At 73.7% G+C, this 42,502-nt stretch carries 36 protein-coding genes and 1 pseudogene; 19 read left to right on the forward strand and 18 right to left on the reverse strand.

What is annotated here, in order from left to right; translation table 11 throughout:
* Positions 1–32 precede the first annotated feature (32 nt).
* Both ACFWWQ_RS09335 and ACFWWQ_RS09340 read right to left on the reverse strand, forming a co-directional pair.
* A complete protein-coding gene (locus ACFWWQ_RS09335) occupies positions 33–1,460 on the reverse strand; it encodes an MATE family efflux transporter (RefSeq protein ID WP_384592644.1) in 1,428 nt (475 codons plus the stop codon).
* A 17-nt stretch (positions 1,461–1,477) separates the two neighbouring features.
* Positions 1,478–2,098, reverse strand: a complete 621-nt coding sequence (locus ACFWWQ_RS09340; RefSeq protein WP_384592647.1) for an L-threonylcarbamoyladenylate synthase — start codon at positions 2,096–2,098, stop codon at positions 1,478–1,480.
* 143 nt (positions 2,099–2,241) lie between these two features.
* Here ACFWWQ_RS09340 and ACFWWQ_RS09345 point away from each other — a divergent pair, with 143 nt between their 5' ends.
* The 6 genes from ACFWWQ_RS09345 (at position 2,242) to ACFWWQ_RS09370 (ending at position 9,643) form a co-directional block, all read left to right on the forward strand.
* Positions 2,242–3,000, forward strand: a complete 759-nt coding sequence (locus ACFWWQ_RS09345; protein ID WP_384592650.1) for a uracil-DNA glycosylase — start codon at positions 2,242–2,244, stop codon at positions 2,998–3,000.
* 273 nt (positions 3,001–3,273) lie between these two features.
* On the forward strand, positions 3,274–5,874 hold the full coding sequence (locus tag ACFWWQ_RS09350; RefSeq protein WP_384592653.1) for an ATP-dependent Clp protease ATP-binding subunit: 2,601 nt from the start codon (positions 3,274–3,276) through the stop codon (positions 5,872–5,874).
* Between the two features lie 135 nt (positions 5,875–6,009).
* Positions 6,010–6,165, forward strand: a complete 156-nt coding sequence (locus ACFWWQ_RS09355) for a hypothetical protein (RefSeq protein ID WP_384592656.1) — start codon at positions 6,010–6,012, stop codon at positions 6,163–6,165.
* A 57-nt stretch (positions 6,166–6,222) separates the two neighbouring features.
* Complete coding sequence (locus ACFWWQ_RS09360) at positions 6,223–6,543, forward strand: hypothetical protein (RefSeq protein WP_384592659.1); 321 nt, start codon at positions 6,223–6,225, stop codon at positions 6,541–6,543.
* A gap of 450 nt (positions 6,544–6,993) precedes the next feature.
* Positions 6,994–8,454, forward strand: coding sequence for a prealbumin-like fold domain-containing protein (locus tag ACFWWQ_RS09365; protein WP_384592662.1), 1,461 nt, complete (start codon positions 6,994–6,996; stop codon positions 8,452–8,454).
* A gap of 334 nt (positions 8,455–8,788) precedes the next feature.
* A complete protein-coding gene (locus ACFWWQ_RS09370) occupies positions 8,789–9,643 on the forward strand; it encodes an MIP/aquaporin family protein (RefSeq protein ID WP_384592665.1) in 855 nt (284 codons plus the stop codon).
* Positions 9,644–9,676: 33 nt separating this feature from the next.
* Here ACFWWQ_RS09370 and ACFWWQ_RS09375 read toward each other — a convergent pair whose 3' ends face one another.
* Positions 9,677–10,351, reverse strand: coding sequence for a GntR family transcriptional regulator (locus ACFWWQ_RS09375; RefSeq protein WP_384592668.1), 675 nt, complete (start codon positions 10,349–10,351; stop codon positions 9,677–9,679).
* 194 nt (positions 10,352–10,545) lie between these two features.
* On the opposite strand from ACFWWQ_RS09375, the gene ACFWWQ_RS09380 reads away from it, so the two are divergent.
* From ACFWWQ_RS09380 to ACFWWQ_RS09395, 4 genes are read left to right on the forward strand one after another with little or no spacing between them, the layout of a single operon-like run.
* On the forward strand, positions 10,546–11,763 hold the full coding sequence (locus ACFWWQ_RS09380) for a sarcosine oxidase subunit beta family protein (protein ID WP_384592671.1): 1,218 nt from the start codon (positions 10,546–10,548) through the stop codon (positions 11,761–11,763).
* 11 nt (positions 11,764–11,774) lie between these two features.
* A complete protein-coding gene (locus ACFWWQ_RS09385) occupies positions 11,775–12,083 on the forward strand; it encodes a sarcosine oxidase subunit delta (RefSeq protein ID WP_384592674.1) in 309 nt (102 codons plus the stop codon).
* Positions 12,080–14,968: a 2Fe-2S iron-sulfur cluster-binding protein gene (locus tag ACFWWQ_RS09390; protein WP_384592677.1), complete on the forward strand. Its 2,889-nt coding sequence runs from the start codon at positions 12,080–12,082 to the stop codon at positions 14,966–14,968. The genes ACFWWQ_RS09385 and ACFWWQ_RS09390 overlap by 4 nt, the downstream gene beginning before the upstream one ends.
* Positions 14,961–15,578, forward strand: coding sequence for a sarcosine oxidase subunit gamma (locus tag ACFWWQ_RS09395; protein WP_384592680.1), 618 nt, complete (start codon positions 14,961–14,963; stop codon positions 15,576–15,578). Before ACFWWQ_RS09390 ends, ACFWWQ_RS09395 begins: the two co-directional genes overlap by 8 nt.
* A 65-nt stretch (positions 15,579–15,643) precedes the next feature.
* Here the strand turns inward: ACFWWQ_RS09395 and ACFWWQ_RS09400 are convergent, their stop codons facing one another.
* Genes ACFWWQ_RS09400 through ACFWWQ_RS09425 form a run of 6 tightly spaced genes read right to left on the reverse strand, consistent with a single transcriptional unit; the run spans position 15,644 to position 21,504 of the window.
* Complete coding sequence (locus ACFWWQ_RS09400) at positions 15,644–16,045, reverse strand: DUF6917 domain-containing protein (RefSeq protein WP_384592684.1); 402 nt, start codon at positions 16,043–16,045, stop codon at positions 15,644–15,646.
* Positions 16,042–16,974: a Gfo/Idh/MocA family protein gene (locus ACFWWQ_RS09405; protein WP_384592687.1), complete on the reverse strand. Its 933-nt coding sequence runs from the start codon at positions 16,972–16,974 to the stop codon at positions 16,042–16,044. Before ACFWWQ_RS09405 ends, ACFWWQ_RS09400 begins: the two co-directional genes overlap by 4 nt.
* Positions 16,971–18,149 carry an Ldh family oxidoreductase gene (locus ACFWWQ_RS09410; protein ID WP_384592690.1) on the reverse strand — a complete coding sequence of 393 codons (1,179 nt, stop codon included), beginning with the start codon at positions 18,147–18,149 and terminating at the stop codon, positions 16,971–16,973. The genes ACFWWQ_RS09405 and ACFWWQ_RS09410 overlap by 4 nt, the downstream gene beginning before the upstream one ends.
* A gap of 34 nt (positions 18,150–18,183) precedes the next feature.
* Positions 18,184–19,500, reverse strand: a complete 1,317-nt coding sequence (locus ACFWWQ_RS09415; protein WP_384592693.1) for a M20/M25/M40 family metallo-hydrolase — start codon at positions 19,498–19,500, stop codon at positions 18,184–18,186.
* Positions 19,497–20,441: a sugar phosphate isomerase/epimerase family protein gene (locus ACFWWQ_RS09420; protein ID WP_384592696.1), complete on the reverse strand. Its 945-nt coding sequence runs from the start codon at positions 20,439–20,441 to the stop codon at positions 19,497–19,499. The genes ACFWWQ_RS09415 and ACFWWQ_RS09420 overlap by 4 nt, the downstream gene beginning before the upstream one ends.
* Positions 20,431–21,504 carry a hypothetical protein gene (locus ACFWWQ_RS09425; RefSeq protein WP_384592699.1) on the reverse strand — a complete coding sequence of 358 codons (1,074 nt, stop codon included), beginning with the start codon at positions 21,502–21,504 and terminating at the stop codon, positions 20,431–20,433. Before ACFWWQ_RS09425 ends, ACFWWQ_RS09420 begins: the two co-directional genes overlap by 11 nt.
* A 494-nt stretch (positions 21,505–21,998) precedes the next feature.
* Between ACFWWQ_RS09425 and ACFWWQ_RS09430 the strand changes: the two genes are divergently transcribed.
* Entirely contained in the window at positions 21,999–23,258 is a 1,260-nt protein-coding gene (locus ACFWWQ_RS09430) for a nucleotide sugar dehydrogenase (RefSeq protein ID WP_384592702.1), read from the forward strand.
* A 413-nt stretch (positions 23,259–23,671) separates the two neighbouring features.
* Here the strand turns inward: ACFWWQ_RS09430 and ACFWWQ_RS09435 are convergent.
* The 7 genes and pseudogenes from ACFWWQ_RS09435 to ACFWWQ_RS09465 all read right to left on the reverse strand — a co-directional run.
* A pseudogene (locus ACFWWQ_RS09435) lies at positions 23,672–24,859 on the reverse strand (AMP-binding protein); the annotation flags it as partial.
* Positions 24,844–25,668, reverse strand: coding sequence for a class I SAM-dependent methyltransferase (locus ACFWWQ_RS09440; protein ID WP_384592705.1), 825 nt, complete (start codon positions 25,666–25,668; stop codon positions 24,844–24,846). The pseudogene ACFWWQ_RS09435 and the gene ACFWWQ_RS09440, both read right to left, overlap by 16 nt.
* On the reverse strand, positions 25,665–26,789 hold the full coding sequence (locus ACFWWQ_RS09445; protein ID WP_384592708.1) for a DegT/DnrJ/EryC1/StrS family aminotransferase: 1,125 nt from the start codon (positions 26,787–26,789) through the stop codon (positions 25,665–25,667). The genes ACFWWQ_RS09440 and ACFWWQ_RS09445 overlap by 4 nt, the downstream gene beginning before the upstream one ends.
* Positions 26,786–27,994: a DegT/DnrJ/EryC1/StrS family aminotransferase gene (locus tag ACFWWQ_RS09450; protein ID WP_384592711.1), complete on the reverse strand. Its 1,209-nt coding sequence runs from the start codon at positions 27,992–27,994 to the stop codon at positions 26,786–26,788. Before ACFWWQ_RS09450 ends, ACFWWQ_RS09445 begins: the two co-directional genes overlap by 4 nt.
* Positions 27,995–28,086: 92 nt before the next feature.
* Positions 28,087–28,617, reverse strand: coding sequence for an EF-hand domain-containing protein (locus ACFWWQ_RS09455; RefSeq protein WP_384592714.1), 531 nt, complete (start codon positions 28,615–28,617; stop codon positions 28,087–28,089).
* Between the two features lie 25 nt (positions 28,618–28,642).
* Entirely contained in the window at positions 28,643–29,092 is a 450-nt protein-coding gene (locus ACFWWQ_RS09460; protein ID WP_384592717.1) for a hypothetical protein, read from the reverse strand.
* 86 nt (positions 29,093–29,178) lie between these two features.
* On the reverse strand, positions 29,179–29,709 hold the full coding sequence (locus ACFWWQ_RS09465) for an EF-hand domain-containing protein (protein ID WP_384592720.1): 531 nt from the start codon (positions 29,707–29,709) through the stop codon (positions 29,179–29,181).
* A gap of 505 nt (positions 29,710–30,214) precedes the next feature.
* Between ACFWWQ_RS09465 and ACFWWQ_RS09470 the strand changes: the two genes are divergently transcribed.
* From ACFWWQ_RS09470 to ACFWWQ_RS09485, 4 genes are all read left to right on the forward strand, one after another.
* Entirely contained in the window at positions 30,215–31,192 is a 978-nt protein-coding gene (locus ACFWWQ_RS09470; protein ID WP_384592723.1) for a UbiA family prenyltransferase, read from the forward strand.
* Entirely contained in the window at positions 31,189–32,541 is a 1,353-nt protein-coding gene (locus ACFWWQ_RS09475; protein ID WP_384592726.1) for a protoporphyrinogen/coproporphyrinogen oxidase, read from the forward strand. Before ACFWWQ_RS09470 ends, ACFWWQ_RS09475 begins: the two co-directional genes overlap by 4 nt.
* Before the next feature lie 125 nt (positions 32,542–32,666).
* The gene (locus ACFWWQ_RS09480) at positions 32,667–33,545 is read left to right on the forward strand and encodes an SAM-dependent methyltransferase (RefSeq protein WP_384592728.1); all 879 of its coding nucleotides are present in this window, start codon (positions 32,667–32,669) and stop codon (positions 33,543–33,545) included.
* 208 nt (positions 33,546–33,753) lie between these two features.
* Entirely contained in the window at positions 33,754–33,972 is a 219-nt protein-coding gene (locus ACFWWQ_RS09485; protein WP_384592732.1) for a hypothetical protein, read from the forward strand.
* Here the strand turns inward: ACFWWQ_RS09485 and ACFWWQ_RS09490 are convergent.
* Together ACFWWQ_RS09490 and ACFWWQ_RS09495 are read right to left on the reverse strand one after the other, a co-directional pair.
* Positions 33,962–36,217 carry a family 2 encapsulin nanocompartment cargo protein terpene cyclase gene (locus tag ACFWWQ_RS09490; RefSeq protein ID WP_384592735.1) on the reverse strand — a complete coding sequence of 752 codons (2,256 nt, stop codon included), beginning with the start codon at positions 36,215–36,217 and terminating at the stop codon, positions 33,962–33,964. The genes ACFWWQ_RS09485 and ACFWWQ_RS09490 overlap by 11 nt on opposite strands.
* A 39-nt stretch (positions 36,218–36,256) precedes the next feature.
* Positions 36,257–37,663, reverse strand: coding sequence for a family 2B encapsulin nanocompartment shell protein (locus ACFWWQ_RS09495; RefSeq protein WP_384592738.1), 1,407 nt, complete (start codon positions 37,661–37,663; stop codon positions 36,257–36,259).
* 894 nt (positions 37,664–38,557) lie between these two features.
* On the opposite strand from ACFWWQ_RS09495, the gene ACFWWQ_RS09500 reads away from it, so the two are divergent.
* The 4 genes from ACFWWQ_RS09500 (at position 38,558) to ACFWWQ_RS09515 (ending at position 42,342) form a co-directional block, all read left to right on the forward strand.
* The gene (locus tag ACFWWQ_RS09500) at positions 38,558–39,670 is read left to right on the forward strand and encodes an LCP family protein (protein ID WP_384592741.1); all 1,113 of its coding nucleotides are present in this window, start codon (positions 38,558–38,560) and stop codon (positions 39,668–39,670) included.
* Between the two features lie 216 nt (positions 39,671–39,886).
* Positions 39,887–40,390, forward strand: coding sequence for a hypothetical protein (locus tag ACFWWQ_RS09505; protein WP_384592744.1), 504 nt, complete (start codon positions 39,887–39,889; stop codon positions 40,388–40,390).
* Between the two features lie 60 nt (positions 40,391–40,450).
* Positions 40,451–41,644 (forward strand): MFS transporter, encoded by a 1,194-nt coding sequence (locus ACFWWQ_RS09510; RefSeq protein ID WP_384592747.1) that lies wholly within the window; start codon positions 40,451–40,453, stop codon positions 41,642–41,644.
* A gap of 239 nt (positions 41,645–41,883) precedes the next feature.
* Positions 41,884–42,342 (forward strand): cyclic nucleotide-binding domain-containing protein, encoded by a 459-nt coding sequence (locus ACFWWQ_RS09515; RefSeq protein ID WP_384592750.1) that lies wholly within the window; start codon positions 41,884–41,886, stop codon positions 42,340–42,342.
* Positions 42,343–42,502: the final 160 nt, after the last annotated feature.

A 42,502-nucleotide genomic window follows, 5' to 3' on the forward strand; every position in this document is an offset into this window, starting at 1 on the left:
CCCGGCCTGCACGTCGATGCCGGCCGGCAGCATCAGACGTGCTCGACATCGCCCTCGCCGTTCCGCTCCGGTGCGGGCTCCGCGTCGGCGAGGTGGTTCTCGCCGGTGGCCGCGGCGCGCCGGATGCGGCGGAAGTAGACGCAGCCCATCGCCCCCTCGTACAGCGCGTAGACGGCCCAGATGAACGTCAGGACGCCGGAGTTGCCGCGGTGGGTCAGGGCGAGGGCGAGGAGGGTGGGGACGCTCAGTCCCCAGACGACGCCGATCCGGGTGAGCAGGACGAAGCGGGTCAGGCCGAAGCTCTCCAGGACGGCGCCGCCCACCATCGAGAACAGGAACGCCACCGCGTACATCCACAGCACCCGCGACGCCCCGATCGCGGCGTCCGTCGTCGCCGCGTCGGCGCCGTCGAGGCCGAACGGGGAGAGCAGCAGCGTCGGCAGGAAGACCTGGAAGAAGGCGATGACCAGGACGTACGCGGAGCCGACAGCGAGGGTTGCACGGAGGACGGACGGGACACGGGCGTGCTGGTTCCCGCCGACGGCGTTGCCGGTCAGGACGGAGCAGCCGACGCCCAGGCCGATCAGCGGGATGATCGCCACGTAGTTGAGGGACAGGGCGACGTTGTTGGCGGCGAGCGCGACGGGCCCGAGGAGGCCGGTGATCCAGACGACGGAGGTGTGACCCAGCTCCTCCAGTCCGCTGGAGCCACCGGCCGGGGCGCCCTTGCGCAGCCGCCGTCCGAGCAGCACGGGCAGCTCCCGGGTGCCGCCCGCCACCAGCCGGGCGAAGCCCGCGTGGAAGGAGCGGGGCAGGCACACCAGGTAGCCCGCGAGCATCACGGAGACGGCGAGGAAGGTGGCGATGCCCGAGCCGCGCATGCCGAGTTCGGGCAGTCCGAAGGTGCCGAAGACCAGGCCGATGTCCATGATCACGCCGACCCCCTGTCCGATGAGGCCGACGACCATCGGGATGCGGGTGCGGCGGGTGCCGTTGAAGTACGACGCGAGCGCCATGTTGACGGTCATCACCGCGCCGAACCGCACCGACCAGGCCAGGAACACCGATTCCAGCGCGGTGCTCGCGGCCGGGCGGTTGCTCAGCTCCGGGATGCGGACGACCAGCGGGGTGGCGAGCAGCAGCGCCGCGGCCAGCCCGAGGGCGAGGAGGACGCCGGCGGCGCCCTCCTCGGCGGTCCCGTCGCGGTCACCGCGGCCGTGGGCCTGGGCGACGTACGAGCGGGTGATACCGGCGATCCCGGTGGCGAACATGATGAGCGTCATACCGGTGAAGACGGCGGGACCCGAGGCCATGAGGGTGGCGTCCGAGTAGCGGGCCAGCGCGATGCGGTCGACCAGCATCATCACCAGGTTGCCTGCCATGCCGAACATCAACGGCAGCGACACCCGGACCACTTCGCGGGCGAGGGACAGATCGGCCCGGGTCCACACCGCCCTCACGCCGTCGCTCCCCGCCTCTACTCGAAGCGCCCCGGGTCCCCCGCGCCGTGGCGGACGACCTCCGGGGCGCCGCCGGAGAAGTCGATGACGGTGGTGGGTTCGGTGCCGCAGTCACCGGAGTCGACGACCGCGTCGAGGACGTGGTCGAGGCGTTCCTTGATCTCCCAGCCCTGGGTCAGCGGCTCGTCCTCGTCGGGCAGCAGCAGGGTGCTGGAGAGGATCGGCTCGCCCAACTCGTCGAGGAGCGCCTGGGCGACGGTGTGGTCGGGGATGCGGACGCCGACCGTCTTCTTCTTCGGGTGCTGGAGCTGGCGCGGCACCTCGCGGGTCGCCGGGAGGATGAAGGTGTAGCTGCCGGGCGTGGCCGCCTTGAGCGTGCGGAACACGTCGTTGTCGATCTGTACGAGCTGGCCCAGCTGCGCGAAGTCGCGGCAGACGAGGGTGAAGTGGTGCCGGTCGTCGAGCTGTCGGATCGACCGGATCCTGGCGACACCGTCCCGGCTCCCGATCCGGCACCCCAGCGCGAAGCAGGAGTCCGTCGGGTACGCGATGAGCCCGTCGGAACGGATCAGCTCGGCGACGCTGCCGAGGGTGCGGCGCTGGGGGTTGTCGGGATGCACATCGAAATACTTCGCCATTCGGCGAGTGTAGGGGGTGGGGCGGGATGGGCAGAGCCGCGGCGCAGGGGCCGGTTCGCGTGTGGTCAGGAGGGTGCCGCGATCCAGCGGGCCATGGCGGCGTGGCGCGGGGCGGGCGCGGGCGGCGGCCCTACGGTGTGGGGATGGACGAGGCCGAGGAGGACGCGGGGTTCCCGGCGTACCGGGCGGCGCGCTGTACGCGCGTGGCGGAGCTGGACGCGGCGGTGACCGGGTGCCGGGCCTGCCCGCGGCTGGTGGCGTGGCGGGAGGAGGTCGCGGTGGTGCGGCGGGCGGCGTTCCGGGACGAGGAGTACTGGGCGCGGCCGGTGCCGGGGTTCGGTCCGGCGGACGCGTCGTTGGCGGTGGTGGGGCTGGCACCGGCGGCGCACGGCGGGAACCGTACAGGGCGGATGTTCACCGGGGACGACGCCGGGGACTTCCTGTTCGCCGCGTTGCACGCCGCGGGACTCGCGTCGCAGCCGACGGCGACGCACCGCGGCGACGGGCTGGAGCTGTACGGCGTACGGATCACCGCGCCGGTGCACTGCGCGCCGCCGGGGAACCGGCCGACCCCGGCCGAGCGCGACACCTGCCGTCCGTGGCTGGCGGCGGAGCTGGCGCTGCTGACGCCGGGGCTGCGGGCGGTGGTGGCGTTGGGGGCGTTCGGCTGGCAGGCGCTGCTGCCGGTGCTGGCGGCGGCGGGGTGGCTGCTGCCGCGGCCGCGTCCGGCGTTCCGGCACGGCGGGCTGGTGACGCTGCCCGGCGGGGAGGACCGGGGCCCGCTGCACGTCCTGGGGTGCTACCACCCGAGCCGCCGCAACACCTTCACCGGGCGGCTGACCGCGCCGATGCTCACGGAGGTGCTGGCGCGGGGCGCCCGGCTGGCCGGGGGCGCGGGGTGAGCGGCCGGGCGGGGGCGGGCTCACGGCGGCCGGTTCCCGGGTGCGGCCGGCGGCCGGTGACGCGGCGGCCGGTTTGCGGGAGTCGCCGACGGCCGGTGGCCGCGGGTCGCGCGGTCCCGGTGCCGCGGCCCACGGCACCGTCCACATGCGGACCGCCTCGGTGACCCTGATCCTGAAGCAGGGGCCGCCGTCCGGCGTGTGCGCGCCCGCGGTGGCCGGTATCGGATCCGACAGGCAGCATGTCGCGGCACCGTGACAGCGGAACGGACACTGATGAGCGACGGATTCATGGGCCCGGAGGGCTTCGAACCGGACCCGTTCGGCGACTTCCTGGGGCGCGTCTTCGGCCGTCCGGGCGGCTCCAGCCGGGCGCCGATGCAGGCGGACATCGCCCGGCTGATGAGCGCCGGGGCCCGCGATCTGGTGACCTCCGCGGCGACGTACGCCGCCGATCACGGCAGTACGGAGCTGAGCACCGAGCATCTGCTGCGGGCCGCGCTGACCACGGAGCCCACCCGCAGCCTCGTACGGCAGTCCGGCGCGGACCCCGACGCGCTCGCCGCCGACATCGACCGCAGCGCGGGGACGGGGCCGCAGCAGCCCCGGGTGGCGGTGACCCCGGCGGTCAAGCGGGCGCTGCTGGGCGCGCACGACATGGCGCTGGGCAGCGGCGCGTCGTACATCGGGCCGGAGCACGTGCTGGAGGCGCTGGCGGCCAATCCGGACTCGGCCGCCGGGCGGATCCTGAACGTCTTCCGCATCGACGCCCAGCACGCCGAGCGGAACGCGGCCCCGGGCCATCCGCCGGTCCCGCCGGAACCGGGTGCGCCGCCGCGGCACGAGACGCCGACGCTGGACAAGTACAGCCGCGATCTGACGGAGGTGGCGCGAGCCGGGCGGATCGACCCGGTGATCGGGCGCGAGGCGGAGATCGAGCAGACCATCGAGGTGCTCTCGCGGCGCGGCAAGAACAATCCGGTGCTGGTCGGCGACGCGGGCGTGGGCAAGACCGCGATCGTGGAGGGGCTGGCGCAGCGGGTGGCCGACGGCGAGGTGCCGGAGACGCTGGCGGGGCGGCGGGTGGTGTCGCTCGACATGACGGGCGTGGTCGCCGGGACGCGCTACCGCGGCGATTTCGAGGAGCGGCTGAACGCCATCATCGAGGAGGTGCGGGCGCACTCCGGCTCGTTGATCGTCTTCATCGATGAGCTGCACACCGTGGTGGGCGCGGGCGGCAGTGGTTCGGAGGGCGGCAGCCTGGAGGCGAGCAACATGCTCAAACCGGCGCTGGCCCGCGGTGAGCTGCACGTCATCGGCGCCACCACGCTGGAGGAGTACCGGCGGTACATCGAGAAGGACGCCGCGCTGGCCCGCCGCTTCCAGCCGCTGCTGGTGCCGGAGCCGGACGTGGCGGACGCGGTGGAGATCCTGCGGGGGCTCCAGGACCGTTACGAGGCGCATCACCAGGTGCGGTACACCGATGAGGCGCTGCGGGCGGCGGTGGAGCTGTCCGACCGGTATCTCACCGACCGGTTCCTGCCGGACAAGGCGATCGATCTGATCGACCAGGCGGGCGCCCGGGTCCGGCTGCGTTCGGGGACGAAGGCGGCGGGTGTGCGGGGGCTGGAGCGGGAGGCCGAGCAGCTGACGCGGGACAAGGACCAGGCGGTGGCGGCCGAGCAGTACGAGCGCGCCACCGAGCTGCGGGACCGGCTCGTCGAGCTCACCGAGCGGATCGGGGCGGGCACCGGGGAGGTGCCGGGCGACGGCCGGATCGTGGAGGTCACCGCGGCGGACATCGCGGAGATCATCTCGCGGCAGACGGGCATCCCGGTCAGCAATCTCACCGAGGAGGAGCGCGAGCGGCTGCTGGGTCTTGAGGAGCGGCTGCACGCGCGGGTGATCGGGCAGGACGACGCGGTGTCCGCGGTGGCGGAGGCGGTGCTGCGCTCGCGGGCGGGGCTGGCCGATCCGCAGCGGCCGATCGGCAGTTTCCTGTTCCTTGGGCCGACGGGCGTGGGCAAGACGGAGCTGGCGCGGGCGCTCGCGGCGGCGCTGTTCGGCAGCGAGGACCGGATGGTGCGGCTCGACATGAGCGAGTACCAGGAGCGGCACACGGTGAGCCGGCTGGTCGGGGCGCCGCCCGGGTACGTCGGCCACGAGGACGCGGGGCAGCTGACGGAGGCGGTGCGCCGCCATCCGTACGCGCTGGTGCTGCTGGACGAGGTGGAGAAGGCGCACCCCGATGTGTTCAACATGCTGTTGCAGGTGCTGGACGACGGGCATCTGACCGATGCGCAGGGCCGGACCGTCGACTTCAAGAACACGGTCATCGTGATGACCAGCAATCTGGGGTCGGAGGCGCTCAGCGGCGGCCGGGGCGCACTCGGGTTCGGGCCGTCGGGCGGGGGCGGCGACGACGGGGCGCGGGAGCGGGCGATGGCCGCGCTGCGGACGCACTTCCGGCCGGAGTTCCTGAACCGGCTCGACGAGATCATCGTGTTCCGGCAGCTCTCCGACGCGCAGCTGCGGGAGATCACCGCGCTGCTGCTGGGCGCGACGAGCCGCCGGATGCGGGCGCAGGACATGACCATCGAGTTCTCTCCGGAGGCGGTCGACTGGCTGACCCGGCGCGGTCACCGCCCGGAGTACGGTGCGCGGCCGCTGCGGCGGACCATCCAGCGGGAGATCGACAACGCGCTGTCGCGGCTGGTGCTCGACGGGGCGCTCTCCCCCGGTGACCGGATCCGGGTGGAGATCGAGGACGACCGTCCGGCGTTCCGGACCACGCCCGGCGGGGAGCCCGCGCCGGGCGCGGAGCCGCCGGGCGGCGCCACGGCGGACAGGAGCCCCGAGCGGCCGTCGGCCGGGTGAGGGACCGGCGGCCGGGCGACGCTTGAGGTCCGGATTCCTTGTGGATTTCTCCCACTTCACCACCGTTTGTCGACATTGCGGCCGGGTACCACAGAGGCACGGGGCACGACCCGGTACGAGCGCCGGGAGGCTGTCGTGATCGTTCTCGGTCTGATCCTTCTGGCGATCGGCCTGGTGACGGGTGTCGCGGCGCTGTGGGCCGTCGGCGCCGCCCTGGCCGCCGTAGGGGCCGCGCTCCATGCATCGGAAATCCGGCGACGGGCCGTCGGCAGGCGGCGCCACTACTGGTAGGCGGCGGGCCGGACGCCCGGCCCGCGCGGTACGCGGAACGCAGCTTCGGAGCACCTCATGTTCGTCATTCTCGGACTCGTCCTTCTGACCGCCGCGGTCGTCGTCGGCGTCGCCGCGGTGGTCGGCAACGTCGGCGGTGGACACGAACTCCTCATGGCGTTCAAGGTGTTCGGCTACCACCTGACGGGCTCCGCGGGTGCGCTGTTCCTGTTCGGGGTGATCGTCGGCGGGGTGGCCGTGCTGGGGCTCGGGCTGCTGGTGGCCGGGGCGGGCCGCTCCTCGCGGCGGGCCCGGTCCGAGCACCACGACCGTCCGGCGGCCCCCGGTGAGCACCGCCATCGCCGGCATCCGTTCGGTCACCGCACCGCGCCCCACTGACCCGCCCGGGGCGCCGGGACCGGGACAGGATGCGGGCCCCGGGCGCCCGCCCGCGGAGTGGCCCGCCGCGCCACACGTCCCGTGCCGTGGGCGGGATTTGGCCATCGATCGCGGAACGCACCGCGGCCCGCGGGTCGCCGCGGCGGCGAGCGGGACGGGTCCGGGGCGGCGCGTGGGTGAAGGTCCGCAGCTCGGCGGGGTGCGCCGGGCGGGCGGTGGTGGCCTGCGGCATTGTGCCCGCCATGGCCGGGATGCGCTTGATTGTGCCATGTTCCTTTGACATGACCGCGATGGCGGTACTTTTCTGTGGCAGTCCGCGCCGCAGCCGGGCGGAGCCGGGCCCGTCGGCCTCCGCCCGTTCGTGCTGCGGCCGCGCGGGCGGGAAGGGCCGCGCCGCCCGGCGGGCGGCCCGATTTTCGAGGGGGCTCGACTTTCATGCATACAGCTCGGATGAAGAGACTTTCGGCCATGGGCGCGGTGTCCGTGGTGGTGGGGGTGGTGGGCGCCGCGCTCCCGGCATCCGCGGCGTCGGCCGCCGACCGGGAGGGACACGAGGGCCGGGCGGTCGGCTGGCATCTGCGGACCGGCAAGCACACCGCGATGTGGACCGGCACCCACGTCCTGGACGACGGCAGCCACGCGCTCTGCCTGGACCTGGCGCTGTACGGCCCGGACGGCAAGGACAACGGGTACACCCGCACCGGCGCGCCCAAGCAGCTGTCCGAGGACACCAGGGCGCGGCTGGCGGAGCTGGCGTCGCGGTACGGCAAGCTGCCGGACACCGTCGAAGGCCGCAACACCTCGGCGGCCGCCGCGCTGGTGACCTGGGCGCTCGCCGCCCACGACGGGATCGACGAAAGCGGCTACAACGGCGAGAAGATCCCCTGGCAGCAGTGGCTGGACAAGGGCATGCCGAAGGGCGCGGTGGCGGGCTACGGCGGCGACGCGTCGGTGGACACGGCGCCCGTCGTCGAGGGGTTCAACCGGTTGCGCAAGGAGATCCTGACGGTCGACGCGGCGCCGTACACGCTGAGCGTCGAGGGCTCCGGCACGACCTTCCCGTACGAGCGGACGCCCCAGGAGAAGGAGCTGACCGTCAAGGTCGCCCAGGGGAAGAAGCCCGCCGAGGGCGTCGCGGTGAACACCACGGAGCTGACCAACGTCGCGCGTCCGGCGAAGCCCGGCGCGGTGGGCACCACCGACGCGCAGGGCCGGACGGTCTTCCGCTTCACGCCGGACAAGCCGGGTGAGAGCGCGGGCGCGGCGTTCGGCGCGGAGGTGTCGGTGAACTCGCCGACGTTCTGGCACACCGACCGCACCGTGCACGGCAAGCCGATGCAGCGGCTGGTGTACTTCGTGGCCGAACGCAAGCCGCTCAAGGCGTCCGGCGAGATCCGCTTCCAGCCCGCCGCGGTGGTGATCGCGGTGAAGAAGGACCGCGCCACGGGCGAGGCGGTCACCTCCCCGGCGACGTACGAGATCCGGGCGGACGACAAGGGCGCGCCGGGTGCGGTGGTCACCACCGTCACCACCGGGAAGGACGGCCGGTCCGCGGCGGTCGATCTGCCCGCCGGGACGTACTGGATCGTCGAGACGAAGGCGCCCGAGGGCTATCAGCTCGACAAGGAGCCGCGGAAGATCGTGGCGGTGGCCGGGGAGCGGCAGACCGTGACGGTGTGGGACAACGCGGTGCCCAGCCCGTCGCCGTCCCCGTCGGTGCCCACCACCCCGGCCACACCGCAGCAGCCGGTCCCCAACCATCCGGCGCCCGCGGGCGTCACCGGTGGGTCGTTGGCGCACACCGGCTCCGACGGCACGCCGTATCTCGCGGCGGGCGCGGCGGCGCTGGTCGTGGCGGGCGGCGGTGCGGTGGCGTACGCGCGGCGCCGCCGGTCGGCGGAGGGTCGCTGACCTGCGGGAACGGGTGACGCGGGGGCGTGGGCGGTGGGGCGTGGTCCAGGGGGCCGCGCCCCACCGTCGTCCCCGGGGGCGGCCTGTCGTCGCGCCCGGGGTGGCGGCCCCCGGAGCGGCGCGCGGGTCCGGTGACGGCCCGCCCCCGGAAGCGGCCCCGTCGCTCCGCAAGCCGCCGTCCCCGTACGGAGCAGCCGGTCACCCGTCCGGGCCCTCATCCGGACGGTGGGCGGCGGGCCGGGTGGCGCGGGGGGCCGGAGGCTGATGACGATCGTGCGACGTCCCGTTTCCACTCCGGCGGGGCGTGACCGCCGAACGCCGGGGAGACGCCGACATGAGCGCACCGCCTCGCACACCCAAGCTGGTCCATGAACTCCTCGCGGAGTTCCTCGGCACGATGGTGCTCATCCTCTTCGGCTGCGGCGTGGTGGCCCAGGTCAACGCCGGTGGCGCCCTGACCGAGCCCAAGGGCGGGCTCGGGGGCCACGACAGCATCGCCTGGGCCTGGGGGCTGGGCGTCACCCTCGGCGCCTACGTGGCGGCGCGGGTGACCGGCGCCCACCTGAACCCGGCGGTGACGCTGGCGCTCGCCACGTTCAAGGGCTTCTCCTGGGCGAAGGTGGTGCCGTACGCGCTGGCCCAGACGGTGGGCGCGTTCTGCGCCGCGCTGCTGGTGCGGTGGAACTACACCGAGGTCATCGCGCGGGCCGACCCGACGCACAGCATCAAGACCCAGACGATCTTCTCCACGCTGCCGGGGAACGGTTCGACGACGGCCGGGGTCCACGAGTGGGGCGCCTTCCGGGACCAGATCATCGGCACCGCCGTCCTGCTGATCCTGATCTTCGCCCTCACCGACCTGCTGAACACCCCGCCCGGCGCGAACCTGGCGCCGTTCGTCATCGGCCTGGTGGTCGTCGCGATCGGCATGGCGTTCGGCACCAACGCCGGGTACGCCATCAACCCGGCCCGCGACTTCGGCCCGCGCCTCGCCAGCTTCCTCACCGGATACCGCAGCGCCTGGCGGGACCAGTGGGGGAATTTCTACTTCTGGGTGCCGATCGTCGCGCCGCTCTGCGGCGGCGTGCTCGGCGGCGCGATCTACAAGTTCCTCATCGGCAACTTCCTGCGCCGCATCGTGTCCGAACCGGAGCCGCCCGGCCGCATCCCGACGGCCGACGAGGCATGAGCGCGCGGGCGCCGCGGCCGGTCGCGGCGCCCGTCAGAGCGCGGTGCGGATGGCGCGTTCGAACCCCTCGACATGGGCGGCGGCGAGGGCGGCGGCCTTCTCCGCGTCACCGGCGACCACCGCGCGCAGCAGCGGGCCGTGCTCCCCGATGTGCCCGGCCACCCCGGGCAGCCGGTCGACGAAGAGGCACCACACCCGGGTGGCCAGGTTGTCGTAATGGACCAGGGTGTCTTCGAGATACGGGTTGCGGGTGGCGGCGTAGACGGCGCGGTGGGCCTGGAGGTCGAGGCGCATCAGCGCGCCGGGGGTGCGGGACGCGGCCGGGCCGCCCTCCAGTTCGTCCATGAGAGCGGTGAGCGCGGCGCGGTGGGCGTCGGTGGCGCGGCGGGCCGCCTGCCCCGCCGCCATCGGCTCCAACTCCCGCCGTACCTCGGAGATATGGGCGAGGTCGGTGATGTTGACCTCGGTGGCGAAGGTGCCGCGCCGGGGGTAGACGGCGATCAGCCGCTCGTACTGGAGACGCTTGAGGGCCTCACGGACGGGGGTGCGGCCGACGCCGAGGGACTGGGCGAGCTGGTCCTCGCTGAGGGGGGCGCCGGGGCGGATCTCCAGCATGATCAGCCGGTCGCGGAGGGCGCGGTAGGCGCGTTCGGCGAGCGAGGGCTCCCCCGCGTCGGGCGGTGCGTCCGCCACCCGGTGCTGTTCCATCCGGCCCCCTTGACTGGCTCCCGATCGCTCCCCTACGTTACCGCAAGCTACTGATATATCAGTTGGCCATCAGCTGGTTTTCAGGAAGGCGCGCAGGTCAGGAGGGTCCGGGCGGGCGGCGCAGGCGCGCGGCACGGCGGGACCCGCCCCTCCGGCGCCGCCGCCCGCCTCCGCGACACGAAGGGAACCGCCGGATGAGCACCCCCCTTCCGGAACACCCCGCGCACCTGTGGCGCACCCCCGATCCCCGCTCCTCGTACGACGTCGTCATCGTCGGCGGCGGCGGGCACGGACTGGCCACCGCCCACTACCTCGCGTCGGTGCACGGCATCACGGACGTCGCCGTCCTGGAGAAGGGCTGGCTGGGCGGCGGCAACACGGCACGGAACACCACGATCATCCGGTCCAACTACCTCTGGGACGAGACGACCGCCCTCTACGAGTACGCGCTGAAGCTGTGGGAAACGCTCCCCGACGAGCTGGACTACGACGTGATGTTCAGCCAGCGCGGCGTCCTCAACCTCGCGCACACCCTCCAGGACGTCCGCGACTCCGCCCGCCGGGTGGGCGCCAACCGGCTCAACGGCGTCGACTCGCACTGGCTGGAACCGGAAGAGATCGCCGAGGTCTGCCCGATCCTCAACACCTCCCCGCGCAGCCGCTATCCCGTCCTCGGCGCCACCTACCAGCCGCGCGCCGGGATCGCCAAGCACGACCACGTCGCCTGGGCGCTGGCCCGCAGCGCGGACGCGCACGGCATCGACCTGATCCAGGGCTGTGAGGTCACCGGCTTCGTCACCGACGGCGGGCGGGTCACGGGCGTGGCGACCACCCGCGGCCCGATCCACGCCGGGCGGGTGGGGCTGACCGTCGCCGGGCACAGCAGCGTCCTTGCCGAACGGGCCGGGTTCCGGCTGCCGGTGCAGTCCCATCCGCTCCAGGCCCTCGTCTCCGAACTCCACGAACCGGTCCACCCCACCGTCGTGATGTCCAACCATGTGCACGTCTACGTCTCCCAGGCGCACAAGGGCGAGCTGGTGCTGGGCGCCGGGGTCGACGGGTACAACGGCTACGGGCAGCGCGGCGCCTTCCATGTCATCGAGCGGCAGATGGCCGCCGCCGTCGAGCTGTTCCCGGTCTTCGCCCGCGCGCATGTGCTGCGCACCTGGGGCGGGATCGTGGACGTCACGCCCGACGCCTCCCCCGTCATCGGCGCCACCCCGCTGGAGAACCTCTTCGTCAACTGCGGCTGGGGCACCGGGGGGTTCAAGGCCACCCCGGCCGCGGGCTGGGCCTTCGCCCACACCCTGGCGACCGGCGCGCCGCATCCGCTGAACGCGCCGTTCTCCCTCGACCGGTTCACCACCGGCGCCCTCATCGACGAACACGGCGCGGCCGCCGTGGCCCACTGAGAGGAGATCCCGTGCTCCAGCTGACCTGTCCGTGGTGCGGCCCGCGCGACGAGACCGAGTTCCATCACGGCGGGCAGGCCCATGTGGCCCGGCCCGCCGACCCCGCGGCGCTCGACGACCGGGAGTGGGCCGCGTACCTCTTCTTCCGCGACAACCCCGCGGGGCCGTTCGCCGAGCGGTGGGTGCACAGCCTCGGCTGCCGCCGCTGGTTCCACGCCGTACGGGACACCGTCACGTACGCGGTGCTCGCCACCTACCGCCCCGAGGAACCGCGGCCCGGCGTCGCCGCCGCGGCCCGACCGGAGGGAGAGAACCGATGACCGGACGGCCCGACCAGCCCGCCCGGCTGCCGCACGGCGGCCGGATCGACCGCACCACCACCCTCCGCTTCACCCTCGACGGCCGGGAGCTGACCGGCCACCCGGGCGACACGGTGGCCTCCGCGCTGCTCGCCCACGGGCTCATCGGCATCGCCCCCTCCCCCTACCGCGGACGGCCGCGCGGCATCGTGGGCGCGGGTGTCGAGGATCCCGGCGCCCTCCTGCGGGTCGAGGGACCCTGCGCGGAGAGCATGCTGCCCGCCACCACCGTCGAGCTGTACGACGGGCTGCGCGCCACCACCCTCTCCGGGCGCGGCCGCCTCGACCCCACGCCGGACCCCGCGGTGTACGACAAGAAGTACGTGCACACCGATGTGCTGGTCGTCGGCGCGGGCCCGGCGGGGCTCGCCGCGGCGGCCGCCGCGAGCCGGGCCGGGGCGCGGGTGCTGCTCATCGAGGACCGGCCGGACACCGGCGGCGCGCTGCTCGCCGCCGCGCCCGGCGACGGCCCGGAGGCGGCCGCCCTGACCTGGGCCACCGCCACCCGCGCGGCGCTGGACGCGGAACCGGAGGTCCGGGTGCTGACCCGCACCTGTGCCTTCGGCGCGTACGACGGCAACTACGTGCTGGCGCTGCAGCGGCGCACCGATCACCTCGGGGCCGCCGCGCCCGCCGGGGTCTCCCGGCAGCGGCTGTGGCACATCCGGGCGCGCCAGGTGGTCCTGGCGACCGGCGCGCATCCGCGGCCGCTGGTCTTCGCCGGGAACGACCGGCCCGGGGTGATGCTCGCCCACGCCGTGAGCGCCTATCTCCGCCACTACGGGGTGCTGCCGGGTCGCCGCGCGGTGGTGGCGACCACCGACGACAGCGCGTACGCCACCGCGGCCGACCTGGCCGCGGCGGGCTGCGCCGTCACCGCCGTCGTCGACTCCCGGCCCGAACTCACGGATACGGCAAGGGAGTTCGGCGAACGTACCGGAGTGCCGGTGCGCACCGGCAGCGCCGTGACCGCCACCTCGGGCACCGACCGGATCGACGGGGTCACCGTCCGCCCGCTGGACGCGGCGGGCCTCCCCGCCGGGCCCGGCGAGGCGCTGCCCTGCGACCTGCTGGCCGTCTCGGGCGGCTGGAGCCCTGTGGTGCCTCTGCACAGCCAGCGGCAGGGCTCTCTGCGCTGGGACGCGGACCTCGCCGCGTTCGTGCCCGGCACGGCGGTGGACGGACAGCATCTCGCCGGTGCGGTGCGGGGCACGTACGACACCGCCGGGTGCCTCGCCGAGGGGGCCCGTGCCGGGGCGCTGGCGGCGTCCGCCGCGGGCCTTCCGGCCACCGTCCCGGCGCCGCACCGGCCGCAGGCTCCGGCGCCCGTACGGCCGCTGTGGCTGGTCCCCGGCGACGGCGACGACCCGGCCACCTGGGACACCCACTTCGTCGATCTCCAGCGGGAGGTGACCGTCGCGGATCTGCACCGCGCCGCGGGCACCGGGATGCGCGGCGCCGAGCACATCAAGCGGTACACCACGCTGGGCACCGCCCACGACCAGGGGCGGACCTCCGGCGTCAACGCGCTCGGCGTGCTCGCCGCGCTGCGCGGCGCCGACTCCCCCGGGGCGCTGGGCACCACCACCTACCGGGCGCCGTACACCCCGGTCGCGTTCGCCGCGCTGGCCGGGCGGGAGACCGGCGCGCTGTTCGACCCCGCGCGCCGCACCGCCCTGCACGAGGGGCACCTCGCGCGCGGCGCGGTCTTCGAGGACGTCGGGCAGTGGAAACGGCCGCGGTATTACCCGCGGCCCGGTGAGGACATGGACGCGGCGGTGGCGCGGGAGTGCCGGGCGGCGCGGGAGGGCGTCGCCTTCATGGACGCCTCCACGCTCGGGAAGATCGAACTCCGCGGCGCGGACGCCGGGGAATTCCTCAACCGCGTCTACACCAACGGCTTCAAGAAGCTCCGCCCCGGCCTCGCACGCTACGGCGTGATGTGCGGGGAGGACGGCATGATCTTCGACGACGGCGTCACCCTCCGCCTCGCCGACGACCGCTACCTCATGACGACGACCACCGGCAACGCCGCCGCCGTCCTCGACCGGCTGGAGGAGTGGCTACAGACCGAGTGGCCGGAACTGGACGTGACCTGCACCTCCGTCACCGAACAGTGGGCCACCGTCGCCGTCGTCGGCCCGCGCTCCCGCGACGTCGTCGCCCGCCTCGCGCCCGGACTCGACACCGGCCGGGAGGCGTTCCCGTTCATGGCGGTCCGCGAGACCGCCCTCGCCTGCGGCGTCCCCGCGCGGATCTGCCGGATCTCCTTCTCCGGCGAACTCGCCTACGAGATCAACGTATCGGCGTGGTACGGGCAGGCCGTATGGGACCGGGTCGAGGAGGCGGGCCGCCCCGAGGGCATCACCCCGTACGGCACGGAGGCGATGCATGTGCTCCGCGCCGAGAAGGGATTCCTCATCGTCGGCCAGGACACCGACGGCACCGTCACACCACTGGACGCCGGGATGGACTGGGTGGTCTCCCGCCACAAGGACTTCATCGGCAAACGGTCGCTGACGCGTCCCGACACCGTCCGCGCGGACCGCCGGCATCTCGTCTCCCTGATCCCGGCCGACCGCCGCACCCGGCTGCCGGAGGGCACCCAGATCGTCGACCGGGGCGTGTCGCTGACCCCGCAGGACGGGCCGGTGCCGATGCTGGGCCACATCACGTCGGGCTACCACAGTCCGGCGCTCGGGCACCCCTTCGCGCTGGCGCTCCTCACCGGCGGGCGCGACCGCATCGGCGACGAGGTGATCGCCGTCGTCGGCGACACCCCGGTGCCCGTGGTGGTGTCCTCCCCCGTGCTGTACGACCCCGAAGGGACCAGGCGTGATGGCTGAACCGACCGCACCGGGGCCCGCCGCGCTGCGCCGCGGCCCGCTGGACCATCTGACCGGCGCGCTGCGCGCCGCCACCGTCACCGGGCCGCGCGCGGTGGCCCTGGCCGCACTCCCCTGCCGGACGATGACCACGCTACGTGCCACGCCGGACGGCCCGGCCGCCACCCGGCTCGCGGAGGTGCTGGGCGCGCCGCTGCCCAGGCGGTGCGGGGACACGGCGCGCGGGGAGCACGGCACCGCGCTGTGGCTGGGGCCCGACGAATGGCTGCTGGTCGCGGAGGACGGTGACCCTGCGCCGCTCGACGCCCTGAGCGCGGCGCTGGGCGGCGCGCCGGGCCAGGTGGTGGATGTCTCCGCGCAGCGCACCGTCCTGGAGCTGCGCGGCCCCTCGGCCCGCGACGTCCTGGAGAAGGGGTGCGCCCCGGACCTGCATCCGCGCGCCTTCCCGCCGGGACGGGCCGTCAGCACCGCCGCCGCCCAGGTCCCGCTCGTCCTGTGGCACCCCGCCGCCGACACCTATCGCCTGCTGCCCCGCGCCTCGTTCGCCGACCATCTGGCGCACTGGCTGATGGACGCGATGGGCGAGTACGGGCTGCCGGAGGTGGGCTGAGGGCGGGCCGGGCCCGGGTGGCATGCGCACCGCACGCGCCACCCGGGCCGGGGCCCCGCCCGCCGTCACTGCGTGAAGACGATCTCCGCCTCCGGCGCGAGCCCCAGGTCGGGGCCGGTGCGCGGGGCCGGCGTGGTGAGCAGGATGTTGTAGTGGTTGGGGAAGTGGCAGGCGTCGAAACCGAGGACGGTGCCGAGGCGGCGGCCGTCGGCCCAGACCGTGTCGCCGCGGTCGAGGACCCCCGCGCACTCCAGCTCCACGAAGCCCAGGAAGCCCACCCGGTCCACCGGCCCCTCGGCGGCGGTCCCGGTGTGGTCGGTGGTGACCAGCTCATGGACCTCCCCCGCCCGCACACAGCGGGAGGCGAACGGTTCCAGGGTCATCCCGCGGTCGTCGCGGCGGTGCGTGAGGACCTTCACCAGCCGACCGCGCACCGCTCGCTTGGCGCCGTCCTCCGCCGGGTTCACGAGCGGGCCCCCTGCCGGGCGCCGTGGGCGTAGGCGTCGGCGACGAGTTCCGCCGTGGCCAGGCCGTCCGGCGCCGTCGGGCCGCCGGTCGTCCCGGCGCGCACGGACCGGGTGAACTCCCGCAGCACGCCCTCGTACTCGTGCCAGAGCGAACCCTTGAACTCCGGGTGCCCGGCGAGCATGTCGGCACCGTCGGTACGGCCGTCCGCGCACCGCACCTCGACGGTCTTCCGCTCCCCCGGGTACGACCAGTCCAGCACGATCCGCACGGCGGTCCCGGCGGGGGTGTCCAGCAGGATCTGCGCCGAGCGGTCCACGCCGTGGGCGTCCAGGCGCAGGTCCGCGCCGGTGACGTGGACCTCGCCGAGGAGGAGGCGGGTCACGTCGAGGGCGTTGGGCCCGTTGTCGGCGAGGCAGCCGCCGCCGCAGCGCGCCGGGTCGAGGTACCAGCGGTCCCGCCCGGCGTGCTCCTCGATCATCTCCTCGTACCGCACCGTCAGGGAGGCGACGGGCACCTCGCGGGGCAACCGGTCGCGGAGCGCGAGGACTTCGGCGTTGTAGCGGCGGTGGAAGGAGGTGAAGAGCACGGCGCCCGTCCCCCGCGCCAGGGCGACCAGCTGCCGGGCGTCCTCGACACTGTTGGCGAGCGGCTTCTCCACACAGACGGAACGCCCGGCGGCGAGCGCGTCGCGGCAGACGGGGAAGTGCAGGTCGTTGGGGACGTTGACGACGACGGCGTCCACGTCGGCGGTGGCCAGCAGTTCCCGGTGGTCGGTGTGGCGGGCGACGTGCGGCGGCAGGCCGCGGTGGGTGGTCGTGTCCGGGTCGCAGACCGCGACGAGGTCCGCCTCCGGGGAGCGGTCAAGGGCGGCCAGGTAGAAGCGGGAGATGACGCCGAGTCCGATGATGCCGATCCGCAGCGGTGTCATACGGCGCCTCCGGACGGAGCGGCGTCGGGGAACGCCAGCCCGGCGGCGTCCGCGACGGAGCGGAGTTCGGCGTGGAGCGCGGGGGCCAGCGGGACACCGTGGGCGGTGCGTTCGCGGGTGCGGCGCTGCTCGTGCCAGCCCGGATAGCGGACGGGCTCGTCGGGGCGGTGCGGCGGGCAGTCCAGCAGGGCGCCGAAGAGGCCGGTGGCGGCGGTGGCAACGTCGGCCGGGGAGCGCAGCGCGGACGGGGCGACGGCAAGCAGGAAGTAGCCGACGTCGTCGTCGGGCCGGGCGGACGGCGTCTTCCCGGCGGCGGACCGCGGGCCCACCCCGGAGCCGGAGACCAGCGCGGACAACACCTCGACCAGCAGCCCGAGCCCGAAGCCCTTGTGGGCGCCGTGCTCCGGGTCGCCGCCCAGCCACCGCAGCTGGGCGTCGCCGCGGTCGTACGCCGCGGGGTCGGTGACGGGGGCGCCGTCGGCGTCGGTGAGCCAGCCCGGCGGGATCGTTTCGCCGGCCCGGGCGGCCGCGCGGATCCGGCCGGTGGGGACGACGGTGGTGCTCATGTCGAGGGTGAACGGCGGGTGGTCACCGGCCGGGGAGGCGAGGGCGAGGGGGTTGGTGCCGAGCATCGGGGCGGCGCCGCCGGGCGGCGGGACGAGGCGCTGGTGGCCGCAGTTGGCGGTGGCGAGGCCGATCATGCCGTGGGCGACGGCGCGCAGTGCGTGGAATCCGGCGCAGCCGAAGTGGGTGCCGCCGCGGACCGAGACCATGCCGAGGCCGTGGGTGCGGGCGCGTTCGACGGCGAGGTCCATCGCCTCGGCGGCGGCCCACAGGCCGAGAGCGCGGTGCGCGTCGAGCAGGACGGCGGCGCCGGTGTCGGTGACGGTCTCCGGTTCGGCGCGCGGATCGCAGCGCCCCGCGTCGAGGAGCGGGAGGTAGAGCCGGGCGAGGTTGGTCAGACCGTGGGTGGTGAAGCCGGTGAGGTCGCCGTGGCACAGGGCTTCGGCCGCGGTGGCGGCGCGCCCGTCGGGCAGGCCGCGGGAGCGCAGCACCTCGGTGGTGAAGGTGAGCAGCGCGCCGTACGGGACACGGACCTCGGGGGCATCGGCGGCGGGCTCGGGAGCGGCGTCCGGGGCGCGGCCGGTGGCCGGTGCGGCGGGGGTCGGGGGCATCGTGGCGGGGTTCCTCTCAGCGTGGGCGGGACGGTCAGCGGGGCGCGCTGGGGTGGGCGGGCCGCCGGGCGGCGAAGGCGGTCAGGACACGGGCGACCTCCTCGGCGTAGCGGTCCAGATCGGCGAGGTCGGCGAACTCCCCGTCCGCGTGGGCGCGGTTGGCGCCGAGGTCGCCGGGGCCGAGGACGGCGGTGCAGGTGTCGGGGACGTCGGCCATCCAGATGGCGTCGCAGGTGAAGGCCGGTTCGGTGTCCGGCCAGCGGACGAGTCCGGCGCCCTTCGCCAGCAGGTCGTCGGCCCAGGCGGCACGGCTGTCCAGGGCGGGCAGGCCGCGTTTGTGCCAGCGGACGGAGGTGAGGGCGGCGGCGTCCTCGACGGTGCGGGCGAGGGTGGGTTCGGCGGCGGCCGAGGCCCGGAAGGCGTCGATCCCCTCCCGTACGGTCGCGTGGAGCGCGGCTTCGGCGGCGCGGGCGGTGGCGCGGGTGCCGTAGGAGAGGTTCAGCAGCAGGCGGCCGGTGCCGTAGACCTTGTTGTGGCGGTCGCCGGTGTGGAGCCCGGCGACGCAGACGCCCGCGCCGGGCACCCGTCCGGGCAGGACGGTGGCGAGGTGGTGGGCGAGGTGGCCGAGGAGCGCGGTGGCGTTGTGTCCGGCGGCCGGGCAGTCGTCGACGGCGTCGGCGCCGGCGACCTCGACGCAGGCGGTCATCGCGGCGGTGGCACGCGGCAGATAGCGGTGGCGGGTCGGTTCGCAGAAGAGGTTGAGGGCGCCGGTCAGCCCCTCGCGGACGAGCGGCCGGGTGCCGTAGGTGCCCATCGCGCCGCCCTCCTCGCCCGCGACCGCCTGGACGAGGACGGCGATGTCGGCGCCGACGGCGGGGTCGCGGGCCATGGCCGCGCGGATCCCGGCGAGGAGGGCGACGGCCGGGCCCTTGGCGTCGATGGCGCCGCGGCCGTGGAAACGGGTGCCGTCGAAGGAGGCGGGCCACCAGCCGCCGACGGTGTCGAGGTGGACGTTGAACATCACGGTGTCCGCGCGCGGCAGCGGCGGTCCGAGCCGCAGGACGAGGGAGGGCTGGCAGGCGAGGAAGCCGGGCCGCCCGGCGGCGGCCTCGCGGACCGTCAACGGCACATCGTCCAGGTCGAGTTCGGCCGGAGCGGGCGCGGCGTGGCGCACGGTGGTGAGGCCGAGCGGGGCGGCGGCCGCGGCGTAGGCGCGTCCGGCGTCCCACAGGCGGACGCCGGTGGTGTCGCCGCCGGTCTCCAGCGGTCCGGCGGTGGGCGTGTCGAGGAGGCGCAGCAACAGGTCGCGGTCGGCGGGGCCGAGGCGGGCCGGGTGGTGGGGTGCGGTCACGGGCGGTCGCCGTGTTCCGCCGGGGCCGCCGCGGGACGGACCTCGCGCTCCACCAGGCGTTCCAGGGCCCGGCCGTACGCGGTGAATGCGGCGATGCCGTCCAGCTCGCGGTCGTCCGTGCCGTCGTGCGGGCGCAGCCGGGTGTGCGGTTCGACGGACCAGGTGCCCTGCCAGCCGCGGCGGGCCAGGGCGGTGAGGCAGGCGGCGACGCCGGACTGTCCGTGGCCGGGGAGGGTGTAGACGATGTCGCCGTCGGGGCCGGTCACGGCGTCCTTGACGTGGACGTGGGCGACGTGGTCGATGACGGCGTCGAGCAGCGCGGGGGCGTCGTAGCCGTGCGGAACGCCGTTGCCGATGTCGAAGAGCAGGCGCAGCGCGGGGCTGGCGACATGGTCGAGGAGTGCGAGCATCCGGTCGGCGCGGGTCCCGGCCCAGCCGTGGCAGTTCTCGTGGAGCAGGACGAGGCCGTGGTCCTCGGCGAGGTGGGTGAGGGCGGTCATCCGGTCGAGGACGCGGCGGCGCCACTCGTCGTCGGGGAGTCCGCCGTCGGGATAGGACATCACGCGGACGTGACGGGTGCCGAGGGTGGCGCAGCGGGCGGCGAGGGTCCGCAGTTCGGCGAGGTCCTGCTCGAACGGGTCGGTGGCCGGGCGGCTCCAGTTGGCGATCCGGGAGTCGACGCAGACGACGTCGGTGCCGGTGGCGGCGAGGCGTCCGGCGAGGGCGTCGAAGGCGGCGGGCGGCAGGTCGGCGAGGGCGACGCCGTCGACGGAACGGAGTTCGACGGCGTGCCAGCCGAGGCCGTGAAGGGCGGCGAGCTGGCCCTCGGCGCCGGACGCCGCCTCGTCGCCGATGCCCGCGTAGCGGATGCCGGGGGCGGCCCATCCGGTGCCCGGGCCCGGCGGTGGGTGGGGGGTGTGTCGGACGGACTCAGCCGGCATGACCGGCCACCTCTTTCCGGTCGGTGGTGAGGGGGTGGTGCGGCCGGGCCATGGCGGCCAGCCGTCGGGCGTCGTCGAGGAGTTCGACGGTGCGGATGTGGAGCCCGAGATCGCCCGGTCCGCCGGGGAGGGCCGCGTCGTCCGGGGCAGTGCGGCCCGCGGCGTGGCGGTAGGTGCGGATCAGGCAGCGGGTGAGGGCGTCGTCGGGGAGCAGTTCCCGGGTGACGGTCGTGGCACCGCCGCCGGGCCGGTGTTCCACGAGGAGCTGCGCCACATCGTCGTCCTCGCTGATCGGGTAGTCGCCGGTCAGGCGGGCGTGGTCGGTGTCGATGACGATGCGGCGGCGGCGGACGGGCGAGGTGAGGTCGGAGTACACGTCGCTGCGCCCGCCCGTGTGGTGCGTCAGGTGCAGCCGGGCGGTGCCCAGGCGGGGGGCGACGGCGTCGCCGAGGCGCACGTCGCTCCAGGAGGCGTCCTCGGCGTGGGCGTCGCCGAGCAGCCGCAGCAGCACCCCGACGGCGTGCGGGACCTCGACCTCGAAGGCGCTGGTGTGGCTGGATGCGGTCAGGGAACGGCGGAAGCGCGGTTTGTGCTGGGTGACGCCGATGTGCCGGACGGCGCCGAGGGTTCCGTCGCCGAGGAGGGTGGCGAGGCGGTCGGTCAGCGCGCTGTGCAGCCAGGGGGCGACGACGGTGACATCCAGGTGGTGGCGGTCGACGGCGGCGCGGACCCGGCGGAGCGCGGCGCGGTCGGCGGCCAGGGGTTTCTCGACGACGAGGCGGCGGAAGCCGAGGGCCGCGACCTCTTCCAGCACGCCGTCGCGGACGGCGGGCGGGGTGCAGAGGTGGACGACGGTCCGGTCGGGGTCGAGGAGGCGGCGGGCGTCGCGGAGGCCGGCGGCGACGGTGAGGCCGTCCGGGGCGGCGGGCGTGCGGCCCGGGTCCACGCCCACGACCGGTCCCGCGGCGAAGAGACCCGGCTCGGCTCTGCGGGCGCGCAGCAGGACCGGCAGATGGAGCCCCGTTCCGGACCTGCCGAGCCCGACGAGCAGTGTGCGCAGCACGGTGGGTGTGCCTCCTTCGTGTGTTCCGGGAGCCCCGGACCGGGGACCGTTCCCTTTTCCGGCGATCGCCGTTTTCCTGGTAGGCCCTCCCCTCCGTCCGTTTTTCCGGCGGAATTCAGCCAGAATCCGCACGGTGCGAGGCATCTGGCAGGAAGGTGGGCGACGCGTATCCACGCCGGATCATCCGACGGAAAGGAAAACGTGTTGTCACCCCATGACGAGGCGTCACGCTACCCCTCCCCCACGATCCCGCCCTCCCCCGCCGAAACAATTGATCACATTCGACGAAGGCCGATCAAAAATGCCGAACGATGATCATCGTCAGGCGAATGGAGAGTGGCCGCGAGCGAGAGTGAGCACTTTCACCAATCCGAGTGAACCCTCTTCGGCTGCCCCCTTCGAACGATTCCACTCATTTAAGGTTGAGCCGAAAATCGGGGGATCGTACGGAAGTCCGTACGGAAGTCCGTACGGGGTCCGCAGCGTGAGGAGTGATGGTGGAAAGACTGGCCGTGATCGGTCTCGGTTACACGGGGCTCCCGCTGGCACGCGAAGCGTGCGCCGCGGGAATGCGGGTCACCGGGGTGGACACGAATCCGGCCGTGACGGCAACGCTGGAATCCGGCCGCTCACCGCTGCCGGACGTCACGGAAGCCGACGTCACGGCCATGCGCGCCGTCGGCTTCCACGCCACCACCGACCCGGGAGTCCTGGCCGAGGCGTCCGTCACCGTCCTCTGCGTCCCGACGCCGCTGGACGACGCGGGCGGTCCGGATCTGACGCATGTACGGGACGCGGCACGGGCACTGGGCGCGCATCTGAAGCCGGGCACGCTCGTCATTCTGGAATCCACCTCATTCCCCGGCACCACGGACGGACCGGTCCGCGCGATTCTGGAAGAATCCTCCGGTCTCACCGCCGGTCCGGATTTCTCCCTCGCCTTCTCACCGGAGCGCATCGACCCCGGAAATGAAACCTTCGGCGTACGGAACACTCCACGCGTGGTCGGCGGTTACACCCCCGCCTGTACGGACGCCGCCCTCGCCTTCTTCCGGCGATTGTGCGACCGCGTGGTCCGGGCCGGTTCCGCGCGCGAGGCGGAGCTGTCCAAATTACTGGAGAATGTCTACCGCAGCGTGAATATCGCCCTGGTCAACGAAATCGCGGTGACCGCCCGTTCCTGGGGTATCGATGTCTCCAACGTCATCGACTGCGCCAGCAGCAAACCCTTCGGTTTTCAGGAATTCCGCCCCGGTCCCGGCGTGGGCGGCCACTGCATTCCCGTCGACCCCGCCTATCTGACGCACTGGGCCCGCGAGATCGGATCCCCGCTGCCGCTCGTCGAACTGGCCCAGCGGATCAACTCCGCCATGCCGTCCCATGTCGTCCGTCGCGCCGGGCAGCTCCTCAACGGCACCGGCAAGGAGCTGGCGGGCTCCCGGGTCCTGCTCGTCGGCGTGACGTACAAGCGCGACAGCCGCGATCTGCGGTCCACGCCCGCCGCGCCGCTCGCCCGGCTGCTGGACGAGGCCGGGGCGTGGGTGACGTACCACGATCCGCTCGCCGACGGCTGGTCCCCGGGCGGCACGGCCGTTCCCGCCGAGCCGCATCTGCGCGCGGCCGCGGCCGCGGCGGATCTGACCATCCTGCTCCAGGACCACCGGGTGATCCCCGTCGACGATCTGCCGGGGTGGGCACCACTGCTGCTCGACACCCGGGACCGGCTTCGCGGCACCTCCGCCCAGCCGCTCTGAGCCGACCGCACGGCCCGCGGCCGTACCAGACGGCGCAGCTCAAGGCGGCGGACCTTGCCGGTCTCGGTGCGCGGGACCTCGTCCCACTCCCGTACCACCGGCTCCGCCATCGCCGGCAGATCGCGCACCGCCACGGCCCACGCCTCCGGGTCGAGCGTGCCGTCGGCGGTCACCAGCACCGGCAGCAGCTCCGGTCCCGGCACGCCCAGGACGGTGCATTCGACGACTTCGGCGAGCCGGTCCTCGATCACGTCCTCCAGCTCCACGCAGCTCGCCCCCGGGACGGTGTCGACCTCCCGGTCGGTGAGGATCAGGCTCCCGCCGCGGGTGAGTACACCGATGTCGCCGGTGTTCCACCACGGTCCATCGGCCTTCGCCGCCCAGCGGTCCTGCTCGCCGACGTACCCCACGCACCGCGCCTTGGTACGGGCGAGAACCAGCCCGGGGCGGCCCCGGCCCACCGGGCGCAGGGTCTGCGGGTCGACCACCCGCAGCCGGGTCCGTCCGGGCACCGGCCGCCCCAGGTCACGGGTGGTGGGGTGACGTTCCCCGCTGCGCTCCAGGGACTTGCGGGTCAGCAGCCGGAACGTCAGCGGGCCGGTCTCGGTCTGTCCCCAGCCCTGGAGCCAGCGCGGCTGCCGGTGCCGGGAGGCCGCCAGGAAGCCGCGGACGGTCGGCGGATGGACGGCGTCGAAGGTGCTGATGTAGAGCCGGACGTCCTGGAGGGCGGCGCTGCGGCGGGCGGCCAGATCGCGCCAGGTGACAAAGGTGGTGGGGGACGCCTCCAGCGTGGTGGGCGGGGTGCGCAGCAGCGTCTGCTCCGCCGTCCGCGGGTCGTGGTCGGCGAGGAGGACGACGGCGCGGGGCTCCAGGTGCAGCACGCTGATCGTCCAGGGCACCGCCCGGCCGTGGGTGAACGGATCGGCGGTCGCCACCGTGTCGGAACGGCGGCTGGCGAGCACCGGGACCCGATGGCACTCGAAGTGGGCGAGCCGGTGGACGATCGTCCGGGTTGAGTGCTCCACGAGCTTCGGCAGCCCGGTCGTCCCGGAGGTGTGGTGGATGACCACGGTGTCGTCGAGCGCGCGCGACACCACCGGCGGGACGGCGTGCCCGTCGACGTCGGCGGGCGTCAGGATCTCCCCGGCGGCGGGGCCGTCGTACGGTACGCCGCCGACGAGGAGGGTGCGCGCGGCGTACGCGGTGAGGTCGGTGCCGGGGCGGGCGGTGAGGGTGGTGGCCGAGGTGACCAGCAGCGCCGGGTCCAGCCGCCGCAGCAGGTCCCGGAGGGCGTCGCCGCGCAGCCGCGGGGAGAGCAGCGCCGGTACGGCGCCGAGGCGGGACGCGGCGCAGGCCAGCAGCACGGTGTCCCAGTGGTTGGGCTTGACGACGGCCACCCGGTCCCCGGCGCGGACGCCGGAGGCGGCGAGCCGGGCGGCGGTCTGCCGCACCAGGTCGGCGAGTTGCCCGATGCCGTACTCCGTCGGGCCGTCGGGCGCCAGGTCGAAGGGGCGGCTGAGGTGCACGGCGGTGCGGCTGCCGCGGTCGGCCAGCACATCGAAGAGGGTGCCGAGAGCGGGGGGTTTCACGGTGCCGTACACCCCTTCCGGAGGGTGTCGGAGGCGGGCCGCCGTCCGTGGACGGTGACCATCACCTGGGAGAGCCAGCAGTGGGCGGGGTCGGTGAGGTCCACCTGGGCGCGGGCGAGGCGCTCCTCGGTGACGGCGCCGCGGGCGAGCATCGCGGGCGCCAGATGCTCCAGCCACAGCGCGAACCAGCGCGCCGCGTCGCTGCCGCCGCGCACCACCGCGGAACGCCCTTCCGCGACGATGTCCATCAGCCCGGCGTCCGTGGCGAGTTGGACGTCGAGCAGCCCGCTGCGGGGGTGGTAGCCGGACGCGCACATCACGTCGTAGGCGGCGCGTTTGACGTCGTTCAGGAAGTCGTCCTGCGCGGGGTGGCTGAAGAGGGAGGCGGTGTCGGTGTCCTCCAGGACGAGGTGGCCGCCGGGTTTGAGGGCGCGGTACAGGCGGTCCACGGCCTGCTGCCGGTCGCCGACGTGCTGGAGGACGAGACGGGCGTGGATGAGGTCGAAGTGGGCCTCGGGGAGGTCGTCGGTGACGACGTCGTGGTGGTGGACGGTCACACCGCGGCCGGTCAGCCACTTCAGGCGCTCGGTGTCGAGGTCGGCGGCGACCACCTCGCCGGCCGGGCCGGCCCGGTCGGCCAGCCACGCGGCGACGGAGCCGCGCCCGGCACCGATCTCCAGGCAGGACCAGCCGGGCCCGACGCCGGTGGCGGCGAGCCGTTCCCTGGTGCCGGGGTCCCAGAGCGCCTCCCCCAGCGCGAGACGTTCCTCCTCGCGCGCGAAGGCGGTGGCGAAGACATAGCGGTCGGCGGCGGGCGTCATCGGCGGGTCCCTTCCGTGACGAAGGCACAGACGGCGTCGGCGACGTGCTCGACCTGAGCGTCCGTCAGATGCGGGTGAACAGGCAGGGCGAGTTGCCGTTCCGCGGCGCGCTCGGCGTGCGGCCAGCACCGCCCGGCCGGGGCGTACGGGGCGAACGCCGGCTGCTGCGGCAGCGGCAGCGGATAGTAGACGTGCGAGGCCACCCCGCGCTCGGCGAGGTGGTCGCGGAGCGCGTCGCGCCGCTCGGCGAGGAGCGCGTAGACGTAGAAGCAGCGGCCGTCGCGGCCGGGCGGCGGGGGCAGGACACCGGCCTCGCGCAGCGGGGTGAACCGCTCGGTGTAGTACGCGGCGATGCGGGCCCGGCGTTCCAGGCGGGCCGCGAGACCGGGCAGCCGGTGCAGCTGGAAGGCGGCGAGGATCTCATCGAAGCGGCTGTTGAGACCCAGGCGCTGGTGGACGAAGCGCGGGCCCTCCTGACCGTGGTTGCGCAGCGCCCGTACGGTGCGGCCGAGCACCGGGTCCGAGGTGAGGACGGCGCCGCCCTCCCCCGCCGTGCCGAACGTCTTGACCTGGACGAACGAGAAGACCCCGGCGTCTCCCCAGGTGCCCGCGGGGCGGCCGTCGAGGACGCCGCCCTGGGCGACGGCGGAGTCCTCGACGAGGCGGACGCCGCGGTCGTCGGCGAGCTTGCGCAGGGCCGGCATGTCGGCCATCACGGAGAACATGTGGGCGGGCATCAGCGCCTTGGTGCGGGCGGTGACCGCGTCGTCCATCGCCTGGGGGTCGGCCACCATCGTCCAGGGGTCGATGTCGGCGAAGACGGGGGTGGCGCCGAGCCCGGCGACGGTGTTGGCCAGCGGCGCGCAGCCGTAGGCGGGGACGACGACCTCGTCGCCGGGGCCGATGTCCATGGCCCGCAGTACGAGGGTGAGGGCGGAGGTGCCGCTGGAGCAGGCGATGACGTCGCCCGCGCCGTACAGGGTGCGCAGGGCATCCTCGAACGCGGCGGTGCGGGTGCCGAGGATGAACTTCTGGTCGGGCGTGGTGCCGATCTCGTGGACGAGGTCGATGAGGACGTCGCGGTCCTGCTCGAAGAGGTCCGGCGGGAAGAAGGGGATCAACGGGCGGCCCTCCCGGTGGCGAAGCGGCGGATGAGGTCGCAGACCCGGTCGACGTCGTCGGTGCCCAGATCCGGGTAGAGGGGCAGCGCGACGGTCCGCTCGCAGGCCCGTTCGGCGTGCGGGAACTGCCCGCGGCGGTATCCGAGGTGGGCGAAGCAGGGCTGGAGGTGGAGCGGGACGGGGTAGTACGTCTCGGTGCCGACGCCGTGGCCGGCGAGATACGCGACGAGCGCGTCGCGGCGCTCCACCTCGATCAGATAGACGTAGAAGACCGGCTCGGTGGGGACCTCGCGCTGCACGAGGGTGGGCAGGCGGAGCACGCCGGGGGTGTCGCGGAGCCGTTCGCTGTAGGCGGCGGCGAGGGCGGCGCGGCGGCGGATGTCCTCGGCGAGGGCCGGGAGTTTGCCGAGGAGGACGGCGGCCTGGAGGTCGTCCATCTTGCTGTTGACGCCGATGAGGTCGGTGGGGCGGGAGATGCCCGGGAAGTGGCCGAGGGTGCGGCCGTGGCGTCCGTGGTGGCGCAACGCCGCGACGGTCTCGGCGAGTTGCGGGTCGTCGGTGAGGAAGGCCCCGGCGTCGCCGAGCGCGCCGAGCGTCTTGGTGGGGAAGAAGGAGAGCACGCCGCCGGCGCCGAGGAGCCCGGCGTGGACGCCGCCCCAGCGCATGCCGATGGCCTCGGCACTGTCCTCCAGGACGGTCAGGCCGTGCCGTTCGGCGACGCGGGTCAGGCCCCGCATGTCGGCCAGCTGGCAGAAGAGGTGCACCGGCATCAGCATCCGGGTGCGGGCGGTGACGGCGGCGTCCGCGGCGGCGGGGTCGAGGCCGTAGCCGACGGGGTCGATGTCGGCGAAGACGGGCGTGCCGCCGGCGAGGGCGACGGAGGAGGCGGTGGCCACGAAGCTGAAGGCGGGGACGACGACCTCGTCGCCGGGGCGCAGGCCGCAGGCGCGCAGTGCGAGGACGAGGGCGTCGGTGCCGCTGTTGACGCCGACGGCGAAGCGGGCGCCGGTCCAGGCGGCCAGCGCCTGCTCGAAGCGGCCCACTTGGCTGCCGTGGGAGAACTTGCCGTCGTCGGCGACCTCGGTGAGGCGGTCGCGGATGGCTGGCCAGCGGTCCTCGAAGGACCGGGCGTGGGTGAAGAAGGGCACCGGGCGGGGCGGGGCGGTCGGCGCCCCGGTGCGGCCGGTTGTGGTGTGGTGGTCCATGGGTCCTCGGGGTCGGTACCGACGGGGCGGGCCGGTGACGGGCAAAGGCCGGGCCCCGCACCCGTCGGCGGGGGTGCGGGGCCCGGGGCGGGTCACAGCAGAGCGACGTCGAGTTCGCCCGCGTGGTACTTGTGCACGGCCTGGACGAGTTCCTCGACGGTCAGCTTGCCGTCGCCGTCGGCGTCGATGGCCTGGAACGCCGTCTCGGCGGTCTCCTCGGGGCTGCCGATCGCGCGGATCCAGGAGCGGAACTCCTCGGGGTCGACCTGGCCGTCGCCGTCGGTGTCACAGAGCCCGACGATGGAGCCGATGGTCGGGCGCAGCACCTCGTCGAAGCCCTCCGGACCGCGGGCGAGGAGCTGACGGCCGGCGAGGTCGCGGAACTGGTCGAAGCCGAGCGAACCGCCCTCCCCGATCCCGGCGTGACCGGCGAGGTAGTCCCACATGCCGAGGTAGGCGGTGAGAACGGCCTCACCGCGGTCGGAGGACGGGGCGGCCTCGAAGGCGCGGAGGATGCGCTGCGCCTCGTTCTCCCAGTCGCTGCGGTCGATGCGTCCGTCGCCGTCCCGGTCCCACAGCTGGAAACGGCGCTGGAGTCGCTCTTCCTGTACGGCGTTGGTCATGAGGGTCTTCCTTCTCAAGAGAGGGTCATGGGTAGGGCGCGGGGGTACGCACGGCCGTGCCGTGGTCGCTCCCGTCGCGGGCCGAGGCCCACAGGAGGTACAGCGCGACGACGACGGGCAGCACCAGCGTGATCAGCTGGGCGACGACGTCGGCGGGCGAGAACATCGCGAGATGGTGCAGATGGAAAAGAAGGTGCGGCACGGAGAAGACGAGCTGTGCCAGCGCGGCGGCCCGGACGAGCGGCGGCCGTGGCGTGCGGGCGGCGCAGAGCAGCACCGCCGCCAGCGCCACCACGAGCGAGCCGAAGTCCCGGACCAGATGCTCGTTGTACGGGGCGAACACCGCGACCCACCGGTGGCCCGGCAGCGGGAAGTTCCGGAAGAAGCTGTGGGGCAGGAACATCGCCCACGCGCCCGGAAGGCCCTGGGCCAGGGCCGACAGGAGCAGCGCCGCCCGCATCCGTGCCGCCCGCATCCGTGCCGTCCGCGGGCCGGGCCGGCCCACGCACAGTGCGGGCCGGAAGGACCGGACCGCACTGCGGGAGCGGAACACCACCCAGGTCAGACGCCGAGCAGCGGGGCGTCCAGCTCACCGGCGTGGTAGCGGCCGACCGCGTGGACGATCTCCTGGACGGAGAGCTGGCCGTTGCCGTCCGCGTCGACGGCCTGGAAGGCGGCGTCGGCGTCGGTGTCGGCGTTGATGGCCTGGAGCCACTTCTGGAACTCGGGCGGGCTGATCTGGCCGTCACCGTCGGTGTCGGCGAGGTGGACCATGGCGTGGATGCTGGGCTGCAGGACGCGCGCGAAACCGACGGGGCCGTCGGCGAGCACCTGCTCCTCGGCGACCTGCAGGAACTGGTCCTTCGTCAGCGTGTCGCCGGCACCGGCCTTCTCGCTGAGGTAGTCGAACAGCGTCGGGTAGGCGTGCAGCAGCAGCTGGGCGCGAGGTGAGTCGGCCGACTCACCGAACGCCTCGACGATGCGGCGCGCCTCGTTCTCCAGGTCCGTGCGGCTGATCTGGCCGTCGTTGTCCGTGTCGTACAGAGCAAAGCGCTGCTGGAGGCGTGACTGCTGCAGGTCCTTGTTGGACATGACACTCCTTGAGGAATGAATGACGGGCTGAATGAGCGACGAAGGACGTCGGAAATGCGGCCGCGGAAGAATTACGCGGACAACTTGCGTAGCAGGCGTGACTCACGCAAGGAACGGTGCCGTGGATACGCACGACGCCTCTGGGAAACCCACCGCTCTCACGGCGCTTCGTGCAATCCAAGAATGTCCCAGCGCGGCCGACGTATGCACCGGATGGAGCAAGGACGATCCGTACGAGTGACGCCGGCACCCGTTTCACGCCACCGGCCTGTACTGGACAGATGGGTTGGAGAAACGTTTCCAACTGGCTGCTGGAAAAAGCCTGTCGCACCGGTCGGCCATCCGGGCAGCGCGGCCCGTTCGAGGTCGCGCCTTGAAAACGATCACCTGATCTGATGAACATGCACAACGTGGCCCTCAGTGGGTTCGGGACGTCTCATACGGTCACTTCCGATTGATATTCGGCGGGCCGTTTTCGAGGTCCGCCGTGACCACGGAGAGTTCTGTGACCCACGATTCACACGGCGCCGTAGCGATCGCGCCACCCGTCTCCTCGGGAAAATTCGCCGCTTATTGCAGACTGGCCAAACTCGACATCTTCGACTATTACCTCAGCCTCGCCATTGTCTGGAGCCTGCTGGCCGCGCCGCTGCGCGCGGATTCCACCACCCTCGCGGTGCTCGCGCTCTTCGGCCTCGGCATGCTCTGCCTCGTCGCCGCGATGACCACGTTCGACGACGTGACGGGGTTGCGCGACGGCAGCGACGCGGCCAACTACGGCCCCGACGCGCCGCTGCGCAAGATCCGCCGCAAGCCCCTGCTGGCCGGGACACTCACCGAACGGGAGGCGATCCGCTTCGGCTGGGCCACGGCCGCCGGGTGCGTGCTGCTGTGGGGCGCGGCCGTCGCCGTCGCCCCGCACGCCCCATGGTGGGCAGTGGCGACCGCCGCGCTGTGCCTGGTCACCTCGGTGCAGTACTCCTACGGGCTGAAGATCAGCTACCACGGCTGGCAGGAGATCTTCATGGTCGCCCTGGGCCTCGGCCTGGTGGTGGCGCCGTACGGTCTGCTCGCCGGGCAGGTCACCGGCTTCGCGCTGGTCCAGGGCACGCTGTTCGGTCTGGGACCGCTGCTGTTCGGCGTCTACTCCAACACCAACGACCGGGCGGGCGACGCCTCCGTGGGCCGTCCGACGGTGGCCGTCCTCACTTCTGAGCGCGGCAACAAGGTCTTCATCGGCGCGGTCTCCGCCACGGAGGGCGCGCTGATCGCCGTGGCGACGGTGGCGGGCCTGGCACCGTGGTGGTTCCCGCTGGCGATGCTTCCGGTCGTCGCGCTGCGCGTGACGCAGTTCGTGACGGGCGTGGTCCGCGGCCGGATCCTGACGGCCCGCAAGCTCGGCACGTACACCCATCGCGTCTCGGTCGTGGCGCTGGTCGTCACCAATGTGCTGCTCGCCGCGGCGGCCGGCGGTGGGGCGTGAGCACCGTCCACGACGTCATCGTCGTCGGTGCGGGTATATCGGGGCTGGCGGCCGCGGACACGCTGCGGCGGGCGGGCCGTTCGGTCACGGTGCTGGAGGCGGCCGACGCCGTCGGCGGGCGGATGCGCACCCACCGCGCGGACGGCTATGTCATGGACACCGGCGCCGAGGTGCTGTCCGTCGCCGGATACGACGCGACCTGGCGGCTCATCCGCCGTTCGGGGCTGGGCCCGGCGGAGACCACGCGGATTCCGCACCCCGTCGCCACCTGGCGCAACGGCCGGGCGCACCGCCATGTCGGCGCGCCGCGCGCCCTGCTCAGCGGCGGCGGCCTCTCGCTCCGCGGCCGCGCCTCGCTCGCCCGTTTCCTGACGACGGAGGGCCGCCGCCGGGCCGCCTACGACCCGGATCTGCCGGAGCGCACCCCGCTGGGCACCCTGACGCTGGCGGAGTACGCCCGGGGCTACCGGTCCGAGCTGCACGACTACCTGTTCCAGCCGATCGCAGGCTGCTTCTTCGGCTGGGACACCACCCGCTCGGCCGCCGCGCCGTTCGTCACCCACATACTGGCCTGCGGCTCCACCACCCGCTGGCGCAGCTACACCGACGGGATGGACACCCTCGCCCGCCATCTGGCGCGCAAGGCGGACGTCACCACCGGCTGCGCCGTCCGTGAGGTGATCTCGGCCGCGGGCCACGCCCGGGTGGTCACGGACACCGGCACGCTCACCGCCCGCGCGGTGCTGCTGTGCGTCCCGGCGCCGGTGGCGCTGCGGCTGCACGTCAACGCGCCCGAGGCCGAGGTTCCGTACCTCGCCGCCTGCGGCTATGTCCCGCGACTGAAGGTGAGTTACACGCTCGACCGGCCCCTGGCACCCCGCGCGGGCGAGTCGGTGTACAGCGTGCTGCTGCCCGCGGCCGGGGAGCCGGACCTGTCGGGCCTGATGATGGAGCACAACAAGGGCTGCGGCCGGGCCCCGGAGAGCCGTGGCCTGGTGTCGCTGATGGCGGCGCCCGAGGCGGCCCGGGAGCTGATCGGCGCGCCCGAGGGCGAGATCCTGGCCCGGATCGGGGACGCCGCCGCCCGCTATCTGCCGGAGCTGCGCGCTGCCACGCTCCGTACCTTTGTGCACCGCTGGCCGCACGGCATCCCGGAGGCCACGCCGCGGGCGCTGGCACACCGCGGCGCCTTCCTCGCCCGCGAGGCCGCGCCCGTCGAGTACGCCGGCGACTGGCTGATGCTCCGCCCGAGCAGCGAAGGGGCCGTGCGCTCCGCGGAGTTGGCGGCGGCGCGCGTCCTGTCGCGGCTGCCGCAGACGGCGCCCGCCCTGCCGGGCCGCTCCCGCTGACCCGTCGTGCGCCCGCCGCTCCGGCCCGGGGCGGGCGTACTGCGCACGCCACCGAGCCGGACACCCCCCGTCCGCCGTACGGCACCCACCGTGCCGGACGCACCGTCACCATGCGAAGGACCCTCATGACCAGCACGGTCGAAGAGAACATCGGCGAAGACAACCCGGTCATCCGCAACACCTACGAGCGGCAGCTCCAGGGCTACTGGGACACCAAGACCACCGACGACATCAATCTCCTCCTCGGCGCCGAGGACGGTCTGTACCACCACCACTACGGCATCGGCGGGTACGACCCCGCGGTGCTCGCCGCGCCGCCCGAGCGGCGCGAGGCGCTGATCCTGCGGGAGATGCACCGCATGGAGAACGCCGAGACGGAGCTGATCCTGGACGCGCTGGGCAACATCCCGGCCGGGGCCCGCGGTATGGACGCCGGGTCGGGCCGCGGCGGCACCTCGTTCGTGGTCGCCGAGCGGTTCGGCTGCCGGATGGACGGCGTCAACTTCTGCGCCCACCACATCGCGTTCGCGGAGCGCGTCGCCAAGGAGCGCGGCTGGGACGACCGGGTGCAGTTCCACTACGCGAACATGCTGCAGACGCCGTTCGCCGACGAGTCGTTCGACTTCATCGTCAGCAACGAGACGACGATGTATGTCGACCTGCACGACCTCTTCGCGGAGTTCGCGCGCCTGCTGCGGCCCGGCGGCCGGTACGTCTGCGTCACCTGGTGCCGCAACGAGACGGTCGCGGACCGCTCCGATGCCTCCCGCCGGATCGACGAGCACTACGTGAGCCGGATGCACCGGCGGGGCACGTACTTCCAGGCAATGGCGGCCAACGGGCTGGTGCCGTTCCACGTGGGGCGGCACACCGCCGAGGCGATCCCCTACTGGGAGCTGCGTGACCATTCGGAGCGGCGTACCGGTGTGGAGAAGCCGTTCCTGGAGGGCTACCGGGAGGAGAGCATGGACTATCTGGTGATCGGGTGTGAGCGGGTGCGCTGACCCGGTCCGGCCGGTGGCCGGGCCGTGGCCGCCGGTGACGGGCGGGCAGGGGTGACGGGGCCCGGAGTGCATCGCGCGACGGGCGCCGGTTTCCGGTCATTGCCGGGCCTCGTGGACTGGTCAGGGTCGGCGGAGGGTACGTCGGTCCTTCAAGCGGGCGACGCAAAATCGCTGGGCACCTGACGTATCTCCACATATCATGCACACCATGTGCTCAACTTCTGCACCTGGGGCGTTTCACGCCTGGTCCCTGACCGAGGTGAACGCCGCCATAAGGGCGTTCATGACGGCTCGGGCCGGCCGGTCGCTGGGCCCCGAGGAGCAGGCCGAGTACGAGCAGCTGCTCGCGGCCTGGTCGGCCGCCGTCGCGCGGACGCCGGACGCTCCCCGTACGGAACGTCCGGCGTCCGCACCGCTCACGCCGTAACGGGCCGGGGCCTCAGGCGGGCCGCCGCGGTGCCCAGGCCCGTGGGCCCGCCGAGGCGCCGTCCGTGGGCGGCGACGGGACGGCGCAGCTCCGCCTCCTCGTAGCGGTGGCAGCCCTCGTGCCAGATGAGGATGCCGGCGAGCCAGTGCTTCAGCTCCTCGGCGTAGCCGGTGAGCGTGGCCCGGGCGGCCGCGTCGAGCCCGAACTCGTCGAAGAGGGCGGGGAGTTCAACGGCGAGGATGTGCTCGAACTCCCGCATCCGGGAGGTCATGAGGTCGTTGACGATCTCCAGCGCCTCGCGGAGCCCGCAGTCGAAGAAGTTCTGCACGACGAGGACGGCGTTGTGCACCTCGCCCTCGAACTGGATCTCCTTCTGGTACGAGAACAGGTCGTTGAGGAGTCCCGCGTAGTCCGCGGCCGCGTTCTCCATCGCCTGGACGGGGCGGGTGCGGTAGACCTCGGGCGGGACGGTGCGGCCGTGGCCGAGCCGGGACAGGCTCATGGTGAGGTCCGCGCCGAAGGTCCGGCGTCGCATCTCGACGTAGTCGACCGGGTCCGGGATGCGATTCGCCCAGTGATTGCCCAGCTCCCACAGCCAGCTTCCGGTCATGTCCTCGATGGTGCGGCGGAAGGTACGGCGGGCGGCGGGCGTCATGGGGCCCGCGGTGCGCCGCCACAGATCGGCCAGACCGTGCTCCAGTGCGTTCAGCGGCTCCGGGATGTCCGCGCCGGACTCGACGGGCATGAACGCCGCGAGCCGTTCGGTGCAGGTCCGGGCGCCGGCCGCGTCGCGGGTGCGGCCGAAGACCGCCGGGTAGTAGTCGTCGCCGTAGGTGCCCCAGGTCAGCCAGCCGGTGGTGAGGTCGAGGCCGTCGGGGGTGGCGTCCGGGTGGATTCCGGCGGAGCAGAGGGCGAAGTCGAAGGCGCGGAGCTTGTGTTCGTCCCAGATGACGGGCGGCGCGGTGCCGCCGCCGGGCAGCCGCGGCGGCTGCTCCAGCATGCCCATGCGGCGCGCCCAGCCGACGATCCGCTCGCGGGAGCCCGCCAGATGCGGCGAGAGCCGGGTGGTGTACGGCAGGTACAGCTCCGGGAGTTGCACCGTGCCGACGGCCTGGAACGGGACGTGGGTGTGCTGCCGGACGCGGGCCGGGAGGGTGGCGGAGAACGAGGCGGCGATGCGGGCGGCGGAGGTGCCGAGGCCGGTGGGTCCGCCGAGGACGGGCGCGGCGTCGAGGGCGCCCGGCGTTCTGCCCGCGGCGTCGTTCATGTAGCGGCTGGAGCGCAGATGCCATTCGTGGCCGCCGGACTGCCAGTCCTGGAGCCCCTTGACGTACGCGGCGATGTCGGCGCAGGCCAGAGGGGACAGGCCGTGCTCGGCGCAGAGGGCGGGCACCTCGGTGAGCGCGGTGTGTTCGAACTGGTGGAGGCGGGAGGTGAGGAGGTCGTTGACGGAGTCGGCGGCCTCCTGGGTGGTGCAGCCGAGGAACGTCTCGAAGACCAGGACGCCGTTGGAGAGTTCGCCCTCCTCCTCGATCTCCCGCTGGTAGGAGAAGAGGTCGTTCCGCAGATGGACGGCGTCGGAGAAGGTGTCCTTGAGGACCCGCAGCGGACGGCTGGCGGCCACCGCCGCGGGGATCTCGGCGCCCGCCGCGTACTCGACGAGCCCGGCGGACCAGGGGGCGCCGCCGACCTTGCGGCGCATCTCGATGTACTCGACGGGGTTGGCGACGCGGCCGGTGCTGATGTTGGCCAGCTCCCACAGCGACTCCTCCAGGAGATGCTGGGTGGCCTCGGCGAAGCGGCGGCGCCAGTCCCGGGACATCGCCGGGACGGTGCGCCGCCACAGGTCGGCGAGGCCCTTCTCGACGGCGTTGACCGGCTCCGGCGGCGGCCCTGCCGGGTCCACCGGCATGAAGGCGGGCAGCCGGTCCAGGTACGCCTTGGCGCCCGCCATGTCCTGGCCGCGTTTGAAGCTCTCCAGGAAGTGGTCGTCGAAGAAGAAGACCCAGACGTACCAGTCGGTGACGGTGGCGAGTTCCGCCGCCGGGGCGTCGGGGTGGGTGTAGGCGCAGAGCAGGGCGTAGTCGTGGGCGTCGAAGTCCCGCTCGTCCCAGATGCCCGACCCTTCGATCATCTCCATCTCGCGGGCCCACGCCTTGGAGTGGTCGCGGACCGGCTCCAGGTGCGGGTTGAGCCGTGCGGGATACGGCTCGTAGAACTCCGGAAGTACGAAGGGCTGTGTCATCTGCGCCTCACCTCGTCTCGTCGTGTCCGCTTGCCCCGGTCAGTCCCGGCCGCGGGCGATCTCGACGTTCTCCAGCACGCCGAGCGCGTCCGGGACCAGCACGGCGGCCGAGTAGTAGGTGCTGACCAGGTACGAGATGATCGCCTTCTCGTCGATGCCCATGAAGCGGACGGAGAGGCCCGGCTCGTACTCGTCGGGCAGGCCGGTCTGGTGCAGGCCGACGACGCCCTGGTCGTCCTCGCCGGTCCGCAGGACGAGCACGGAGCTGGTGCGCTCCTTGGTGATCGGGATCTTGTTGCAGGGCAGGATCGGGACGCCGCGCCAGGCGGGGACCTGCTGGCCGCCCAGGTCGACGTGGTCGGGGTAGAGGCCGCGGGCGTTCATCTCGCGGCCGATGGCGGCGATGGTGCGGGGGTGGGCGAGGAGGAACTTCGAGCCCCGGCGGCGGCTGAGCAGTTCGTCGAGGTCGTCGGGGGTGGGCGGGCCGGAGTGGGTCTGGAGGCGCTGGCGGTAGTCGGCGTTGTGCAGCAGCCCGAACTCGGGGTTGTTGATCAGCTCGTGTTCCTGGCGCTCACGCAGGGCCTCGATGGTCAGCCGCAGCTGGTGCTCGGTCTGGTCCATCGGCTCGTTGTAGAGGTCGGCGACACGGGTGTGGACGCGCAGCACGGTCTGGGCGACGCTCAGTTCGTACTCGCGGGGCGAGAGTTCGTAGTCGGCGAAGGTGCCGGGGAGGGCGGGTTCGCCGGTGTGGCCTGCGGCGAGGGCGATCTCGGACTCGCCGTGCTTGTTCTGGGCCTGCTGCGGCAGGGCGGCGAACGCCTGGAGGTGGCTGCGCAGGGCGGGCGCGGTGTCCAGGACGGCGGCGAAGTCGCGGCGCGCGAGGACGAGGACGGTGCCCGCGGTCTCGGCCTTGGCGGTGTACTCCCAGACGGCGTCGGGGTCGGTCAGGCCCTGGGCGCCGAAGTGGTCGCCGTCGGCGAGGACGCCGAGTCCGGCGGCCTGTCCGTAGCGGCCGTCGGCGGAGCGGGCGATGCGGCCGTGGGCCAGCAGGAAGACCTGGTCGACGGGGCTGCCCTGCTCGGCGAGGACCTCGCCGGGGGCGACCTCGCGCTGCGCGAAGCGTCCGGCGAGGGCGGTGAGGACGCCGGTGTCACCGAAGCCGCGCAGCGGGGCGAGTTCGCCCAGTTCCTGGGGGATGACGGCGACGCGGGAGCCGGTCTGGTCGAAGTCGATGCGGCCGTCGCCGACGGTGTAGGTCAGGCGGCGGTTGACGCGGTAGGCGCCGCCCTTCGTCTCGACCCAGGGGAGCATCCGCAGCAGCCAGCGGGAGGTGATGCCCTGCATCTGGGGTGCGGACTTGGTGGTGGTCGCGAGGTTCCGCGCGGCGGCGGTGCCCAGGCTCTGCTGTGCGGCGGCGGTTTCCTCGGTACCGGCGTCGATCGTCATCCGGCGCTCCTCATCGTGATGGACGCCCGGTCCGCGCGGTTGCCGAGCATGCGGCAACCCGGCGCCGGAGGGCGGGAGTTGAGTGGGGGGTAAGTGATCCCGGGGCGGTCGGGCGGATGGTGGCCGGGCCGCTCGGGGAATCCATTGATCACACTAAGCCGTGTCAGGGAGGCAGAAGGCGATTCCGGTGCCCCGCCGACCGGGTACGCCCGTACGAGTGACAGTGCGTCTACCAAACGTGAGACGGGCCTCGGGTGGCGTGATGTCATCCCTGCCGGCGGGTGGGATGGCGCCTCCCCCTCGGCCTCGCCGCTACTCAGGGGCGGCGAGGCGTGTTCTCGTACGATCGCGCCGTTCCGGTCCTGGCTTGTTGTCGTGCCCCAGAGGCGGGAGGCAGGGGGCGGAGCGTGCGGCTCCGCCCTGGCGGGCCGGGCGTGTCGGGCCGACATCACCCGCGAGGGACAAAAAGCACATTACCCATACTTGTGGACGCGAGGCTCAGGCGTGGTTGTGACCCCGGCCATAGGTCGTCCGTCACGTACGACGCCGGTTAGTGGACGCGGCGGGGGTGTGGGCCGCACGGGCGCGGCGATTTCCGGGGCGCGGGGCCAGGGATCTACGCGGCGGGGTAGTACGGGCGGTCGTTGCCCGTGGGGCGGCGCCCACCCAGGATGGTCGGGCCCCGGGCGGAGCGGTACGTCCCCCGGGCCGTCGGCCCGCGCACGGAGCGCGCCGGCGGGGCGGGAGCGCCGGGCGGCACTCCCGCATGCCAGGGCGCCGGGCCCGTGCGGGCCCCGGCCGGTCCGGCGTACGCCGACCGCGATCAGGCGCCCGGGCCATTGACAACGCGCGCCGGGCGCAGCCGCGCCCGGGCGGGCGGAGGACGGAGTGCAGATGCCGCAGGGCAGCGGGAAGAACGGGCCGTATCCGGCGGACGTCCCGGCGGACGGGGACGGCCCCCGGCCGCCGCGCCGCCGCCGTCGGGGGCTGCGGATCGCCGCGTGGACCGCGGTGGGCGTGGTGGCCGTGGGCGGCGCCGGAACCGCGTACCTCTGGTCGCATCTGAACGGCAATCTCCAGGGCGTCAACATCGACGCGGCGCTCGGCAAGGACCGGCCCGGCGCGTCGCATGACGGCGCGATGAACATTCTGCTGCTGGGCTCCGACTCCCGGGCCGGTACGGGCGGCGCGTACGGCAAGGGCATCACCGGTGCCCGGTCGGACACCACGATGGTGCTGCACGTCGACAAGGACCACCGCAAGGCGAGCGTGGTGAGCATTCCGCGGGACACGATGGTGGACCGCCCCGAGTGCCCGAAGCCGGGCGGCGGTACGGTGCCCGCCGCGCACCAGGTGATGTTCAACGAGTCGTACCAGGTGGGCGGCCCGGGCTGCACGGTGAAGACGGCCGAGGCGTTGTCCGGGGTGCGGATGGACCACTTCCTGGAGGTCGACTTCACCGGCTTCAAGAAGATCATCGACGAGCTGGGCGGCGTCGACATCACCACCCGGCAGCCGGTGAAGGACGTCCGCAGCAAGCTGGACCTCCCGGCCGGGAAGCACACCCTCAAGGGCGAGCAGGCGCTGAGCCTGGTCCGCACCCGGCACGGCGTCGGCGACGGCAGCGACCTGGGGCGGATCCAGTTGCAGCAGGCGTTCGTCAAGGCGCTCACCCACCGGATCGACGACGTCGGGCTGAGCAATCCGGCGAAGCTGTACGCGCTGGCCGACACCGCGACGCGGACCGTGCGCGCCGACTCCCAACTGGCCTCCACCGGCAAGCTGCTGGGCCTCGCCGAGGAGCTGAAGGGCATCGGCCCGAAGAACATGAAGATGGTGACGATGCCGGTCACCTACGATCCGCAGAACCCGGACCGGGTGATGCCGCTGCCTGCGGCGTCCGCGAAGGTGTGGCAGGCGCTCAAGGACGACCGGCCGATCCCGGCGTCCGCGGTGCGCGATTCGGTGGGCGACAAGGGCACGTCCCCGGTGGTGGTGCAGTCCTGAGCGGGCCGGGCGGCGTCGGCGCCGTCCGGCTGGGCCGCCCGTCCCTCCCGCACAGGGGTGCGGGCGGGGCGCGCAAGCGGGCGGGGGCCGCTCGGGTGCGCCCGCGCACCCTCTTTTTCCGTTCTCGTCACCTTCGATGACGGTCCGTCAGTGCCCGGGGCGGGTATCAGCCGGTGGTACCGGTGGCATTCCTCTTCGTCTCTCCCGGAGCCGCAGATGATCCAAGCCCGTCCGCAACCCGGCGACATAGGTCTGACGCGAATAAACGGCACGGTGGGCCGGTTGATCCGGTTCGGCCAGTGGCTGAACGGCAACGGCTTCGCCGACTACCAGCACGCGTTCCTCGTCCTGCCCGGCGACCGGCTGATCGAGGCCGAGCCCGGCGGGGCGCGGGTCGCCCCCCTCGACTCGTACGCGGGCGCCGATGTGGTGTACGTCTGCCCGTCCGGTCTGACCGACGCGGACCGCGACCGGATCTGCGCGGCGTCCTCGGCGTACGAGGGCGTGCCGTACAGCTTCCTCGACTATCTGGCCGTCGCCACGCACCGGCTGCGGGTGCCGGTGCCGGGGCTGCGCCGCTATGTGGCGGCGACAGGGCACATGATCTGCTCCCAGCTCGTCGACCAGTGCTACCAGGACGGCGGCGTGCGGCTCTTCGACGACGGCCGGTGGCCGGGGTACGTGACGCCGCTGGCGCTGTACGACCGGCTGACCGACTGAGGCGGGGCCCGCCGGGCGGACCGGTCGACGGCGTCCGGCGGGGCTCCTACTGTGGCCGTCATGATCACCAGGAGTACGGGCCGCCGTCCGGGGCCCCTCGCGGCGGCCGTGGTGTTCGCCATCGGCATGGCGGGGACCACCCTGCCGACCCCGTTGTACGGCCTCTACCGGCGGGAGCTGGGCCTGTCGCAGCTGATGGTGACCGTGGTCTTCGCGGCGTACGCGCTGGGGGTGATCGCGGTGCTGCTGCTCGCCGGGAACGTCTCGGACGAGGTGGGGCGGCGGCCGGTGCTGCTGGTCGCCTTGGGCCTGTCGGCGGCGAGCGCGCTGTGTTTCGCGGACGAGGGCGGGCTGCCGCTGCTGTTGCTGGGGCGGGTGCTGTCCGGGTTCGCGGCGGGGCTGTTCAGCGGGGCGGCGACGGCAGCGGTGCTGGAGCTGGCGCGGCCCGGCGGCGAGGCGTGGGCCGGGTTCGCGGCGACGGCGGCGAACATGGGCGGGCTCGGGTGCGGCCCGCTGCTGGCCGGGGTGCTGGCGCAGTACGCGCCGTGGCCGCTGAAGCTGCCGTTCCTGGTGCATCTGGTGTGGTTGGCGGTGGCCGCGGTGCTGGTGATCCGGGTGCTGCCGGAGACGGTGGCGGCGCCGGGGCGGCCGTCGCCACCGCGGCCGGGGCGGTTGGTGCCGCCGCCGGAGGTCCGGGGCGTGTTCGTACCGTCGGCGGTCGCGGCGTTCGCCGGGTTCTCGCTGCTGGGGCTGTTCACGGCGGTGGCGCCGAGCTTCGTCGGGCAGACGCTGGGCGTGCACAACCTCGCCGTCTCGGGCGCGGTGGTCTTCACGGTCTTCCTCGGTTCGACGGCCGGGCAGGCGCTGTCCGGGCGGCTGGGGGTGCGGCGGGCGCTGCCCGCCGGGTGCCTGGTGCTGGTCGCCGGGTTGCTGCTGGTGGGCACGTCGCTGGCGGTGCGGTCGCTGCCGCTGCTGGTGGGCGGGGCGGTGTGCGGCGGGTTCGGTCAGGGGCTCGCGTTCCGCGCCGGGCTGACGGCGGTGGGTGCGGCGGCCCCGCCCACGCACCGGGGCGGCACGATCTCGGCGTTCTTCCTCGCGGCGTATGTGGGGATCTCCCTGCCGGTGGTGGGCGTCGGGGCGCTCACCGTGCCGCTGGGGCTGCGCGGTGCGGGGCTGACGTTCGCCGGTTGCGTCGTGGTGGTCGCGGTGGTGGTGGGTGTCTACGTGCTGCGGCGGCCGCCCAGCGAGGGGTGAGGGGGCACGGCCGCGAGCTGACGGGGTTCGGCGGGCGAGGCGGGACGCCCCGGCGGCCGGGCGCGCCCGTGGCGGGACGAGCCGGGGCGGGACGAGCCGCGGCGGCCCCGGGCCCGCGGCGGGCGTCTCCCGTCCCGGGGTGCCGTAGCCGCCCGGCGCGGTTCCAATGGAAGGAGAACGGCCGTACGCCCGCGCCGCTGCGGGGCGGGTACCCGCCGACGGCGAGGAGGGCACCGGAGATGACCATTGCGACGCGGCTGCTGCCCGCGCTTCCGACCTCGTACCGTGACCGGCTGATGACGCTGGCGCGCGAGGTGTCGTTCGAGCAGGACACCCGCATCTTCGAGGAACGGGGCCGCGCCGACCGGTTCTGGGTGCTGCGCTCGGGATCGGTGACGCTCGACCTGAACGTCCCGGGCCGCCGCCGGGTCACGGTGGCCACCCTCGGCCCCGGGGATCTGCTGGGCTGGTCCTGGCTCTTCCCGCCGCACGAGTGGGACTTCGGCGCCGAGGCGTTCAGCCCGGTGCGCGCCCACGAGTTCGACGCCCGCAGCGTGCGCGCGCTGTGCGACGCCGACCCGGCGCTGGGGCTGACCCTGATCAGCATCATCACGCAGGTCCTGGCCCACCGGCTGGAGGCGACCCGGGCGAAGCTGATCGACCAGTACGCGGTCCCGCACCGGGCCGTGACGATCTAGGGGACGGGGAGACGCAGGGCCCGGGCCACGGGGCGCCCCGGGCCCGGGTGCGGCGCCCCGGGCGCGACGCGGGCGCCCGGCTCAGCTCCCGGCGGCCCCCCGGGGGGCCCGGGGGGGGGGGGCGGGGGGCCGGGGGGGGGGGGGGGGGGGGCCGCGCCAC

It is taken from the genome of Streptomyces sp. NPDC059080 (assembly GCF_042739975.1).
Lineage (GTDB): Bacteria > Actinomycetota > Actinomycetes > Streptomycetales > Streptomycetaceae > Streptomyces > Streptomyces benahoarensis.

Coding starts and splice junctions, on each gene's coding strand:
- ACFWWQ_RS09430 (WP_384592702.1), top strand. CDS start 21,999: ATGGTGGAAAGACTGGCCGTGATCGGTCTCGGTTACACGGGGCTCCCG.
- ACFWWQ_RS09500 (WP_384592741.1), top strand. CDS start 38,558: ATGCCGCAGGGCAGCGGGAAGAACGGGCCGTATCCGGCGGACGTCCCG.
- ACFWWQ_RS09360 (WP_384592659.1), top strand. CDS start 6,223: ATGTTCGTCATTCTCGGACTCGTCCTTCTGACCGCCGCGGTCGTCGTC.
- ACFWWQ_RS09410 (WP_384592690.1), bottom strand. CDS start 18,149: ATGCCCCCGACCCCCGCCGCACCGGCCACCGGCCGCGCCCCGGACGCC.
- ACFWWQ_RS09480 (WP_384592728.1), top strand. CDS start 32,667: ATGACCAGCACGGTCGAAGAGAACATCGGCGAAGACAACCCGGTCATC.
- ACFWWQ_RS09365 (WP_384592662.1), top strand. CDS start 6,994: ATGAAGAGACTTTCGGCCATGGGCGCGGTGTCCGTGGTGGTGGGGGTG.
- ACFWWQ_RS09510 (WP_384592747.1), top strand. CDS start 40,451: ATGATCACCAGGAGTACGGGCCGCCGTCCGGGGCCCCTCGCGGCGGCC.
- ACFWWQ_RS09450 (WP_384592711.1), bottom strand. CDS start 27,994: ATGGACCACCACACCACAACCGGCCGCACCGGGGCGCCGACCGCCCCG.
- ACFWWQ_RS09455 (WP_384592714.1), bottom strand. CDS start 28,617: ATGACCAACGCCGTACAGGAAGAGCGACTCCAGCGCCGTTTCCAGCTG.
- ACFWWQ_RS09405 (WP_384592687.1), bottom strand. CDS start 16,974: ATGACACCGCTGCGGATCGGCATCATCGGACTCGGCGTCATCTCCCGC.
- ACFWWQ_RS09375 (WP_384592668.1), bottom strand. CDS start 10,351: ATGGAACAGCACCGGGTGGCGGACGCACCGCCCGACGCGGGGGAGCCC.
- ACFWWQ_RS09420 (WP_384592696.1), bottom strand. CDS start 20,441: ATGCCGGCTGAGTCCGTCCGACACACCCCCCACCCACCGCCGGGCCCG.
- ACFWWQ_RS09495 (WP_384592738.1), bottom strand. CDS start 37,663: ATGACGATCGACGCCGGTACCGAGGAAACCGCCGCCGCACAGCAGAGC.
- ACFWWQ_RS09370 (WP_384592665.1), top strand. CDS start 8,789: ATGAGCGCACCGCCTCGCACACCCAAGCTGGTCCATGAACTCCTCGCG.
- ACFWWQ_RS09350 (WP_384592653.1), top strand. CDS start 3,274: ATGAGCGACGGATTCATGGGCCCGGAGGGCTTCGAACCGGACCCGTTC.
- ACFWWQ_RS09390 (WP_384592677.1), top strand. CDS start 12,080: ATGACCGGACGGCCCGACCAGCCCGCCCGGCTGCCGCACGGCGGCCGG.
- ACFWWQ_RS09465 (WP_384592720.1), bottom strand. CDS start 29,709: ATGTCCAACAAGGACCTGCAGCAGTCACGCCTCCAGCAGCGCTTTGCT.
- ACFWWQ_RS09460 (WP_384592717.1), bottom strand. CDS start 29,092: ATGCGGGCGGCACGGATGCGGGCGGCGCTGCTCCTGTCGGCCCTGGCC.
- ACFWWQ_RS09505 (WP_384592744.1), top strand. CDS start 39,887: ATGATCCAAGCCCGTCCGCAACCCGGCGACATAGGTCTGACGCGAATA.
- ACFWWQ_RS09490 (WP_384592735.1), bottom strand. CDS start 36,217: ATGACACAGCCCTTCGTACTTCCGGAGTTCTACGAGCCGTATCCCGCA.
- ACFWWQ_RS09395 (WP_384592680.1), top strand. CDS start 14,961: ATGGCTGAACCGACCGCACCGGGGCCCGCCGCGCTGCGCCGCGGCCCG.
- ACFWWQ_RS09380 (WP_384592671.1), top strand. CDS start 10,546: ATGAGCACCCCCCTTCCGGAACACCCCGCGCACCTGTGGCGCACCCCC.
- ACFWWQ_RS09485 (WP_384592732.1), top strand. CDS start 33,754: ATGTGCTCAACTTCTGCACCTGGGGCGTTTCACGCCTGGTCCCTGACC.
- ACFWWQ_RS09515 (WP_384592750.1), top strand. CDS start 41,884: ATGACCATTGCGACGCGGCTGCTGCCCGCGCTTCCGACCTCGTACCGT.
- ACFWWQ_RS09345 (WP_384592650.1), top strand. CDS start 2,242: ATGGACGAGGCCGAGGAGGACGCGGGGTTCCCGGCGTACCGGGCGGCG.
- ACFWWQ_RS09440 (WP_384592705.1), bottom strand. CDS start 25,668: ATGACGCCCGCCGCCGACCGCTATGTCTTCGCCACCGCCTTCGCGCGC.
- ACFWWQ_RS09340 (WP_384592647.1), bottom strand. CDS start 2,098: ATGGCGAAGTATTTCGATGTGCATCCCGACAACCCCCAGCGCCGCACC.